The organism is Pelagimonas sp. KU-00592-HH (assembly GCF_040369695.1).
Classification (GTDB): Bacteria; Pseudomonadota; Alphaproteobacteria; order Rhodobacterales; family Rhodobacteraceae; genus Shimia.
This window is the reverse complement of the sequence record NZ_BAABWM010000006.1, coordinates 56,651-101,315: the sequence shown is the minus strand read 5'-3', so window position 1 is coordinate 101,315 and position 44,665 is coordinate 56,651. Positions and strand designations below refer to the sequence as shown.

General features: G+C 58.0%; 60 protein-coding genes (1 of these 60 only partly in view). 49 read left to right on the top strand and 11 right to left on the bottom strand.

From position 1 onward, the window contains the following. The first annotated feature begins 188 nt into the window (after positions 1-188). Positions 189-977, top strand: coding sequence for a lysophospholipid acyltransferase family protein (locus ABWV42_RS19520; protein ID WP_353341628.1), 789 nt, complete (start codon positions 189-191; stop codon positions 975-977). A gap of 135 nt (positions 978-1,112) precedes the next feature. Here the strand turns inward: ABWV42_RS19520 and ABWV42_RS19515 are convergent, their stop codons facing one another. After that, positions 1,113-2,093, bottom strand: coding sequence for a hypothetical protein (locus ABWV42_RS19515; RefSeq protein WP_353341627.1), 981 nt, complete (start codon positions 2,091-2,093; stop codon positions 1,113-1,115). 322 nt (positions 2,094-2,415) lie between these two features. On the opposite strand from ABWV42_RS19515, the gene ABWV42_RS19510 reads away from it, so the two are divergent. The 11 genes from ABWV42_RS19510 to rplP all read left to right on the top strand — a co-directional run bounded on the left by ABWV42_RS19510 (position 2,416) and on the right by rplP (position 8,837). Then, positions 2,416-2,943 (top strand): hypothetical protein, encoded by a 528-nt coding sequence (locus ABWV42_RS19510; protein ID WP_353341626.1) that lies wholly within the window; start codon positions 2,416-2,418, stop codon positions 2,941-2,943. 185 nt (positions 2,944-3,128) lie between these two features. Further along, complete coding sequence (gene rpsJ / locus ABWV42_RS19505) at positions 3,129-3,437, top strand: 30S ribosomal protein S10 (RefSeq protein WP_044028221.1); 309 nt, start codon at positions 3,129-3,131, stop codon at positions 3,435-3,437. Between the two features lie 15 nt (positions 3,438-3,452). Continuing rightward, entirely contained in the window at positions 3,453-4,178 is a 726-nt protein-coding gene (rplC, locus tag ABWV42_RS19500) for a 50S ribosomal protein L3 (RefSeq protein WP_255109834.1), read from the top strand. Then, positions 4,175-4,792 (top strand): 50S ribosomal protein L4, encoded by a 618-nt coding sequence (gene rplD, locus ABWV42_RS19495; RefSeq protein WP_353341624.1) that lies wholly within the window; start codon positions 4,175-4,177, stop codon positions 4,790-4,792. The genes rplC and rplD overlap by 4 nt, the downstream gene beginning before the upstream one ends. Continuing rightward, the gene (locus tag ABWV42_RS19490) at positions 4,789-5,085 is read left to right on the top strand and encodes a 50S ribosomal protein L23 (protein WP_255109838.1); all 297 of its coding nucleotides are present in this window, start codon (positions 4,789-4,791) and stop codon (positions 5,083-5,085) included. Before rplD ends, ABWV42_RS19490 begins: the two co-directional genes overlap by 4 nt. Positions 5,086-5,326: 241 nt before the next feature. Continuing rightward, positions 5,327-5,977 (top strand): hypothetical protein, encoded by a 651-nt coding sequence (locus tag ABWV42_RS19485; RefSeq protein WP_353341623.1) that lies wholly within the window; start codon positions 5,327-5,329, stop codon positions 5,975-5,977. Between the two features lie 216 nt (positions 5,978-6,193). Beyond that, positions 6,194-7,036 (top strand): 50S ribosomal protein L2, encoded by an 843-nt coding sequence (rplB, locus tag ABWV42_RS19480; RefSeq protein WP_255109842.1) that lies wholly within the window; start codon positions 6,194-6,196, stop codon positions 7,034-7,036. A 3-nt stretch (positions 7,037-7,039) separates the two neighbouring features. Next, on the top strand, positions 7,040-7,318 hold the full coding sequence (rpsS, locus tag ABWV42_RS19475; protein ID WP_255109844.1) for a 30S ribosomal protein S19: 279 nt from the start codon (positions 7,040-7,042) through the stop codon (positions 7,316-7,318). Between the two features lie 3 nt (positions 7,319-7,321). Continuing rightward, positions 7,322-7,702, top strand: coding sequence for a 50S ribosomal protein L22 (rplV, locus tag ABWV42_RS19470; RefSeq protein ID WP_255109846.1), 381 nt, complete (start codon positions 7,322-7,324; stop codon positions 7,700-7,702). Next, positions 7,702-8,409, top strand: a complete 708-nt coding sequence (gene rpsC, locus ABWV42_RS19465; RefSeq protein ID WP_255109848.1) for a 30S ribosomal protein S3 — start codon at positions 7,702-7,704, stop codon at positions 8,407-8,409. Before rplV ends, rpsC begins: the two co-directional genes overlap by 1 nt. Positions 8,410-8,423: 14 nt before the next feature. After that, on the top strand, positions 8,424-8,837 hold the full coding sequence (gene rplP / locus ABWV42_RS19460; protein WP_255109851.1) for a 50S ribosomal protein L16: 414 nt from the start codon (positions 8,424-8,426) through the stop codon (positions 8,835-8,837). A 120-nt stretch (positions 8,838-8,957) separates the two neighbouring features. Here the strand turns inward: rplP and ABWV42_RS19455 are convergent, their stop codons facing one another. Further along, positions 8,958-9,425, bottom strand: a complete 468-nt coding sequence (locus ABWV42_RS19455; protein ID WP_353341621.1) for a DM13 domain-containing protein — start codon at positions 9,423-9,425, stop codon at positions 8,958-8,960. Positions 9,426-9,496: 71 nt separating this feature from the next. Beyond that, on the bottom strand, positions 9,497-10,642 hold the full coding sequence (locus tag ABWV42_RS19450) for a calcium-binding protein (protein ID WP_353341620.1): 1,146 nt from the start codon (positions 10,640-10,642) through the stop codon (positions 9,497-9,499). 136 nt (positions 10,643-10,778) lie between these two features. Between ABWV42_RS19450 and ABWV42_RS19445 the strand changes: the two genes are divergently transcribed. Both ABWV42_RS19445 and ABWV42_RS19440 read left to right on the top strand, forming a co-directional pair. Further along, positions 10,779-11,399, top strand: a complete 621-nt coding sequence (locus ABWV42_RS19445; RefSeq protein WP_353341619.1) for a TIGR02466 family protein — start codon at positions 10,779-10,781, stop codon at positions 11,397-11,399. Positions 11,400-11,680: 281 nt separating this feature from the next. Then, complete coding sequence (locus tag ABWV42_RS19440) at positions 11,681-12,574, top strand: hypothetical protein (RefSeq protein ID WP_353341618.1); 894 nt, start codon at positions 11,681-11,683, stop codon at positions 12,572-12,574. Positions 12,575-12,615: 41 nt separating this feature from the next. On the opposite strand, the gene ABWV42_RS19435 is transcribed toward ABWV42_RS19440, so the two are convergent. Beyond that, positions 12,616-13,509: a calcium-binding protein gene (locus ABWV42_RS19435; protein ID WP_353341617.1), complete on the bottom strand. Its 894-nt coding sequence runs from the start codon at positions 13,507-13,509 to the stop codon at positions 12,616-12,618. Between the two features lie 276 nt (positions 13,510-13,785). Between ABWV42_RS19435 and rpmC the strand changes: the two genes are divergently transcribed. From rpmC to ABWV42_RS19365, 14 genes are all read left to right on the top strand, one after another. Then, positions 13,786-13,983 carry a 50S ribosomal protein L29 gene (rpmC, locus tag ABWV42_RS19430; RefSeq protein ID WP_255109864.1) on the top strand — a complete coding sequence of 66 codons (198 nt, stop codon included), beginning with the start codon at positions 13,786-13,788 and terminating at the stop codon, positions 13,981-13,983. Positions 13,984-13,997: 14 nt separating this feature from the next. Next, positions 13,998-14,228 (top strand): 30S ribosomal protein S17, encoded by a 231-nt coding sequence (rpsQ, locus tag ABWV42_RS19425; RefSeq protein WP_255109866.1) that lies wholly within the window; start codon positions 13,998-14,000, stop codon positions 14,226-14,228. Positions 14,229-14,327: 99 nt separating this feature from the next. Continuing rightward, positions 14,328-14,696 (top strand): 50S ribosomal protein L14, encoded by a 369-nt coding sequence (gene rplN, locus ABWV42_RS19420; RefSeq protein ID WP_005621870.1) that lies wholly within the window; start codon positions 14,328-14,330, stop codon positions 14,694-14,696. 1 nt (position 14,697) lies between these two features. Next, positions 14,698-15,009 (top strand): 50S ribosomal protein L24, encoded by a 312-nt coding sequence (rplX, locus tag ABWV42_RS19415; protein ID WP_255109868.1) that lies wholly within the window; start codon positions 14,698-14,700, stop codon positions 15,007-15,009. Further along, complete coding sequence (gene rplE / locus ABWV42_RS19410) at positions 15,002-15,562, top strand: 50S ribosomal protein L5 (protein ID WP_255109871.1); 561 nt, start codon at positions 15,002-15,004, stop codon at positions 15,560-15,562. Before rplX ends, rplE begins: the two co-directional genes overlap by 8 nt. Before the next feature lie 17 nt (positions 15,563-15,579). Next, positions 15,580-15,885: a 30S ribosomal protein S14 gene (gene rpsN, locus ABWV42_RS19405; protein ID WP_255109873.1), complete on the top strand. Its 306-nt coding sequence runs from the start codon at positions 15,580-15,582 to the stop codon at positions 15,883-15,885. A 12-nt stretch (positions 15,886-15,897) separates the two neighbouring features. Next, a complete protein-coding gene (rpsH, locus tag ABWV42_RS19400) occupies positions 15,898-16,287 on the top strand; it encodes a 30S ribosomal protein S8 (RefSeq protein WP_255109875.1) in 390 nt (129 codons plus the stop codon). A gap of 12 nt (positions 16,288-16,299) precedes the next feature. Then, complete coding sequence (gene rplF / locus ABWV42_RS19395) at positions 16,300-16,833, top strand: 50S ribosomal protein L6 (RefSeq protein ID WP_255109877.1); 534 nt, start codon at positions 16,300-16,302, stop codon at positions 16,831-16,833. A gap of 11 nt (positions 16,834-16,844) precedes the next feature. Next, the gene (gene rplR, locus ABWV42_RS19390; RefSeq protein WP_255109879.1) at positions 16,845-17,207 is read left to right on the top strand and encodes a 50S ribosomal protein L18; all 363 of its coding nucleotides are present in this window, start codon (positions 16,845-16,847) and stop codon (positions 17,205-17,207) included. 116 nt (positions 17,208-17,323) lie between these two features. Further along, a complete protein-coding gene (rpsE, locus tag ABWV42_RS19385; protein WP_255109881.1) occupies positions 17,324-17,890 on the top strand; it encodes a 30S ribosomal protein S5 in 567 nt (188 codons plus the stop codon). 12 nt (positions 17,891-17,902) lie between these two features. Next, positions 17,903-18,091 (top strand): 50S ribosomal protein L30, encoded by a 189-nt coding sequence (gene rpmD, locus ABWV42_RS19380; protein WP_255109883.1) that lies wholly within the window; start codon positions 17,903-17,905, stop codon positions 18,089-18,091. A gap of 215 nt (positions 18,092-18,306) precedes the next feature. Then, entirely contained in the window at positions 18,307-18,516 is a 210-nt protein-coding gene (locus tag ABWV42_RS19375) for a DUF1127 domain-containing protein (RefSeq protein WP_255109885.1), read from the top strand. Positions 18,517-18,612: 96 nt separating this feature from the next. Beyond that, positions 18,613-18,810 (top strand): hypothetical protein, encoded by a 198-nt coding sequence (locus tag ABWV42_RS19370; protein ID WP_353341616.1) that lies wholly within the window; start codon positions 18,613-18,615, stop codon positions 18,808-18,810. Positions 18,811-18,989: 179 nt separating this feature from the next. After that, positions 18,990-19,190 carry a DUF1127 domain-containing protein gene (locus ABWV42_RS19365; RefSeq protein ID WP_255109889.1) on the top strand — a complete coding sequence of 67 codons (201 nt, stop codon included), beginning with the start codon at positions 18,990-18,992 and terminating at the stop codon, positions 19,188-19,190. A gap of 71 nt (positions 19,191-19,261) precedes the next feature. Here the strand turns inward: ABWV42_RS19365 and ABWV42_RS19360 are convergent, their stop codons facing one another. Further along, positions 19,262-20,398, bottom strand: a complete 1,137-nt coding sequence (locus ABWV42_RS19360; RefSeq protein ID WP_353341615.1) for an adenylate/guanylate cyclase domain-containing protein — start codon at positions 20,396-20,398, stop codon at positions 19,262-19,264. 185 nt (positions 20,399-20,583) lie between these two features. Between ABWV42_RS19360 and rplO the strand changes: the two genes are divergently transcribed. The 10 genes from rplO to ABWV42_RS19310 all read left to right on the top strand — a co-directional run bounded on the left by rplO (position 20,584) and on the right by ABWV42_RS19310 (position 28,878). After that, the gene (rplO, locus tag ABWV42_RS19355; RefSeq protein ID WP_255109895.1) at positions 20,584-21,045 is read left to right on the top strand and encodes a 50S ribosomal protein L15; all 462 of its coding nucleotides are present in this window, start codon (positions 20,584-20,586) and stop codon (positions 21,043-21,045) included. Between the two features lie 118 nt (positions 21,046-21,163). After that, positions 21,164-22,525: a preprotein translocase subunit SecY gene (secY, locus tag ABWV42_RS19350; RefSeq protein WP_255109897.1), complete on the top strand. Its 1,362-nt coding sequence runs from the start codon at positions 21,164-21,166 to the stop codon at positions 22,523-22,525. Beyond that, the gene (locus tag ABWV42_RS19345; protein WP_353341614.1) at positions 22,522-23,100 is read left to right on the top strand and encodes an adenylate kinase; all 579 of its coding nucleotides are present in this window, start codon (positions 22,522-22,524) and stop codon (positions 23,098-23,100) included. The genes secY and ABWV42_RS19345 overlap by 4 nt, the downstream gene beginning before the upstream one ends. 72 nt (positions 23,101-23,172) lie before the next feature. Beyond that, on the top strand, positions 23,173-23,556 hold the full coding sequence (locus ABWV42_RS19340; protein WP_353341613.1) for a hypothetical protein: 384 nt from the start codon (positions 23,173-23,175) through the stop codon (positions 23,554-23,556). A 221-nt stretch (positions 23,557-23,777) separates the two neighbouring features. Beyond that, entirely contained in the window at positions 23,778-24,146 is a 369-nt protein-coding gene (rpsM, locus tag ABWV42_RS19335; protein WP_255109904.1) for a 30S ribosomal protein S13, read from the top strand. Positions 24,147-24,160: 14 nt separating this feature from the next. After that, positions 24,161-24,550 (top strand): 30S ribosomal protein S11, encoded by a 390-nt coding sequence (rpsK, locus tag ABWV42_RS19330; protein WP_108857342.1) that lies wholly within the window; start codon positions 24,161-24,163, stop codon positions 24,548-24,550. Positions 24,551-24,664: 114 nt separating this feature from the next. After that, positions 24,665-25,681: a DNA-directed RNA polymerase subunit alpha gene (locus ABWV42_RS19325; protein ID WP_255109906.1), complete on the top strand. Its 1,017-nt coding sequence runs from the start codon at positions 24,665-24,667 to the stop codon at positions 25,679-25,681. 137 nt (positions 25,682-25,818) lie between these two features. Further along, positions 25,819-26,244 (top strand): 50S ribosomal protein L17, encoded by a 426-nt coding sequence (rplQ, locus tag ABWV42_RS19320; protein ID WP_255109909.1) that lies wholly within the window; start codon positions 25,819-25,821, stop codon positions 26,242-26,244. Positions 26,245-26,419: 175 nt separating this feature from the next. Continuing rightward, a complete protein-coding gene (locus tag ABWV42_RS19315) occupies positions 26,420-27,739 on the top strand; it encodes a ferredoxin reductase family protein (RefSeq protein ID WP_353341612.1) in 1,320 nt (439 codons plus the stop codon). Between the two features lie 83 nt (positions 27,740-27,822). Continuing rightward, positions 27,823-28,878, top strand: a complete 1,056-nt coding sequence (locus ABWV42_RS19310) for a TauD/TfdA family dioxygenase (RefSeq protein ID WP_353341611.1) — start codon at positions 27,823-27,825, stop codon at positions 28,876-28,878. 9 nt (positions 28,879-28,887) lie between these two features. On the opposite strand, the gene ABWV42_RS19305 is transcribed toward ABWV42_RS19310, so the two are convergent. Beyond that, the gene (locus ABWV42_RS19305; protein ID WP_353341610.1) at positions 28,888-29,844 is read right to left on the bottom strand and encodes a TAXI family TRAP transporter solute-binding subunit; all 957 of its coding nucleotides are present in this window, start codon (positions 29,842-29,844) and stop codon (positions 28,888-28,890) included. A gap of 274 nt (positions 29,845-30,118) precedes the next feature. Here ABWV42_RS19305 and ABWV42_RS19300 point away from each other — a divergent pair, with 274 nt between their 5' ends. The 10 genes from ABWV42_RS19300 (at position 30,119) to ABWV42_RS19255 (ending at position 40,370) form a co-directional block, all read left to right on the top strand. Then, the gene (locus tag ABWV42_RS19300) at positions 30,119-31,495 is read left to right on the top strand and encodes a trypsin-like peptidase domain-containing protein (RefSeq protein ID WP_353341609.1); all 1,377 of its coding nucleotides are present in this window, start codon (positions 30,119-30,121) and stop codon (positions 31,493-31,495) included. A 3-nt stretch (positions 31,496-31,498) separates the two neighbouring features. Next, complete coding sequence (locus ABWV42_RS19295) at positions 31,499-32,809, top strand: replication-associated recombination protein A (protein ID WP_353341608.1); 1,311 nt, start codon at positions 31,499-31,501, stop codon at positions 32,807-32,809. A 78-nt stretch (positions 32,810-32,887) separates the two neighbouring features. Then, positions 32,888-33,265, top strand: coding sequence for a fluoride efflux transporter CrcB (crcB, locus tag ABWV42_RS19290; RefSeq protein WP_353341606.1), 378 nt, complete (start codon positions 32,888-32,890; stop codon positions 33,263-33,265). Continuing rightward, positions 33,262-34,305: an RluA family pseudouridine synthase gene (locus ABWV42_RS19285; RefSeq protein ID WP_353341605.1), complete on the top strand. Its 1,044-nt coding sequence runs from the start codon at positions 33,262-33,264 to the stop codon at positions 34,303-34,305. Before crcB ends, ABWV42_RS19285 begins: the two co-directional genes overlap by 4 nt. Next, positions 34,302-34,982: an HAD-IA family hydrolase gene (locus tag ABWV42_RS19280; RefSeq protein ID WP_353341604.1), complete on the top strand. Its 681-nt coding sequence runs from the start codon at positions 34,302-34,304 to the stop codon at positions 34,980-34,982. Before ABWV42_RS19285 ends, ABWV42_RS19280 begins: the two co-directional genes overlap by 4 nt. Further along, positions 34,979-35,686, top strand: a complete 708-nt coding sequence (locus tag ABWV42_RS19275; protein ID WP_353341603.1) for an ATP12 family chaperone protein — start codon at positions 34,979-34,981, stop codon at positions 35,684-35,686. The genes ABWV42_RS19280 and ABWV42_RS19275 overlap by 4 nt, the downstream gene beginning before the upstream one ends. Before the next feature lie 206 nt (positions 35,687-35,892). Further along, positions 35,893-36,909 (top strand): amino acid ABC transporter substrate-binding protein, encoded by a 1,017-nt coding sequence (locus ABWV42_RS19270; RefSeq protein ID WP_255109931.1) that lies wholly within the window; start codon positions 35,893-35,895, stop codon positions 36,907-36,909. A 122-nt stretch (positions 36,910-37,031) separates the two neighbouring features. Next, positions 37,032-38,264, top strand: coding sequence for an amino acid ABC transporter permease (locus ABWV42_RS19265; protein ID WP_255109933.1), 1,233 nt, complete (start codon positions 37,032-37,034; stop codon positions 38,262-38,264). A gap of 3 nt (positions 38,265-38,267) precedes the next feature. Beyond that, the gene (locus ABWV42_RS19260) at positions 38,268-39,566 is read left to right on the top strand and encodes an amino acid ABC transporter permease (protein ID WP_353341602.1); all 1,299 of its coding nucleotides are present in this window, start codon (positions 38,268-38,270) and stop codon (positions 39,564-39,566) included. Positions 39,567-39,578: 12 nt separating this feature from the next. Beyond that, the gene (locus ABWV42_RS19255) at positions 39,579-40,370 is read left to right on the top strand and encodes an amino acid ABC transporter ATP-binding protein (RefSeq protein WP_353341601.1); all 792 of its coding nucleotides are present in this window, start codon (positions 39,579-39,581) and stop codon (positions 40,368-40,370) included. Positions 40,371-40,436: 66 nt separating this feature from the next. On the opposite strand, the gene ABWV42_RS19250 is transcribed toward ABWV42_RS19255, so the two are convergent. The 4 genes from ABWV42_RS19250 to argB form a co-directional block, all read right to left on the bottom strand. Further along, complete coding sequence (locus ABWV42_RS19250; RefSeq protein WP_353341600.1) at positions 40,437-40,928, bottom strand: SixA phosphatase family protein; 492 nt, start codon at positions 40,926-40,928, stop codon at positions 40,437-40,439. Beyond that, the gene (locus ABWV42_RS19245; protein ID WP_353341599.1) at positions 40,918-41,577 is read right to left on the bottom strand and encodes a ferredoxin; all 660 of its coding nucleotides are present in this window, start codon (positions 41,575-41,577) and stop codon (positions 40,918-40,920) included. Before ABWV42_RS19245 ends, ABWV42_RS19250 begins: the two co-directional genes overlap by 11 nt. Then, on the bottom strand, positions 41,574-42,368 hold the full coding sequence (locus tag ABWV42_RS19240; RefSeq protein WP_353341598.1) for a sterol desaturase family protein: 795 nt from the start codon (positions 42,366-42,368) through the stop codon (positions 41,574-41,576). Before ABWV42_RS19240 ends, ABWV42_RS19245 begins: the two co-directional genes overlap by 4 nt. A gap of 68 nt (positions 42,369-42,436) precedes the next feature. Beyond that, positions 42,437-43,300 carry an acetylglutamate kinase gene (gene argB / locus ABWV42_RS19235; RefSeq protein WP_255109942.1) on the bottom strand — a complete coding sequence of 288 codons (864 nt, stop codon included), beginning with the start codon at positions 43,298-43,300 and terminating at the stop codon, positions 42,437-42,439. Positions 43,301-43,415: 115 nt separating this feature from the next. On the opposite strand from argB, the gene ABWV42_RS19230 reads away from it, so the two are divergent. Continuing rightward, positions 43,416-44,147 carry an SDR family NAD(P)-dependent oxidoreductase gene (locus ABWV42_RS19230; RefSeq protein WP_255109943.1) on the top strand — a complete coding sequence of 244 codons (732 nt, stop codon included), beginning with the start codon at positions 43,416-43,418 and terminating at the stop codon, positions 44,145-44,147. Positions 44,148-44,329: 182 nt separating this feature from the next. On the opposite strand, the gene ABWV42_RS19225 is transcribed toward ABWV42_RS19230, so the two are convergent. Continuing rightward, positions 44,330-44,665, bottom strand: the 3' portion of a protein-coding gene (locus ABWV42_RS19225; RefSeq protein ID WP_353341596.1) for a PepSY-associated TM helix domain-containing protein. The gene runs 1,053 nt beyond the window's last position; 336 of the gene's 1,389 nt are visible here — the last part of the coding sequence; its start codon lies beyond the right edge, outside the window; the stop codon is at positions 44,330-44,332.

Genomic DNA, 44,665 nt, shown 5'->3' with positions numbered 1-44,665 from the left:
TCGTCAGGAATGATGAAAGGGCGTCCCACGGGGCGCCCTTTTGCTTTGCAGTCGCTTCCTTAACGTCATCTTCTCGTTGAACACGGGGTCTGAATGCCGCATAGAGGCTCTGGCCTGCTGGAGACGCCAGCCTGCCGTGCGCCGGTCATGACGCAGCCCCTCATGATCCTCCCCGTTTCGGGGCAATCATGAGGCGTTTTCCTGCGATGGCGACGGATCCCAATGCCAGGCCCTTGGCCCCCTCGACACCCGGCCCCGTCCTGCGCATCCTCAAGCGCTGTTTGCTTGTCCTGTTCGGCCCGTTCCAGTTTCTCTTCATTGCCTTCGTGCCCCTGCTTTGCGCACACCGTCCGGGGTTTCGGGGATGGTATTGGCGATTGGTGAAACGCGCCTGCTCGCGGCTTCTCTGGCTGCTGAGTATCCGGGTCGAGATCTCCGAGCAGGAACGCGTGGCACTTGCCGAGGACACCGGCAGCGTCATAGTCATCAACCACCGCAGCCATCTTGATGGGTTTACCATGATGGACGCGGTGCCGGACCGCAAATGGTTCACCTTTGCCGCCAAGAAGGAACTGTTCGACGCCCGTTTGCTGCGCACCGGTTTCAAGGCTGCGGGGCTTGTCGAGATCGACCGCAAGAGCGGCAAGGTCGCGATGGAAACCCTGAGTGATGCCGTGCGATCCATGCCTGACCGCCGCTCGGTTGTGCTGTTTCCGGAAGGCACCCGGACCAAGTCGGAAAGCCTTGGCCAATTCAAGGCAGGTGCCGTCGTCGTTGCCCGTGAAAGCGGCCGCACCATCCGGCCCATCGTCATCCTCGACAGTGATCGGCTGTTGCCGCGTGGACGTTTCTCTCCCTTGAGCGGAACCGTCCGCATTCGCGTGCTCGATCCCTTTCACTGTGATCCGCAGGTCAGCGTCGAAGAGGATGTCGAACGCTTGAGGGGACAGATGATGGCGGTGTTTGATCGCGGCTAGAAAGGTTCTGCCGTCACCCCGCCAAAGAGGTTGGCAGTAGGGCTTCAGGAATAAAGAAAGGGCGTCCCGCGGGGCGCCCTTTTGCCTATTGTCGCTTGTTCGAAAGCTGGATAGCACCTTCGAAAGGGCCGATTGTCAGAGAATGAGATCGCCCGGGTCTGGAAACAGGTGTTCTGCCGGATCACCCGTCGTCAGGTCTTCGTAGTCCACAAGGATCTTGCTGTCCTTGATGTTGCGCTTGGCAGCCACATAAAGTTCCTCGCCGGCGGCGGGCACACCGTGGCTTGTCAGGAAGGCAAAATAGTCATCCTTCGAGCCTTCCTGCTCGATCTCAACCAGCCTGTAACGTTTGCCGGCGCTGTCCTTCACCCAATAGTAGACCTCGCCGAAAATCTGACCTCCGTTGCCGACTTCCTCGCCATCCATGTTGATGACCGTCGCCGTTTGATAGGTTGCGTCATCGGCCTGTTCGTTGACCAGATTGTCGCCTGACAGGTTCCCCTCGTCATCCGTGACAGTAATCAGAAGCGTGGGCAGTTCGGGCAGGACAATCGTGTCGCCAACAAAAAGGTTCTTCTTGCCGCTCACGGTAAGGAGGTCGAACTCGTTAAAAGCCGTGAACTCGAACTCGTCAGCCGGGGCGGGGTCCGGGTCGGGGACATCAGCGGTAAGCGAGCTGTACTCGGGGATCAGGGTCTTGTTCTTGATGTTGACCTTGGTGTCCACGGTGAGCGCGGTGCCAGCCTTGGGGAGGCCATAGTCGGTCACGAAGGCAAAATAGTCATCACCGCCGCCTTCCTGTTCGATCTCGACCAGGGCATAGCGGTTGCCTTCGGCGTCGCTGACCCAGAAAAACACCTCGCCATAGATCTTGCCGCCATTGCCGATCTCGTTGCCCGAGGCATCCAGAATTGAAGCCGTCTGACCGCTCGCATCATCGGCACTCTCGCTGACGATATTGTCTCCGGACAGGGCGCCGTCGTCGTCGGTCACGCGAATAGAGAGGGTTGGTGCCGTGGGCACGACAATCGTGTTGCCAACAAAGAACTTCGACTTGCCACCTGTCGCGAGATCGCTTTCCCGGAACGCGGAAAATTCATAGGTTTCAAATGCCATTCGAGTCCCTCCACTCAGCACGGTCCTTGGCAAAATATGTCAGCCGTAGAGTGGGATGCTAGCAGGTTGGGGGGCGAGAGTCGAATATCCCTTGTTTTCCACGGTCCTGCGGCACGGTACATGAACCGGCAGAGGGGTACTGGCCCCCTTTTGCTTTGGGGTGCCGTCTTTGGCTGCGCAGCCAAAAAGGGGCGGAGGAATGTTGTTATAACGTGGAATTCGTCGAAACCCTGTGATGATAGAGTTGATATAGAGACTGTAAGTTCATTCCATTTTTGAGAGCATAAAACAAAAGAACTACGGAATTGAAAAAGAGAAATAGATGCCCGGATTACTTGCCTACACGCTGCTATTCATGACCGCTGGCAGCATGGCGCTGTCTTGTACATTTGATGGAAGCTTCCGTTTCGAGCCGGATCTACAAAATTGGCGTCCATTTGATGAGGCGGGTGAATACTTGGGGAGCCTTCCGGCTCCCTCGGTGCGGGTTCTCGAGGTAAAGCGCGGAAAAGAACCGGCTGGGATGACTTGTGATGATGCTGGAACGATTTCCGTTTCGGTATCTCTGCCTGAGGGGACAAGGTACTCCCTTAAGGATCTTGGGGTCTATTTTCGAACAATCGGCGGCACGGCACCGGATATCATTTTCCCTTCAAGTCCGGTGGTTGGAGAAATCAATGGCAGTGAATATCGGTTCTTGTTTGCATGGTTGGATGGGCATCCCTCACAGCAAATTCCGATTGATTTGGAAGTGGAAATCTTCTTCGTGGCAAAAGACCTTGCTCTCGGTGCTTCGGTATTGCAAAGAATCCGAGCCGAGATTGGGATAGCTCAGACCGAAGGAAGATAAGGTCGACACGATTCCTCTGAGGATCGCTGAAATGCCCTTGCCACATCCCCTAATCCCCTCTATATCGCGCGAGTTCTCATAAGGAACATGAAGGCGGGGTGATTCCCGCCTTTTCGGGTTCGATGAGGGTTTGCGGTGGTCGCGGGTCCTCCTCTCAACTCCAACGCCTAAAAAAGGCTGACGAAATGCAAAGTCAAAACATTCGCATTCGGCTGAAGGCTTTCGATTACCGCGTGCTGGATGCAAGCACCCAGGAAATCGTGAACACTGCAAAGCGCACCGGCGCGCAGGTTCGTGGCCCGATCCCGCTTCCCAACAAGATTGAGAAGTTCACCGTTCTGCGTGGTCCCCACGTTGACAAGAAATCCCGCGATCAGTTCGAGATCCGTACGCACAAGCGTCTTCTCGACATCGTTGATCCGACCCCCCAGACCGTGGACGCGCTGATGAAGCTCGACCTGGCGGCTGGCGTGGACGTCCAGATCTCGGTTTAAGGAGGGTATAGGAATATGCGCTCTGGTATCATCGCGAAAAAAGTGGGCATGACCCGCTTGTTCATGGAAGACGGCAAACAGATCCCTGTAACCGTTCTTTCGCTCGACGGCCTTCAGGTCGTTGCACAACGCACCACCGACACCGACGGCTACACCGCAGTGCAGCTGGGCGCTGGTTCGGCCAAGGCAAAACGCACTTCGCAAGCAATGCGCGGTCACTTTGCCAAAGCTGGCGTAGAGCCCAAGCGCAAGGTTGCCGAGTTCCGCGTTTCGGAAGACGCCCTGATCGAAGTTGGCGCCGAGATCTCGGCCGAGCACTTCCTCACGGGTCAGAAGGTTGACGTTTCGGGCACCTCGATCGGTAAAGGTTTTGCCGGTGCCATGAAACGCCACAACTTTGGCGGTCTGCGCGCCTCGCACGGTGTTTCGATCTCGCACCGTTCGCACGGTTCGACCGGTCAGTGTCAGGACCCGGGCAAGGTTTTCAAAGGCAAGAAGATGGCCGGCCACATGGGTGCCGTCCGCGTGACCACTCAGAACCTCGAAGTCGTGAAAACCGACGCCGAGCGTGGTCTCGTCTTCATCAAGGGCGCTGTGCCCGGCCCGAAAGCCGGCTGGGTTACCGTCAAGGACGCCGTTAAGAAAAAAGCCCCCGAAGGTCTGCCGTTCCCGGCTGCCCTGAAAGCGGCTGCAACCGAAGCACCGGCTGAAGAAGCCCCCGCGGAAGGTGGTGAAGCATGAAACTTGACGTGATCAATCTCGACGGCGGCAACGCAGGCAACATCGAACTGTCGGAAGACCTGTTCGGCCTGGAGCCGCGTGCGGACATCCTGCACCGCGTGGTCCGTTGGCAGCGCAACAACGCGCAGGCCGGCACCCACAAGGTGAAGACCCGTTCGGAAACCTCCTACTCGACCAAGAAGATCTATCGCCAAAAAGGCACCGGCGGCGCACGCCACGGTGACCGTAACGCGCCGATCTTCCGTAAAGGTGGTATCTACAAGGGCCCGACCCCGCGTTCGCACGGCCACGACCTGCCGAAGAAATTCCGCAAGCTGGGCCTCAAGCACGCACTGTCCGCCAAAGCGAAAGCAGGCGAGCTGGTGGTGATCGAGAACGCCGAAGCCGAAGGCAAGACCGCAGCTCTGGCCAAGCAGGTGAAAAACCTAGGCTGGAAACGCGCTCTGGTCATCGACGGCGCATCGGTTAACGAAGGCTTCCTGAAGGCATCGCGCAACATCGAAGGTCTGGATATCCTGCCGACGATGGGTGCAAACGTTTATGATATCCTCAAGCGTGACACCTTGGTGATCACCAAAGCAGGTATCGAAGCTCTGGAGGCTCGTTTGAAATGACCGCTAAGGCAGAACATTACGACGTGATCCGCAAGCCGGTTATCACCGAGAAATCGACCATGGCATCGGAAAACGGTGCGGTTGTTTTCGAAGTGGCAATCGACGCCAACAAACCGCAGATCAAGGAAGCTGTAGAAGCTCTCTTTGGTGTGAAGGTCAAAGCGGTGAACACCACCATCACCAAGGGTAAGGTCAAACGTTTCCGCGGCCAGATCGGCAAGCGCAAAGACGTTAAAAAAGCCTACGTGACCCTGGAAGAAGGCAACACGATCGACGTGACCACCGGTCTGTAAGATCTGTTTTCTTCGAGAAATCGAAAAGCCCCTCGGTGAAAGCCGGGGGGCTTTTTTTGTCCGAATGCAATGCGCTTCGGATAGAATTAGGGTTGCAGCCCGGAGCTTAGCCTTCCTCGAAGATTGGTTGGTTTACTTCTCGCGACTATCCTATCCGAGCAGCTGATGGTGGTGCTCTCGATCATAAGAAACTATTTTCCACAACAGACATTGGATTTTGAAGCAGAGATTTTTTGGTGAAATGAGCGAAGCGACGGTTCAGGTTTATAAGGAACCAAGTTTGGAGAACCTCCTCGAACCGGGAGAGCAGGTTCTTTGGACGGGGGTACCTTTTAGAGGGCAGGGTCTGTTCGAGCCGGTCGGACAAGAGCGCCTCATTCATCTGTCTCTGTTGGTGGGAACGGTCTTGATGTGGTGCAGTCTTCCCTTCATCGGCGCGGAGAGCCGGTTCGGGGTCAGAGATGCCTACTGGGTGTACGGCGTAGTCAGTATCGCATTCTTGGCGATAAGCTGTTCTCTGGCGCACCAGCGGCGTTATGTTCTTAGCAACTTTCTGTACTTCGTAACCGACGAGCGTACAATTTTGTGCCGTAGGGCGATGAACTGGCGTCTATCCGAGCGGCTCTACGTTGTGTCTTGCCCGCTCTCAACAACCTTCCCCTATGAAGTAGTAGAGACAAGGCCGTATCCCTCAATCAGAGTCGGCACGCTGCTTTCAGAAGATGTCGTGCAACCCTTTGGGATCGGCATTTCTCATCCTGGGCATTCGCCACTGTGGGGCCGTATCACGATGCAGGTGATGTTTGACTATCTCGAAGATGTCGAGGCGGTTCGCGCATTGATCTTGCAGCAAGCCGCGCAGGCTGAAGCTGCGCTGGCAAAACGGGGCTAACGGTTGCTCAATAAAAGCAACCCTTCCTATAGACACGCCACCCGTCCCCTGCTACTAGCACCCATCGCACTGGCCTCAGATTCGTTCTGGGGCCGGTTCGTTTTGAATTCGGGCACCTTCGGGGGCCTATACCACGGGCCACCTTCGGGGGGCTAAACATAGCGGGGATACCGGGCGAACCCGGTGCTTCGCACTGCTAAACGGAAGACAGAAAGCATGGCACTCAAGTCGTATAAACCGACGACGCCGGGCCAGCGTGGGCTGGTTCTGATCGACCGTTCGGAGCTTTGGAAAGGGCGTCCGGTCAAATCTCTCACCGAGGGTTTGACCAAGTCGGGCGGCCGGAACAACACCGGACGGATCACCTCGCGTCGTCGCGGCGGTGGCGCAAAACGCCTTTACCGTATTGTTGACTTCAAACGTAACAAATTCGATGTTGCGGCAACCGTTGAACGGATCGAATACGACCCGAACCGGACCGCCTTCATCGCTCTGATCAAATACGAAGACGGCGAGCAGGCCTATATCCTCGCTCCCCAGCGTCTTGCAGTTGGCGATCAGGTCCTGGCCTCGGCCAAAGCCGACATCAAGCCGGGCAACGCAATGCCGTTCTCGGGCCTGCCGATCGGTACCATCGTACACAACATCGAACTGAAGCCGGGCAAGGGCGGTCAGATCGCACGTGCCGCAGGCACCTATGCTCAGTTCGTTGGTCGTGACGGTGGCTACGCTCAGATCCGCCTCTCGTCGGGCGAACTGCGCATGGTCCGTCAGGAATGCATGGCCACTGTTGGTGCCGTGTCGAACCCCGACAACTCGAACCAGAACTACGGTAAAGCCGGTCGTATGCGCCACAAGGGCAAGCGTCCGTCGGTCCGTGGTGTTGTCATGAACCCGATCGACCACCCGCACGGTGGTGGTGAAGGCCGGACTTCGGGTGGTCGTCACCCGGTAACCCCCTGGGGTAAGCCGACCAAGGGTAAGCGCACCCGCAACAAGAACAAGGCGTCGCAGAAGCTCATCATCCGCTCGCGTCACGCCAAGAAGAAAGGCCGTTAATCCATGGCACGTTCTGTATGGAAAGGCCCCTTCGTTGATGCTTATGTCCTGAAAAAGGCCGAAGCAACGCGTGAATCGGGCCGCAATGAAGTGATCAAGATCTGGTCGCGTCGTTCCACCATCCTGCCGCAATTCGTCGGTCTGACTTTTGGTGTGTACAACGGCCAGAAGCACGTTCCCGTGCTGGTAACTGAAGACATGATCGGTCAGAAATTCGGTGAATATTCGCCGACCCGTACCTACTACGGGCATGCTGCCGACAAAAAAGCGAAACGGAAGTAAGTCATGGGCAAGGCAAAGAACCCCCGTCGCGTGGCTGAAAACGAAGCAATGGCGAAAACTCGCATGCTCCGTACCAGCCCGCAAAAACTGAACCTGGTTGCTGGCATGATCCGCGGCAAGAAAGTTGAGAAGGCCCTGACCGACCTGACTTTCTCGAACAAGCGTATCGCGCAGGACGTGAAGAAGTGCCTTCAGTCCGCAATCGCCAACGCCGAAAACAACCACAACCTGGACGTTGACGAGCTGATCGTCGCAGAAGCGTATGTGGGCAAGAACCTGACCATGAAACGCGGTCGTCCGCGCGCCCGTGGTCGTTTCGGCAAGATCATCAAACCGTTCTCGGAACTCACCATCAAGGTGCGTCAAGTTGAGGAGCAAGCCTAATGGGTCAGAAGGTTAATCCGATTGGCATGCGTCTTCAGGTCAACCGCACCTGGGACAGCCGCTGGTACGCAGATACCAAGGACTACGGCGATCTTCTTCTGGAAGACCTGAAAATCCGTGAGTTCATCAAGACCGAGTGCAAGCAAGCCGGTGTTGCTCGTGTGATCATCGAACGTCCGCACAAGAAGTGCCGCGTTACGATCCACACCGCACGTCCGGGTGTCATCATCGGCAAGAAAGGTGCAGACATCGAAGTTCTGCGCAAGAAACTTGCTTCGATGACCGACAGCGAACTGCACCTGAACATCGTTGAAGTGCGCAAGCCCGAGCTCGACGCTCAGCTGGTAGGCGAGTCGATCGCTCAGCAGCTGGAACGCCGTGTTTCGTTCCGCCGCGCAATGAAACGTGCCGTTCAGAACGCAATGCGCATGGGTGCCCTGGGCATCCGTGTAAACGTTGCCGGTCGTCTGGGTGGTGCCGAAATCGCACGTACCGAATGGTACCGCGAAGGTCGCGTTCCGCTTCACACCCTGCGTGCTGACATCGATTACGCACACTCCGAAGCGATGACCCCCTACGGGATCATCGGGATCAAGGTCTGGATCTTCAAAGGTGAGATCATGGAGCACGATCCGTCGGCGCGTGACCGTAAGGCACAAGAACTCCAGGATGGTCCTGCACCTCGCGGTGCCGGTGGCCGTCGCTAAGGGAGAACTGACAGATGCTTCAACCAAAGCGTACTAAATTCCGCAAGGTCCAGAAGGGCCGTATCAAAGGCGAAGCCAAGGGTGGTTCGACCCTGAACTTCGGCTCGTACGGTCTGAAGGCAACCACGCCCGAGCGTGTGACCGCCCGCCAAATCGAGGCAGCGCGTCGTGCCATGACCCGTCACATGAAACGTCAAGGTCGTGTTTGGATCCGTATCTTCCCCGACACTCCGGTCACTGCAAAGCCGATCGAAGTTCGTATGGGTAAAGGTAAAGGCTCCGTCGACCGTTGGGTTTGCAAAGTTAAGCCCGGCCGCGTGATGTTCGAAATCGACGGCGTTAACGACGATGTTGCTCGCGAAGCCCTGCGCCTCGCAGCGATGAAACTGCCGGTGAAAACCCGCGTCGTCGTCCGCGAAGACTGGTAAGAACGTCGAAAACGCCTTCGGGCGTTTTCTGACAAGCGCATAAGAGCGCACCAGTTCGAAAAACAAGAAACCCCCGCTGAGAGATCAGCGGGGGTTTTCCTTTATTCTCTCGATTGGCGTCTACCGGTATTTCGCCGCCGTGATGAACTCGCCAAAGGCCTCACACCAGATCAGCACCGTATCATAGGCCTCGATATCCACGCCCTCCGGCACTTCGAGGATCAGGCCGTCGAACGTCTTCACGTCGCTAACCTGCACAGAGCGCACCTTCACCGCTTCGAACGAGGCCTCGTCCTCGACGAACTCTGGCACGAGGTAAAGCTTGTAATCCGGCCCCGGCGCCAGCTTGCCCATGTGCACGATCTGTTTGGGCGACACGCTGACCGTGCCTTCGCCCCAATGCAGGAAATCGCTGCCCTTGAGATCGCGGGTGAAAGCGGCGGTATAGGTCGCGCCCTGCGCCTCTGCCTCGAGCACCGCCCGATCCGGCCCCTTGGGGGCAGTCAGGATCGGCAGGAAATACACCCCCAGCGCAAACCCGATCGCAAGGGCAATGGCATGGGTGACCAACAACAAAATACGCCGCATCTCGAACTCCTTTTTCGATCAGTCTAGGCGCGGGGCGCAGGTTTTGAAACCGCTTGAACGAGGCCGAAGGATCAAAGGAACCGGGGCACCACGCCGGGGCTATCCTGCACGACGATATCCCCGGCCGTGACGTTCTTCGCATTTGCAAGCGAGATCACCATCTCCCGCGTCTCGTCGCCCGACACAAAATAGGCCGTGACCTTGGTGTCATCCGCCAGTTCCTGCACCGTAATGTCGCTCAGCGCAAAGTCGGGATCGTCAATCTCAGGCACCAGAAGCAGCGTGTCTTCGCCCGGGGCAAAATCCTTAATGGTCCCGATGCGAACGCGCACGGTGTCTGCATCCGGCCGCGCCACCAGGGCCCCTGTCCAGCCTGAACTGTCTTCGCCGTGATCCGAAATCAATACTTCGGCCACATCGTTGCCCGCGCCGCCGGTCAGGTTGAACCCGCTCGAGCCCGTGTAGATCGGCAGCGACGCGGCCCGCAGCGTGTCGTCTCCCTCACCGCCATCCAGAACCATACCGTCGCTGGATAGAAGCACATCGTTGCCGACGCCGCCGCTCACCAGCCCGCCATTGCCCGCGCCGTACAGGGTGTCGTTGCCCTCGCCGCCTTCGATCGTGACAACGGAAGAACTGGCCCTAACGTTGATATCGTCGTCTCCGTTCCCGCCCAGGATCGTCCGCCCCAGAACATCGCCGGTGATCGTGTCGTTGCCGTCTCCGCCTTCGACGAGCCCGCCATCGTCAAACACGGTCAGGACATCATCACCATCGCCGCCAAGGATCACGCCGCCCTGTGCTTCGATGGTGTCATTGCCCGCGCCACCATCCACGGTGCCCTGGATCGTATTGCCCGGATCGTTTTCCACTGTTCCGTCCCAAGCCCGATCGGCTTCGTTGTCGAATAGGTCGATCATGTCGTTCCCCGCGCCGCCCTCGACCGTTACATGCGAATAGGGATCAAACGGGTCCACATTCTCCGGCCGCAGTAGGGTAAAGATGTCGTCTCCATCCGTCCCGATCGCAGGGGTGCCATCCGACACCTCGATGGTCTGCGGCGGTTCCGGGGTGTCGGGCTCATCCACCACAGGGGGCTCTTCGACCGTGTCCTCCACGCTTTCGTCCCCGGCATTTTCCGTTGCCGGATCGCTGTCATCCAGAAAAAGCAACCCGGCCCCAAGCAGTGTCGCACCCAGCAGAAGAAACAGTTCCATGTCAAAGCCCTGTGATAACATTCAAACAATGAAGAGAGCCTAGGGCCGCCAACAGACCAATGCAACCACAGCATGTGCTTGCGCCGCCACGCGATCAGCACTTTTGTTTGCCGGGCATCGGATTTATGAGAGGGGCATGGCACAGATCGAATCCCTCTTCGTCACCCGTTTCTACCGCGCACAGCTGTCGGAATATGGCAAACCCGTCGATTCCGAAGAGCTGGAAGACGCCTGCTACTCAATCGCCGAAGATGACGAGGCCGGCCAGGAATGGTGCGAGACCGAAGGCTATCCGGGATACACCTCCTATGCCTCGCTCACCGATCTGCCCTGGCGCTTCCCGATCTTCGCAGACATCGTCGAGGCGCTCGACAAACACGTTGCCGCCTTTGCCGAGGATCTCGAGTTCAACCTCGAAGGCAAGAAGCTGGTGCTCGAGGACATCTGGATCAACATCCTGCCCGAAGGCGGTCTGCACACCTCGCACCTGCATCCGCATTCCGTGATCTCAGGCACCACCTATGTGTCGCTGCCCGACGGGGCAGGGGCCCTGAAACTGGAAGACCCCCGCTCTGGCCGCATGATGGCCTCTCCCGCCCGCAAACAGTGCGCCCGCCGCGACATGCAGGCCTTCATCTACATGAAGCCGCAGATCGGCGAAGTCTTCCTCTGGGAAAGCTGGCTGCGCCACGAGGTGCCGATGAACATGGCCGAAAGCAACCGCGTCTCGGTCAGCTTCAACTACAAGTGGGAGTGAGGTTGGTCGAGGGAAAGCACCAAGTGCCGCAACCTCGGTCCACCAGCGCGGCTTGTCTTTAGTCGTGCACCGGCTAAGCTAAAAAGAATTTTCATTTTGTCGAAATTTCTTGATTGAGAGGCGTGGCGTTGAGAAGCACTTCGTTTGTTAAGGCCCTTTCCTGTGCAGGTTTATTTGTTGCTCTCTTGGGCGGAGCAGCGTCTTCCGAGGTTTGTAGCGAGCCCTATAAGCGGCCACACTACAAAACCAGAAGCCACTATTGCCAAGCTGGGCAAATGGTCGTGGATCAATACTCCGATGGGCGAAAAGTTCCCTGTGAACACATGGAAGTTGACCATTTGGTCTCTCTTTTTCACGCTTGGAACTCTGGGGTTTGTGGCGAAAATCTAAAGCGTTTGGCCAATGACCCAAGAAATCTCCGATTTACGCATTGGCAGACAAACCGTGCAAAAGGCGCGCTTTCTCCTGAAGAATTTGCAGACACTCTTCCAAGAAAGGTTGCGAGGAACGTGCTGGCCGACGCCGACGCACTAAGGTCGGAATATAACTTTCCAAAGATCGGCAAAGCATCCAAACGGGCGGCATCGCTGGCTCGGGAGCTCGATCTGACTCGCGTTGAGCTGAACTCTCATAAGCAGCAATTGGCTGGTTTGAGAGCGACCGATGTAATTTATCGCGGACAAAAAACGTCTCGGGCACAAGCCGTCCGAGACTTTAGCTATCGGGTTTCGAAACGCGTTTCCTTCGGCGCATTTAGGAACGTTTCATCGATGGTTGGCGAAGCTATGCCAGCAGTTGGAGCCTCTGTCGTGGTCGGAGTTACTGCTCTTGAAGTTCGCGATGCCTGCATGACACTTCGGGATACTTATGAGTTGAACGTTGCTTTTAATCCCGACCTAGCCATTCCTGATGAAGTGACCTCGGTTTGTGCGATTGAGCTCCCTTCGCAGGAAGAGATTTACGCGATGATCTTGGAGAGTCCGGAAACTGCCTGGGGGGCAGCAGCTGGTTACTTGTCCGATTTGCCCGAATTCGGACAAATCGAATTTGATTGGTGGGAATATTGGAGCCTGGCCAAAGCTTCCTTGGCCAATGCCGGAAGCGCGGTCGCCGATGGGGCAAACACAATTTGGGAGAAACCACTTGAAGAGTGGCGGCTGCCTTGGTCTGAATAGCAGGCGGCCTTTTTCCGAAAGCCTCCCCACTATTTGCAGTCTTAGATCGTCACCCCTCCAACAATCTGAACATCCGACGCAGTCACACCCGCAGCGCCTGCCAGTTCCACGGCGATGCCGCGTTCTTCCGGCAGGTCGGGGTGGGTGTAGTAGAGCACCACATGTGTGCCCGAGGCGTCCGCGGACGGCACCACTTCAAACCGCGAGAAGCTGGCGTCGTTGCTGGCAAAGTTGCTGTAAGGGTCAATCACCAGAACGTCTTCGCCCGACTCGAAATCATCAATAGTGATGCCGGTGTCGAAGGTGCCGTCAAAACTGTGCTGAGTCAGGTCCGAGGCCAGAACCTCCAGTTCAAACCGGTCGGCCCCTGCGCCGCCGCTCAGCGTTGAGTTTACGCTCTGGCTCACCTGGTCAGGCAGCCCGAAGCCCGACACAAGCGTGTCGTCCCCCTCGCCACCATCCGCCAGCATCCGTTCAAAGTTGGTAATGCGGCCTTCCAGCGTGAGGTGGTCATCCCCCTCGTCGCCAAACAGGGTCGCTCGCGCGCCATCGGACGATAGCGTGTCATCACCCGCGCCGCCATGCAGCGTGTTGGCATAGCCTGCGTCGGTGATCACGTCGTCGCCATCCTCGCCGAACAGCTCCGAGTCGCTCAGGTATTCTGAGCCCGTCAGCGTATCCGCCCCGTCGCCCGCCTCAACGGTGATGTTGTTGGCGCTGTCCACATCGGTCAGGATCAGGTCATCGCACTCCGTCGTTTCGACCAGCGTCGCGTCACCCTCGACTAGAATCTCGATACCGTCACAGACCTGCGGGTCTTCCGGTTGTTCTGCCGGCGTATCGTCAACCTGTTCTTCGCTGGTGTCCTCATCCGAGGAGGTCCATTCGATCAGGCCAACGGCGCCCATCGTGATCAGAAAAATTGCCCAACCCATAAATCTATCCCAACTTGAAAAAAGCTTGTGCCAATAACGTTAATTGCTGCTAACAAGCGTCACAAGCCCGGGAAGCGCACAAGACTGTTTCCAGCCTTTGAACTAAAGGGAAATTCTCAAACTTTCCCTTGCCATCCCCCCAACCCAACCGTATAAGCCGCCATCTCGCGGATTCCCATTCAGGGGATTCGTGTGTTTGTCATTTGTCCATCAGGCAAAAAGGTAACCCCTCACATAACCCAGGGGGCCTTCTGATGTATGAGAAAGGAAGAGGCGATGAACGCCAACGAACTGCGTGAAAAAACGCCGGATCAGCTCCGTGAAGAGCTGGCCAACCTCAAGAAAGAATCGTTCAACCTTCGTTTCCAACAGGCCACCGGCCAACTGGAAAACGCTGCGCGTATCCGTGCGGCACGTCGTGCAGCTGCACGCGTGAAGACCATCCTGAACGAAAAAGCCAAAGCAGCCGAATAAGAGGAGCCAGATAGATGCCCAAACGTATCCTGCAAGGCACCGTGACTTCGGACGCCAACGCCCAAACCGTAACCGTGTCGGTCGAACGTCGCTTCACCCACCCGGTTCTGAAGAAGACCATTCGTAAGTCCAAGAAATACCGGGCTCACGATGAGAACAACACCTACAAAGTAGGTGACTCTGTTCGCATTATCGAATGCGCACCGCGTTCGAAAACCAAACGCTGGGAAGTTCTGGAAGCCTAAGAGTCTCACTTTGAGACTCCTGGCGACTAGACTGAACAGTTAGTCGAAACCCTGGGGATCACGGCACGCATCGCCGCCCCATAGGTCGGGAGAAACCACATGATCCAGATGCAAACAAATCTGGATGTAGCTGACAACTCCGGCGCACGCCGAGTTCAGTGCATCAAGGTTCTGGGTGGTTCCAAGCGTAAATACGCATCCGTTGGCGACATCATCGTCGTCTCGGTTAAGGAAGCCATTCCGCGCGGTCGCGTTAAAAAAGGTGACGTCCGCAAGGCCGTCGTCGTGCGCACCGCAAAAGAAGTCCGTCGTGAAGATGGCACCGCGATCCGTTTCGATCGCAACGCAGCCGTAATTCTGAACAACAACAACGAGCCGGTCGGTACCCGTATCTTTGGCCCGGTTGTTCGTGAGCTGCGCGCCAAGAACTTCATGAAGATCATCTCGCTCGCGCCGGAGGTGCTGTAAGATGGCTGCTAAACTGAAAAAAGGCGACAAGGTCGTCGTTCTGGCCGGTAAGGACAAGGGCAAAGAGGGTACCATTTCCTCGGTTGACCCCAAAGCCGGCAAGGCCGTCGTGGAAGGCATCAACATCGCCATCCGCCACACCCGTCAGAGCCAAACCTCGCAAGGTGGCCGCATCCCGCAAGCGATGCCGATCCAGCTGTCGAACCTGGCTCTCCTGGACGCAAACGGCAAACCGACCCGCGTTGGCTTCCGCATGGAAGGTGACAAGAAGGTCCGCTTCGCCAAAACCACTGGGGACGTGATCGATGCTTGATGATGCAAACTACACCCCGCGTCTGAAGACCCTCTACAAGGACACCATCCGCGCTGCCCTTAAAGAGGAGTTCGGCTACAAGAACGATATGCAGATCCCCAAGCTGGAGAAGATCGTTCTGAACATCGGCTGTGGCCGTGCCGCCGTCAAAGACAGCAAGAAAGCCAAGTCCGCTCAGGCCGACCTCACCGCAATCGCGGGTCAGAAAGCCCTGACCACCACGGCAAAGAACTCCATCGCCGGCTTCCGCGTTCGCGAAGGCATGCCGATGGGCGCCAAGGTGACCTTGCGTGGCGACCGCATGTACGAATTCCTCGATCGTCTGATCACCGTAGCGATGCCGCGTATCCGCGACTTCCGTGGTGTTAAGCCGTCGTTCGATGGCCGCGGCAACTTTGCCACCGGCCTGAAAGAACACATCGTGTTCCCGGAAATCGATTTCGACAAGGTCGACGAGAACTGGGGCATGGACATCGTAATTGCCACCACCGCTGACACCGACGCGGAAGCGAAGAGCCTGTTGAAAGCTTTCAACATGCCGTTCAACGCGTAAGGGCGGGAGAGGATATCATGGCTAAAAAATCTATGATCGAACGCGAGAAAAAGCGCGAGCGTCTGGTAGCGAAATTCGCCGCCAAGCGCGCCGAGCTGAAAGAGATCGCGAATGACGAGAGCCGCCCGATGGAAGAGCGCTTCAAGGCGCGTCTGAAACTGGCGAAACTGCCGCGTAACTCGTCGGCAACCCGTCTTCACAACCGCTGCCAGCTGACCGGCCGTCCCCACGCTTACTACCGTAAGCTCAAGGTAAGCCGTATCATGCTGCGCGAGCTGGGTTCTGCTGGTCAGATCCCCGGCATGGTTAAATCGAGCTGGTAAGGAGAGAACGATATGAACGATCCTATCGGTGATATGCTGACCCGTATCCGCAACGGCCAGATGCGTGGCAAGTCGACCGTGTCGACCCCCGCTTCGAAACTGCGCGGCTGGGTTCTGGATGTACTGGCCGACGAAGGCTACATCCGCGGCTACGAAGCGTCTGAAGAGAACGGCCACCCGGCGTTCGAAATCAGCCTGAAATACTACGAAGGCACCCCTGTTATTCGCGAGCTGAAGCGGGTCTCCAAACCCGGTCGTCGCGTGTACATGGGCGTCAATGACGTACCTACCGTCCGCCAGGGCCTGGGTGTGTCGATTGTCTCCACCTCGAAAGGTGTGATGTCGGATGCAAGCGCACGCTCCAACAATGTTGGCGGCGAAGTGCTCTGCACGGTCTTCTAAGGAGAGCTGTAAATGTCTCGTATTGGTAAAAAACCGGTCGAGCTGCCCAGCGGCGTAACTGCCTCTGTCTCCGGCCAGACCATCGAAATCAAAGGTCCGAAAGACACCCAGTCTTTCACTGCAACTGACGATGTCACCATTGCAGTTGAAGACAACGCTGTGACCGTGACTCCGCGTGGCATGTCCAAGCGCGCACGTCAGCAGTGGGGCATGTCGCGCACCATGGTTGCCAACATGATCACCGGCTGCACCACCGGTTTCAAGAAAGAGCTTGAAATCCAAGGTGTTGGTTACCGTGCACAGATGCAGGGCAATGTCCTGAAACTGTCGCTCGGTCTGTCGCACGACGTGAACTTCGACGTTCCCGCCGGCATTACGGTCACCGCGCCGAAGCCGACCGAGATCATCATCGAAGGCACCGACGCACAGCTGGTGGGCCAGGTTGCGGCGAACATCCGCGAATGGCGTAAGCCCGAGCCGTACAAAGGCAAAGGTATCCGCTACAAAGGTGAATTTATCTTCCGCAAGGAAGGTAAGAAGAAGTAAGGACCAGCAAGATGGCAAACAGCAAACGGACCCTGTTCCTCAAGCGCCGCCTGCGCGTCCGGAACAAACTTCGCAAGATCAACGGCGACACCAAACTGCGCCTGTCGGTACACCGTTCGAACAAGAACATCAGCGCTCAGCTGATCGACGATCGCAACGGCGTCACCGTCGCTTCCGCCTCGACCCTCGAAAAGGATCTGGGCGTAGTTGGCAAGAACAACGTCGCAGCAGCCACCAAGGTTGGTGCAGCGCTTGCCGAGCGTGCGAAAAAAGCCGGTGTCGAAGAAGCATACTTCGACCGCGGTGGCTTCCTCTTCCACGGCAAGGTGAAGGCAGTAGCCGACGCCGCGCGTGAAGGTGGCCTGAAGATCTAAGACTTGAGGGGGACGGCAACGTCCCCCCGATGATCCGGGGCGGTGCCAGTCGGGACCGCCACCAGGATTGGATTTCACGGCGCCTGACGCGCCAGAACTGAAAAGGAATGCCGAAAATGGCAGAACGTGAAAATCGCCGTGGCCGTGGCCGCCGCGAAGAAGAGACTCCGGAATTCGCCGACCGCCTGGTCGCGATCAACCGCGTTTCGAAAACCGTTAAAGGTGGTAAGCGCTTCGGCTTCGCCGCTCTGGTTGTCGTAGGCGATCAAAAAGGTCGTGTAGGCTTCGGTAAAGGTAAAGCGAAAGAGGTCCCCGAGGCCATCCGCAAAGCCACCGAGCAAGCCAAGCGCCAGATGATCCGCGTGCCGCTGCGTGAAGGCCGTACCCTGCACCACGACATCGAAGGTCGTCACGGCGCAGGCAAGGTGATCATGCGCACCGCACCGGAAGGTACCGGTATCATTGCAGGTGGTCCGATGCGTGCCGTGTTCGAGATGCTGGGCATCAAGGACGTGGTTTCCAAGTCGGTTGGTTCGCAGAACCCCTACAACATGATCCGCGCCACCATCGACGGCCTGCAAAAAGAAGCAAGCCCGCGTCAAATCGCGGCGCGCCGTGGCAAGAAAGTTGCTGACATCCTGAAAAAGGATGACGCACCGGCAACCGAAGCCGCTGAAGCGTAAGGAGACGAAGACATGGCTAAAACCATCGTTGTAAAGCAGGTCGGTTCGCCGATCCGTCGCCCGCAGGACCAGCGCGCCACCCTGATCGGCCTGGGCCTGAACAAGATGAACAAGACCCGTGAACTCGAAGATACCCCTTCGGTTCGTGGCATGATCCGCAAGATCCCGCACCTGGTCGAAATCATCGAAGAGCGCGACTAAGCCTCTGGCACTTGATGACTGAAACGCCCCGCAGTTTTCTGCGGGGCGTTTTCTTTTGTGGTGGTCCCAAAGTCATGCAGTTTCCACATGACGGCAATGCTTGGGTGTTCGTTGTCGTGAAACCGTTACATTCCTATCTCCGCTGCATCGCCGCAAGGCAGTGAAACAGCGGCCGGGTCGAGGCTCTCCCCGGCAAAGACGAACAGGAAACAACAATGGCTTATGCAACTCCCACCTCGGCGGGTGCCGGGCGCTCTTTTGGCTTTGGCGCCTTTGTCGCCTACATCCGTGACGCAATCGCAACCCGTGTGGCCTACCGCCGTACATTTACCCAACTGTCGCGCCTCAATGATCGTGAACTGGCCGACATCGGCCTCGTGCGTTGTGACATCGACAAGGTCTGCACCGGCCGGGACATGCGCTGACACGTCCGGCGAATCGACAGGAACCTAAACTCGTTAACAAGCGTTGCATTTCCGGCAAGGCAGGGTTGCGGGATTGGCGTTGGTGCTTTTGAAAGCGTGGGCTTAAAGACCGCGCCAACACAAAACATCACCCAATACATGGAAAACCCGATGGCCGACCTCGCCGTACAACCGACCCGCTTCACCGTGATCCTGAAACCGATCGTCACACTGGCACGCCGCATCAAGGCGCTGGCAGCCACAGAACCCGTTCCCTACTGGACAGACTATTTGAACGGTCAGCAGGGCAAGTAAACCGCTGCAAATCCGATACCGGCAAAAAGTTTTCAAACTGCCGGATTTATATGCAGTAAACGCATGGCGGCGTTGATTTTTCAGCAGTTGTTGAATCAGGGACCGCCCCCTAAATGACCGCCATAGCCAGAAGGCAATGTGCCGGCCCGCCGACCGGTCTCACTCACAGGAAAAAAGACATGTTCTACATCGCAACCAAAGCAGACGCAGGCTACGACCTTTTTGGCCGCATCAGCCATGGCGTTGAAGATCTCATGCTGGCAATCGCCAAACGCCGCGACGCCATCCGCACCTACCGCGAGCTTTCGGCTCTGAGCGACCGCGAGCTGGAAGACATCGGTCTGCGCCGCGAAGAGATCGCAGCCGTCGCCAAGGGCTAAGCCCGCGGACACAAGCCCATCAGGGCACCGGAATAAAAGCGCCTCGCAGGACACTGCGGGGCGTTTTGTGTTCAGGTGGGAAAAACTAGGGAAAAGATGTCTATCGGCTGCGTGAGACCCTTGAGATCAAAGGCCCCGACAAGCCGTGTCTTTCCTTCAACAAGATCGGCAAACTCTGGTGACATCAGCAAAGGCAGACCGACCTGTCCACACAGGGCTTCGATACGGGCCGCAAGATTTACAGCGTTGCCCATGACGGTAAAGTCCAACCGTCGCTCGGACCCGGTGTTTCCATAGAGTACATTCCCGATATGCAGTCCGATCCCGAACTGGATCTCATCGGTCTGCTGCGAAAGGGCCTTTCGGGCGGTCTCTGTCGCACTTCGCGCTGCCGCTTCAGCACTTTCGCTAACCGGAAAAACGGCCAATACGCCGTCTCCCATGAATTTCAGAATTTCCCCATCATGCTCCCGCACCGCCGTATCCAGTATTTCGAAATAGGCATTGGCGATCTCCACGGCCTCTTCGACCGGCCGTTCGGCATTCAAACGCGTCCAACCGCGCAGGTCGCTCATCAGGATTGCGGCATCCAGTCGGTCAACTTGTCCACGGGTTATGTCTCCGCCCAAGACTCTCTGTCCGGTCGAGGGGCCAAGGTAAGCGCTGGCCACGGCGCGCGACAGAACTGTAAGTCGCCTGACTTCCACGAGCGGAGAGACGATTCTCGACACTTCGCTCAAGCCAGCACAATCGTTTTCGGAAAACCCCTCTGGATCATCCGTAACGGCAATCATGATCCCGCTCATGTGGTCTCCGTAGACAAGCGGCAAGCCGAAGTAGTCGGTCGCTCCGCGTTCGCGCAATTCGTGAAAGGCCAGGTGATCGTCAGTAGTCAGGGTTGACAGGTCACGATGCAGAGGCGCCCTGGTTGCCGTTATCTGCTGCATGGGACTACCGGCAAATGCGCTACGCTGCTCAAGGCCATGCGGGCTGACAAACACGTCCTGAGGGCCGGTTTCACGCTCCCAGATTGTGCTAATGGCCGTGACAAGAGGATGTGTGGTGCGCATCGCAAGGCGAAACCGCCACAAAGGCAAACCTGCCTCGACCAACTTGTCGGCCAAGGCGTATGTGACAGCTTCGAGGTTCGGCAGGGCAGGGCCTTCGCGTAAGAGCCACCCGGTAACGGTTTCATGATTCCATGTCATTGGCCAAATGTAGGTGAATTGCCGTCCTTTCCAAAACGCAAGACAGCTGCCCCGACGCTTGCATCAACTCACAAAGGCGTCTATAGCCCCCCGGTGGCCAACTGGGTCACAGAATCAACAAGCAAGAAAAGCCGTGTTTGACCCGCTTACGCTTCAGGGGTCAGTTCCGGCAAAGGAGAAGCGATATGAAACTGCACGAACTGCGCGACAATCCCGGCGCAACCAAGAAACGCATGCGCGTTGGCCGTGGTCCCGGCTCCGGCAAAGGTAAAATGGGTGGCCGTGGTATCAAAGGTCAAAAGTCGCGTTCGGGTGTAGCCATCAACGGCTACGAAGGCGGCCAAATGCCCCTCTACCAACGTCTGCCGAAGCGTGGCTTCAACAAGCCGAACCGCAAGAAATTCGCAGTCGTTAACCTGGGCCTGATCCAGAAATTCATCGACGAAGGCAAGCTGAACGCCTCGGAAACCATCACCGAAGAAGCACTGGTTGCTTCGGGTCTGGTGCGCCGCACCCTCGACGGTATCCGCGTTCTGGCCAAAGGCGACGTAACTGCCAAGGTTGAGCTGGACGTGACCGGCGCCTCGAAATCGGCCATCGAAGCCGTAGAAAAAGCTGGCGGCTCGCTGAAAGTCAAAACCGCGTAAGCGGCAAATTAACAGGTTGTGAGCGGCCGCCATGCCGCTTACATATCCTTGAGTTTTCCAAACGCCGCCAAACCGGAAAACGGTTCTGGCGGCGTTCTTATTCAACAGAGAGATCCTGATGGTATCTGCAGCAGAGCAAATGGCGGCCAACACAAGCTGGGCCGCGCTTGGTAAAGCCACCGATCTTCGCAATCGCATCCTGTTCACACTGGGCTTGCTGATCGTCTACCGCCTTGGCACCTACATTCCCGTGCCCGGCATCGACGGCGCAGCCCTGCGTGACTTCATGGAAAGCGCAGCGCAAGGCATCGGCGGCATCCTGACCATGTTCACCGGTGGCGCACTGGGGCGCATGGGCATCTTTGCTCTGGGCATCATGCCCTATATCTCGGCCTCGATCATCGTTCAGCTTCTGACCTCGATGGTGCCTGCTCTTGAGCAGCTCAAGAAAGAGGGCGAACAGGGACGCAAGAAGATCAACCAGTACACCCGTTACGGCACCGTGGCCCTTGCCACGCTGCAATCCTATGGTCTCGCGGTATCGCTTGAGGCCGGCGAACTGGTGACTGACCCGGGCATGTTCTTCCGTGTGGCCTGCATGATCACCCTCGTTGGTGGTACCATGTTCCTGATGTGGCTGGGCGAACAGATCACCCAGCGCGGCATCGGCAACGGTATCTCGCTGATCATCTTCGTCGGCATCATCGCCGAGGTTCCCGCCGCCCTCGCACAGTTCTTCAGCCAGGGCCGTTCCGGCGCCATCTCGCCGGCCGTGATCATCGGTGTGATCGTGATGGTCGTCGCCGTGATTGCCTTCGTGGTCTTCATGGAGCGCGCGCTGCGCAAGGTTCACATTCAGTATCCCCGCCGCCAAGTGGGCATGAAGGTCTATGACGGCGGCTCCAGCCACCTGCCGGTCAAGGTAAACCCGGCGGGCGTTATCCCGGCGATCTTTGCCTCGTCGCTGCTGCTGCTGCCGACCACGATCTCGACCTTCTCGGGCAACCAGACCAGCCCGATCATGTCGACGCTGCTGGCCTACTTCGGCCCCGGTCAGCCGCTCTACCTCGCGTTCTTCACCCTGATGATCGTCTTCTTCGCCTACTTCTACACCTTCAACGTGTCGTTCAAGCCGGATGAAGTCGCCGACAACCTGAAGAACCAGAACGGCTTTGTGCCGGGCATCCGTCCGGGCAAAAAGACCGCCGAGTATCTCGAGTACGTCGTGAACCGCATCCTGGTTCTGGGTGCGGCCTATCTTGCGGCAGTTTGTCTCTTGCCTGAAATCCTTCGTGGACAGCTGGCGATCCCCTTCTATTTTGGCGGCACCTCGGTTCTGATTGTGGTCTCCGTGACCATGGACACCATCCAACAGGTTCAGAGCCACCTACTGGCCCACCAGTACGAAGGGCTGATCGAAAAGTCGCAGCTGTCCGGCAAGGGCCGCAAGCGCAAGCGTAAGGGACCTGCACGTCGATGAACATTATTCTGCTTGGACCGCCCGGCGCGGGCAAAGGAACTCAGGCCGGTTTTCTCGTGGAAGGCCGCGACATGATCCAGCTCTCGACCGGTGACATGCTGCGCGCAGCCAAGACGTCGGGCACCGAGATGGGCAAGATCGTCGCCGAGGTCATGGACAAGGGCGAACTGGTCACCGACGAGATCGTGATTGGCCTGATCCGTGAAAAGCTCGAAGGCGACAAAAAGGGCGGCTTCATCTTTGATGGCTTCCCGCGCACCCTGGCCCAGGCAGATGCACTCGAAGAGCTGCTGAAGGAATTCGGCGAAAAACTCGACGTCGTGATCGAAATGCAGGTCAACGATGACGTGCTGGTCGACCGTATCGTTGGCCGTGCCGCCGAAGCGGTTGCCGCCGGTGGCACTGCCCGTGCGGATGACAATGAGGAAAGCCTCAAGATCCGCCTGATGGAATACTACAAGAAGACCTCGCCGCTGATCGGGTATTACCACGCCAAGGGCAACCTCAAGTCGATCGACGGTCTTGGCACCATCGACGAGGTCAAGGGCGCCATCGCACGCATCCTCGACGCCTGAGCCTGATTTTCCTGCGGGAAATCACGTAACCAAGATAGACTGACCCCCGAGGATAATCCCGGGGGTCTTTTCATGTTCAGAGCATTGCTAATGGTCGCGCTGGCGACGGCCGCACAGGCCAACCCGCTTCAATTTGTCGATGACCCTGTCGCCTGCACCGCCTTGAGAAGCGGCGAAGGGGGCAACGATGTGATCAGCGCCGTTGCCGACGGCGCGATGATCCTGACCCGCGACGGTATGGACTCCATCGAGTATTACTGCGAGTTCGCCCCCGCCATCGTGTTCGATTGGACCGAGGATGCCTCAACCCAGGTCCGCCTTGGATTTTGCGAGGAACCTGGGCCCTATATCACTCCAACGGTCTTTGCCTTTCGGATGTACAACAACGAGCCGAATCTCGTATACGTCCACGAGGGAGAAGCCTCCGAAGGGCATGTGTTTTCACTCTGTCCCTAGGTCTTTGGGCGGAACGTCAGGGTTTTGCCCGAATGGGGTTGACCTGTGAAGAATTTCCAAATACCCAGCACCATCTCTTCATGAGAATCATATCGCCGACGGGGTCGCTCCCCCTAGGCAGATCACCTGGATCAGCTGAGGCCCGGCGGAAAACGCGTCGGGCTTACGTTGTGAAAAAAGGTTCCGGAACTACGGAACCGCAACGAAAAGGAAAGTGACACGTGGCACGTATTGCCGGCGTAAACATCCCGACTGCAAAGCGGGTACCTATCGCCCTCACCTACATCACCGGAATCGGCCCCGCATCGGCGAAAGCCATCTGCGAAGCCGTGAACATCGAAGCAACCCGTCGCGTCAACGAACTGTCGGACGCCGAGGTTCTTTCGATCCGCGAGCACATCGACGCAAACTACACCGTAGAAGGTGACCTGCGCCGCGAAGTGCAAATGAACATCAAACGCCTGATGGACCTGGGCTGCTACCGTGGCCTGCGCCACCGTCGTAACCTGCCGGTTCGCGGTCAGCGTACCCACACCAACGCCCGCACCCGTAAGGGCCCGGCGAAGCCGATCGCCGGCAAGAAGAAATAAGGGGGGCTTGATCAATGGCACGTGATAAGACTCGCACTAAGCGTAAAGAGCGTAAGAACATCGCATCGGGCGTTGCCCACGTGAACTCTTCGTTCAACAACACCAAGATCCTCATCTCGGACGTACAGGGCAACGCGATCTCATGGTCGTCGGCCGGCACCATGGGCTTCAAAGGCTCGCGTAAGTCGACCCCCTATGCTGCTCAGATGGCTGCAGAAGATGCAGGCAAGAAGGCTCAGGAACACGGCGTGAAGACCCTTGAGGTCGAAGTACAAGGTCCGGGTTCGGGTCGTGAATCGGCACTGCGCGCCCTGGCCGCAATCGGCTTCAACATCACCTCGATCCGTGATGTGACCCCGATCGCGCACAACGGCTGCCGCCCGCCGAAGCGCCGCCGCGTCTAATCGACATTATTTATCTCTGGGGCCGCGTGATTTTCACGGCCCCAGTTCGCCGTTTTGAAACCTCGGGAGTCTGACCCTTTTGGACATGGGGGCTAGACAGGAATGGAGGGACGCATGATCCACAAGAATTGGGCAGAACTTATCAAGCCGACCCAGCTCGACGTGAAGCCGGGCAACGATCCCGCGCGCCAGGCAACTGTTGTTGCCGAGCCGCTCGAGCGTGGCTTTGGTCTTACACTCGGCAACGCGCTGCGCCGCGTTCTGATGTCGTCGCTGCAAGGCGCGGCCATCACTTCGGTTCAGATCGACAACGTTCTCCACGAGTTCTCGTCTGTCGCCGGTGTGCGTGAAGACGTGACCGACGTTATCCTGAACCTCAAGGGCGTAAGCCTGCGCATGGAAGTCGAAGGCCCCAAGCGCCTCTCGATCCAGGCAAAAGGTCCGGGTGCCGTGACTGCTGCTGACATCTCCGACAGCGCGGGTATCGAGATCCTGAACAAGGATCACGTGATCTGCCACCTCGACGACGGTGCCGACCTGTTCATGGAACTGACCGTGAACACCGGTAAAGGCTACGTTTCGGCTGACAAGAACAAGCCGGAAGATGCCCCCATCGGCCTGATCCCGATCGACGCGATCTACTCGCCGGTCAAGAAAGTGTCCTATGACGTGCAGCCGACCCGCGAAGGTCAGGTTCTCGACTATGACAAACTGACCATGAAAGTGGAAACCGACGGTTCGATCACCCCCGAGGACGCAGTTGCCTATGCAGCCCGCATCCTTCAGGACCAGCTGACCATCTTCGTGAACTTCGAAGAGCCCGAGTCGGCAGGCCGTCAGGAAGAAGACGATGGTCTCGAGTTCAATCCGCTTCTGCTCAAGAAAGTGGACGAGCTGGAACTGTCTGTCCGTTCGGCAAACTGCCTCAAGAACGACAACATCGTCTACATCGGCGATCTTATCCAGAAAACCGAAGCCGAGATGCTCCGCACCCCGAACTTCGGCCGCAAGTCGCTCAACGAGATCAAAGAAGTTCTCTCGGGCATGGGCCTGCACCTGGGCATGGACGTCGAGGACTGGCCGCCGGACAACATCGAAGATCTGGCCAAGAAGTTCGAAGACAGCTTCTAAAGAACACGGAGGGTCCCCTCGGTCCCTCCATCAAATGCCCGGACAGCCGGGGAATACATGGGCACTTCCGCCCCAAGGTGAGCACCCGACACGCATCGGGTGCCGGACAAAGCAAAACGCGAAGAAGGAACTGAACAATGCGTCACGCAAAAGGCTACCGCCGCCTGAACCGTACTCACGAGCACCGCAAGGCCCTGTTTGCAAACATGGCTGGCTCGCTCATCGAGCACGAGCAAATCAAAACCACCCTGCCCAAGGCAAAAGAACTGCGTCCGATCGTTGAAAAACTGATCACCCTGGCGAAAAAAGGCGACCTGCACGCCCGCCGTCAGGCCGCATCGCGCCTCAAGGAAGACCAGTACGTTTCGAAACTGTTCGACGTTCTGGGCCCGCGCTACGCCGAGCGTCAGGGCGGCTATGTCCGTATCCTGAAAGCTGGCTTCCGCTATGGCGACATGGCACCGATGGCGATCATCGAATTCGTTGACCGCGACGTCGATGCCAAAGGCGCGGCCGACAAGGCACGCGTTGCCGCTGAAGAAGCAGCAGCCGAAGAAGCATAAGAACGTCGGGAATATCCCGGTTCTGGCCCCGCTCGGTCTCCGAGCGGGGCTTTTTCGTTTCTATACCCCGCCACGTGACGTTGGGGCATCCTACCCTGTTGACACACCGCCCCCCCGTCGCCCACACAGTCACCGCGCAACCGGACACGATCCTGACAACAGGGGACAGACATTCATGAGACTTCTTGGCATCCTTCTTTCGGCCGTCGCCATCCTGTTTCCCTTCGTCTGGTTCCCCGAAATCGCCGCCAACCGCGACAGCATCGCCCTGTTCAGCCAGTACATGGGCATCGCCGCCCTCATCGGCATGGCCATCGTCCAGTTGATCGCCACGCGGCTTGCGATCGTCGAGTGGCTCTTCGGCGGTCTCGACCAGAGCTATGTCGTCCACAAATGGCTGGGCATCCTGTCGATGTTGTTCCTGTTGATCCACGACACCGTCGATGCCGAGATGAACAGCCTTGGCCGCCAGTCGATGCTTGAGGAACTCGCCGAAACCCTTGGCGAACTGAGCCTCTATGGCCTCCTGATCCTCGTCGTGATCACGGTCGCCACCTTCATTCCCTACCATCTCTGGCGCTGGACCCACCGCTTCATGGGCGGTTTCTTCCTCGCCGGGGCCTTCCACTATCTCTTCATCCTCAAGCCCTTCAAGAACGGCGATCCGCTGGGCCTCTACGTCTCGGCCTTCTGCCTGCTCGGAACGCTCGCCTTTGCCTGGCGGCTTTTGCCCGCCTCCATGCGCCCCTCGCGCAGCTACAAGGTTCAGTCGGTCGCGCAGACAGGCACGGCGCTTGAAATCACCATGCAGCCTCAAAGCCGCCCCATGCGCCACCGTGCCGGGCAGTTCGCCTTCGTCAGCTTTGCAGGCGCCGAGCCCCATCCCTTCACGATTTCCAATGCCCCCGATGACAGCGGCAGCATCCGCATGACCGTCGCGCGCCTTGGGGACTACACCCACCGTCTGCACCGCGACCTGCGCGAAGGCACGACAGCCCGCCTCGAAGGACCCTTTGGCCACTTCGAAAGACAATCTTCCAAGCGCGATGAAATCTGGGTCGCTGCGGGCATCGGCATCACCCCGTTTCTGGCCTGGGCGAATGACCTGGCCGATGACAGCCGCAAGATCCATCTCTTCTATTGCGTAAAATCTGAGGCCGATGCCGCGCACCTTGCCGAAATCCGCGCCCTGGCCGAACGCCACGCAAACCTGACCCTGCACCTGCACGAATCCACCCAAAGCGGCCGTATCACCGCCGAAGACATGCTGGCCCGCGCGGGCCTCGCCGCCGAGACAACCGTCGTGTCCTTCTGTGGCCCCAAGCAAATGCGCCTTGCCCTCAAGGAGGGTTTCGAACGCCTTGGCATCACCGGAAAGCGTTTCCGCTACGAAGAGTTCGAGATCAGAACCGGCGTCGGCCTGCGCAAGTTCGCCGCGATCCTGTTTGAACGCGTGACCCTTCCACGTGGGCTTGCCGACAAGCTGCCGCGCTAGCCAGCCACCACCACCGCGCCTTCTCTTTTGCTTTGCCAGAAAACTTGGGCAATCATGCCGGACGAAGCATCAAGGAACGCGTCATGAATGATGAAACCCTCCCTGTAGAATTCACTGGCCCCGCCGCCTGGCTTGGTAGCGACATGCAGGCCCACCCCGAACGCTGGCTCATCGAACTTGCCCCGCAGGACATCCACGATCTCGAACAGGCGGCCCGCCACTACCTGTCGCTTGGTCGCGATATCGGCGAAATCACCGCACAGGACTTTCCGCTCACGCATTTCGCCGATCACCTCGCAGGGCTGCGCAGCAAACTGATCGACGGCATCGGTTTCGAGGTCCTGCGCGGATTGCCCGTCGGCACATATTCTCAGGAAATGGCCGCCGCGATCTTCTGTGGTGTCGGCGCGCACCTTGGCTCGGCCCGCTCCCAGAATGCCGCTGGTCACATCCTTGGCCACGTCCGCAACGTCGGGGCCGATCCCAATGATCCCAATACCCGGATTTACCAGACCAGCGCCCGCCAGACCTTTCACACCGACAGCGCCGATATTGTGGGTCTGCTTTGCCTGAAAGAAGCGCACGAAGGCGGCGACAGCCTCTTGGTCAGCGTGGAAACACTCTACAACCGGATGCGCGCCCTGCGTCCGGACCTGCTGGACAAACTGTTCGACCCTCTCGCCACGGACCGCCGCGGCGAGGTCCCTGAAGGGATGAAGCCCTACATGACCATTCCGCCCCTCTCGTGGCACGGGGGCAAGCTCACGGTGTTCTACCAGCGCCAGTATATCGATTCGGCCCAGCGGTTCCCCGAGGCCATGCGCCTGACCCCGGATCATGTCGCCGCGCTCGATCTGTTTGATTCCCTCGCCAATGATCCCGAGTTGCACATCCAGATGCGGCTACGGCCCGGCGACATGCAGTTTGTCTACAACCACTCACAGCTGCATGACCGAACCGGCTTTACCGACTGGCCGGATCCCGATCAACGCCGCCACCTGTTTCGCCTCTGGCTCTCACCCATGGGTGACAGGGACCTGCCGGAATGTTTCAAACAAAGATACGGCAGTATCGAGATCGGCAATCGCGGCGGCATCGTGACCCGCGAAACGCGCCTTCATGCGCCGTTGGACGGCTAGGGCACGCGCTTACCTGATCCACCCTCTTTCGCGATAGTACCGCGCTGCGCCGGGATGCAGTGGCGCGACCAATCCGTCACGGGCCATGGCGCGTTCGCGAATCCGGTCGTGCGCGGGGTGCAACCGGCGCAGCGCCTTGGTGTTCTCGATCGTCGATTTCACGAAGGCATAGACCGTATCCTCGGCAACCGCCGCGCGGGACAGGATGACAACCTTGGTCGCAATGGTCTGAACCGGAGCGCCGTTCCCGGCATACATTCCCCCCGGTACCGAGGATTTCACAAAAGCCTTCGACGATTTCGTAAGCCGGTTGATGATCGAACTCGGCAACGGCAGAACCTTGGCCTTGCAGGTCTGGACAGCTTTCTGAACAAGCCCCGTTGGATGCGCGACATGAAACAGGATCGCGTCCAGCTCTCCTTTGCAAAGGGCTCCGGCACGATCACGGGTGCGGCCGATGTCGATGAAGGGAAAATCGCTGATCTCCCATCCATAGACGGCCCGGATTTCATCGAACACTTCCGGCGTGATCCCCGCGATGCTGATCCTCTTACCCTTCAGATCCGAAAGCTGTTTGACCTCGGACTCGCCGGCCACAAGAAAAGTCAGGGGCATGTCGAACAACGAGACGACCGACCGAAGGCTCTTGTCTCCGCCTGACGCCTTGAACTTGAACCGCCCGTCATAGGCCCAGCCGGCCCAGTCGGAAGGCACCATGCCAAACTCGATCTTACCGCGGTTGATGTCTCGAAGGTTCGCCGCGCCGCCCTTGGACGCCTTGACCCGACACTTCACATCCTTGTTGCCGTTCTCGAACAGCCCGCACAGCGCCTCGCCCGTCGGATAGTAAAGTCCCTGCCGCGCGCCTGCACCAATCGTGATCTTGTCAGCTGCCATCGCCGGCAGGGCAGACATGGCGACAAAGGCACTGAAAAGGGCAGAGGTGAACAACTTGGGCGCAGGCATCAACGGGAACTCTCGACATTGGAACATCGGACAACGGTTCAGTGATCGGATGATTGCCGCGAGATGTCAAACTGGCCGCGATTGGGGAAACCCTTTGTTAACGGCGCACGGCACCTTAACCGTGCCGGATCAGGCTCTTTCTGCACTGCAGTACCGACGTAATACCGACATGATACGGCCGGGATACCGAACGGGGTTTTTCGCTGATTCGCTGCGTACGCTTGCAATCCTCTTCCGGCCTTCGCATATCTGGGGCAAACACCACGGAGGCCCCATGTTTCGTTTGATTGCCGCCCTTGTTCTGCTTGCCTTGCCGCTCAAGGCCGAGACCCGTATCCCCCAGTCACAGGCCGAGATCGCATTCGGCTTTGCCCCTCTGGTCAAACAGGCCGCGCCTGCCGTTGTGAATATCTATGCCAAACGCGTAGTCGAGGTGCGTGAAAGCCCCTTCATGGGGGATCCATTCTTTCAAAATCTCTTTCGAAATCAAGGGCGTATCCGCCCCAAGGTGCAAAACTCCCTTGGCTCTGGCGTGATCCTGTCCGAGGATGGAATCCTCGTGACGAACTATCACGTCGTCGGCTTGGCGACCGATATTCGGGTCCAGTTGAACGACCGTCGCGAGTATTCCGCCAAGGTGCTTTTGTCGGATCAGGAAAGCGATTTGGCGATCCTTCAGATGCAAGATGCCAGCGACATGCCCTACCTCCATCTGCGCGATAGCGAGAGCGTGGAAGTCGGCGAACTCGTCCTCGCCATCGGCAATCCTTTCGGCGTCGGCCAAACCGTAACCTCCGGAATCGTCTCCGGCCTAGCCCGAAGCGGCACCGCCACCGGCAACGCCCGCGGGTATTTCCTTCAAACAGACGCTCCGATCAACCCTGGCAACTCGGGTGGGGCATTGGTGGATGTGAACGGCGATCTGGTAGGGGTGAACACGTCGATCCTCACGCGATCGGGTGGGTCGAACGGAATTGGGTTCGCCATTCCTTCGGCGCTGGTGAGCCAGTTTGTCGAACAGGCGCGCGCTGGTGGCACGAATTTCGTGCGCCCATGGGCCGGAATGGGCGGGCAGCCCGTAGATTCCGATCTGGCAGAGACCTTGGGTTTGGGGCGTCCTGGCGGTGTGCTGATCTCCGAGTTGCATGAGGAAAGCCCCTTTGCAAGCAAAGGCTTGCAGGCGGGCGACGTGATTCTAGAAGTTGAAGGCCAGCCGGTGAATGGGCCTGCTGAAATGATTTACCGAATGTCTGTCGCCGGAATTGGGAAAGACGTCGACATTCTGGCAGTGATGGGTGGTGAGCTTTCCAGCGTTCGGGTGCCCATGATCGCCGCGCCGGATACGCCGGACCGTGAGGAATTGACCACCACCCGCAAGTCGGCGCTGCCCGAGTTGACGATTTCAAATATCAACCCGGCAGTGATCGCGGAGTACAACCTGCCGCTCAATATTATCGGGGTGGTTGTGACAAATCCCGGTAAGGCCGGTGGTCGCCTTGGTCTGCGCCCGGGTGATGTGCTGCGCCAGATTGACGGAACAGAAATCGAAACCACGGCAGATGCGAAATCGGCCTTGCGTCAGGCTTCGCGCAGCGTGACGATGGAGATCCTGCGGGGCGGTCAACGGATCGTCTCACGTTTCCGGATCTGATTCATGGCTGACCTGTTCGACAATTCACCAACCACCGTCCCAGACACGGCGCCCCGGCCTTTGGCCGACAGGCTGCGTCCAAAGTCACTCGGTGAGGTGATCGGACAGGAACAGGTGCTTGGCCCAGAGGCGCCTTTGGGGGTGATGCTCGCGTCGGGGAGCCTGTCGAGCCTGATTTTCTGGGGTCCGCCCGGGGTTGGGAAAACCACGATTGCCCGGCTTCTTGCCGATGAAACAAACCTGCATTTCGTACAGATCAGCGCGATTTTCACAGGTGTTCCGGAACTGCGAAAGGTGTTCGAGGCGGCCAAGATGCGCCGCCAGAACGGGCAGGGCACCCTGCTGTTCGTGGATGAGATACATCGATTCAACAAGGCGCAGCAGGATGGGTTCCTGCCGCACATGGAAGACGGCACGATCCTCCTTGTGGGTGCCACCACGGAAAACCCGTCGTTCGAACTCAACGCTGCTGTGCTCAGCCGCTCCCAAGTTCTTGTTCTGGAACGGCTTTCGCTTTCTGATCTCGAACGGCTTGCCCAACGAGCCGAAAAAGAGCTGGATCGTTCGTTGCCTCTGGATGGTCATGCGCGCGAAGCCTTGCTGGAGATGGCGGATGGTGACGGGCGCGCGCTCTTGAACCTGATCGAACAGGTCTCGGCTTGGAAGGTCGACGGCAAACTCAATTCAGATGCCCTGTCGAACCGTCTGATGAAGCGGGCAGCAAAGTATGACAAGGGTGGGGATGAGCACTACAACCTGATCTCGGCGCTGCACAAATCCGTACGTGGCTCCGATCCGGATGCCGCGCTTTACTGGTTTGCAAGGATGCTGGCAGGCGGCGAAGATCCGCGGTTCCTTGCGCGCAGGATCACCAGGATGGCGGTGGAGGACATCGGGCTGGCTGATCCTCCGGCGCAGGCCGTATGCCTGCAAAGCTGGGAGACCTATGAACGCCTCGGCAGTCCCGAAGGAGAGTTGGCCCTCGCGCAGGCGGTGCTCTATCTGGCGCTCGCTCCCAAATCGAACGCGGGCTATGCCGCTTACAAGGAAGCAATGCGCACGGCCAAGAAAACCGGTTCCGAGCCGCCGCCAAAACACATCCTGAATGCCCCGACGCGGTTGATGGAAGAGCAGGGCTATGGTGCCGGATATCAATACGACCACGACGCAGAAGACGGGTTTTCCGGCCAGAACTATTTCCCGGATGGTTTGAAACGTCCGGTGATCTACACCCCGGTCGAGCGGGGATTCGAACGTGAGCTGAAGCGGCGGCTGGACTATTTCTCAAATCTGCGCAGCAAGCGTAACGGTTAGGGTTCACTCTGCGATCACGAAGCCCTCCGCGCCCTTGCTTTGCTTGACAATCAGGGCAGCGCGGGTGAGAGACGGGCGATGGTAACAACCCTTGCATATGTGGCTCTTGGTGGAGCAACCGGCGCCTGTTTACGCTATTTGACCGGCATCGGGGTGACCCGGCTTGTCGGGCATGGGTTTCCGCTTGGAGTGATCACCGTCAACATCATCGGGTCTTTCCTGATGGGCGCATTTGTCGTTTGGGCCGCGCACCGCAGCCAGACGCATCTGTCGCCTTTGGTGATGACGGGTTTCCTTGGAGGGTTTACCACGTTCTCGGCATTCTCACTGGAGGCCGTGAACCTGTTTGAGCGGGGTCAGACCGGAGCTGCGGCTTTGTATGTTTTGATCTCGGTTGTTGGGTCGATCGGGGCGTTGTTCCTGGGCCTTTGGGTGGCAAGAGGGATTTTGACATGAGCCGAGTACAGACCATTGAGGTCGCCGCTGACGATGCAGATCAACGGCTGGACCGCTGGTTGCGCCGCATGTTTCCCCATGTGAACCAGATCCGCATCGAAAAGATGTGTCGCAAAGGCGAACTGCGCGTAGATGGGGCGCGGGCAAAACCCGCAACCCGCCTTGAAGCCGGACAGCAGGTGCGTATTCCGCCTCTGCCGGAGCCGGGCGCACAGCCAGAGCGCGTGGCTCCCCGTGTGTCGGACAAGGATGCGCGCATGATCCGCGATTGCGTGATCTACAAAGACGATCAGGTCATCGTGATCAACAAACCTCCGGGATTGGCGACACAGGGCGGTAGCAAGCAAACCAAACACGTGGATGGTTTGGCGGAGGCTCTGAAATTCGATTACGACGAAAAACCGCGTCTTGTGCACCGTCTCGATAAGGATACGTCCGGGGTTCTGCTGCTTGCGCGCACGCGTCAGGCGGCAAGCGCGTTGACAGCTTCGCTGCGCCACAAGGAAACGCGCAAGATTTATTGGGCCGTCGTGGCCGGGGTGCCGACACCGTACCTTGGCGAAATCAAGTATGGCCTGGTCAAGGCGCCGGGGCATGGGCGGCGAGGTGAAGGCGAAAAGATGTTATGCGTGCATCCGCGCGATGTGGCGGACACGCCGGGCGCCAAACGTGCTATTACCCAATACGCGACGCTTTTCCGCGTGGCGAGCCGCGCTGCATGGGTCGCGATGGAGCCGATTACCGGTCGCACCCACCAGCTGCGCGCCCATATGGCCGAGATTGGGCATCCGATTGCTGGCGACGGGAAATATGGTGGATCGGCGCAAGAGAACCTTGGGGATGGATGGGGCGCCCAAATGGGAGGGATCATTTCGAACAAGCTGCATCTGCACGCGCGTTCGATGACCTTTGAACACCCTGAAACGCGCAAGGTCATGACGGTCACTGCCGAGCTGCCTGAACATATGGCGCGGACCTGGGAAACCTTTGGTTGGACGCCTGACCTTGCCGCTGACGATCCTTTCGAGGAACTTCGATGACCGATCTGCGCCTTGTGGTGTTTGACGTCGATGGCACCCTTGTTGATAGCCAGGGCGATATCCTCGCCGCAATGACGCAGGCCTTTCACGGAATCGGTGAGACGGCCCCAAGCCGGGAAGACATCCTCGGGATTGTTGGGTTGTCGCTTGACGTGGCAATGCCCCGTTTAGCGCCCGATCTCGTACGTGAACAACACTTTGCCCTAGTAGACGGCTACAAGCAGGCCTATTTCGACCTGCGCGAGGCTGCGGGCACGTCGAATTCCTCTCCGCTGTATCCTGGAGCACGCGATGTGCTGGATACCCTGGCAGTACAGGATGACGTGCTGCTGGGCGTCGCAACCGGGAAGTCGCGCAGAGGGCTGGACAAGCTTCTGGAAGGCCACGGACTGCAGAAGACCTTTGTGACCGAACAAGTCGCCGACTTTCACCCCTCCAAGCCGCATCCTTCGATGTTGCAGGCCGCTTTGGCGGACACCGGGTTGGAGCCATCGCAAGCGGTTATGGTCGGCGATACCAGTTTCGACATGGAAATGGCGCGTGCCGCCGGAATGAAAGCAATTGGCGTGAGCTGGGGATATCACCCCGTCGACGCGCTGCATCTTGCGGATGTGGTGATCGATTCTTTTCATCAGTTGCCGTCTGCAATTGAACGTATTTGGGGAATGGACACATGAGTGGTTGGGCAAAGAAAGTCTTCTGGAAAGAAACAACGGTTGAGGCAGAGGGCGATGGGTTTACCGTGCGTCTGGATGGTCGTGCGTTGAAGACACCGGCTAAGGCATCACTTGTTGTGCCCACGCAGGAGATGGCCGAGGCCATTGCCGAAGAATGGCGTGCGCAGGATGGTGAAGTTGACCCAACATCAATGCCCGTGACACGCTCGGCCAATGCTGCAATCGACAAGGTGGCTGTTCAACATGCCGAGGTCGCGGACATGCTGGCGGAATACGGCGGAAGCGATCTGTTGTGCTATCGGGCGACATCTCCGGAAGAGCTTATCGCGCGTCAGGCCGATGCCTGGGATCCCTTGCTGCGGTGGACGGAACAGGAGTTCGGGGCAAAGCTCGTGCCTGTTGCGGGAATCATGCACCAACCACAGGATGAAGCCTCTCTAGAACGTCTGCGGTCTGCGGTTCATGCACTCGACAATTTCGAGCTGGCGGCCTTTCACGATCTCGTTAGCATTTCGGGTTCCCTGGTGCTTGGATTCGCTGCCGCAAGAGAATTCCGGGCGCCGGAAGAGATTTGGGCTTTGTCGCGCATTGATGAAACCTGGCAAGAAGAGCAGTGGGGCGTTGACGAAGAGGCAGCAGAGCAAGCCGAAGTGAAATTTCGGGCCTTCCTGAACGCCGAACGCTTTTTCAAAATGTCGCATTAACCGGCCATTTTGTCCGATACTTACCGACTTCCCGAGAGCCTGCTCGCATTAATTGTATTCTGTGATACGGCTCTTGACGTTTCGCGATGAATGCGACCAAACTGGTCCATGCTGAGGGGGGAGCACCCTTTCCAGTATCGCTCTTGGTCAAAACTGACCGGATCATAAACCGCCCAAAAAGGGCGGACCATCAGGAAGAGGTAAATATGAAAAAATCCGTAATTTTTGGTGCGCTGACTGTTGCTGGCCTTGCGGCTGGCGCTGCTGCTGCTGGCACGCTGGATGACGTGAAAGCACGCGGCAAGCTGAACTGCGGCGTGACCACGGGTCTGGTTGGCTTTGCTGCACCTGACGCAAACGGCAACTGGGACGGCTTTGACGTAGGCGTCTGCCGCGCCGTTGCTGCTGCCGTTCTGGGTGACGCAAACGCGGTCGAATTCGTTCCGACCACCGGTAAGACCCGCTTCACTGCTCTGGCATCGGGTGAAATCGACATGCTGGCGCGTAACACCACCTGGACCTTCTCGCGTGACGTGGACCTGAAGTTCACCTTCGTTGGCGTCAACTACTATGATGGCCAAGGCTTCATGGTTCCGGCTGAACTGGGTGTTTCGTCGGCCAAGGAACTGGACGGTGCAACCGTTTGTATCCAGACCGGTACCACCACCGAACTGAACCTCGCGGATTTCTTCCGCGCCAACAACATCAGCTACGAGCCGGTTCCGATCGAAACCAACGCCGAAGCGCAGCAACAGTACCTCGCAGGTGCGTGTGACGTTTACACCACCGACGCGTCGGGCCTTGCTGCAACCCGCGCGACTTTCGAAGACCCGGGCGCGCACGTGCTGCTGCCTGAAATCATCTCGAAAGAGCCGCTCGGCCCGCTTGTTCGCCACGGCGACAACAACTGGGGTGACGTGGTTCGCTGGTCGCTGAACGCGCTGATCACCGCAGAAGAACTGGGTGTGACCTCGGCAAACATCGCCGAGATGTCTGCAGGCACCAACAACCCGGAAGTGAACCGTCTGCTCGGTACCGAAGGCTCGCTGGGCGAAATGCTCGGTCTGTCGGCTGACTGGGCCAAGAACGCCATCATGGCGGGCGGCAACTATGGTGAACTGTTCGAGAAGAACATCGGTGAGAACACCCCGATTGGTCTGGCGCGTGGTCTGAACGCACAGTGGACCGACGGCGGTCTGATCTACTCGCCGCCCTTCCGCTAAGAACGACTAAGTCGAAGGGCGCGAGATCATCCTCGCGCCCTTCGCACTTTACCAAGCAATGAATCGGCCACCGGCGCAAAAGCCATCAAAAAAACAAGGCCGAGCAACGGGGAACATCCCAAATGACCACATTGACCGACCCTCCCAAGGAGTCGTTCCGGATATCTATGCTTATCCATGATACCCGGTATCGCTCACTGACGTTCCAGGCGATAGCGGCCGCGCTTCTGGCGCTGGCGATCTGGTATCTGGGCAACAACCTGATCCAGAACCTTCGCGCCGCCGGACTGAACATTTCCTACAGTTTCCTTGGCGAACCTGCTGGCTATGACATCAACCAGCGACTCGTCGACTACGACAGTCAGTCAACCCACGCCAAAGCCGCCCTCGTCGGCCTGCTGAACACGCTTCTGGTTGCCTTTTTGGCCTGTGTGACCGCGACGATCTTCGGCGTGATTGCCGGCGTTCTGCGCCTTTCGAACAACTGGATCGTCTCGAAGCTGATGGCGATCTATGTCGAGATCTTCCGCAACATTCCGGTGCTGATCTGGATCATCATCATCTTCACCATCATGACGGCGGTTCTGCCGGGCCCAAGGGCCTTCCGCGGCGACAATGCGACGTCGAGCATGGTGTTGGACCTGTTCGCGTTCACCAACCGCGGGATCTACATCCCGATGCCTTGGTTCGAAAGCGGGTTGTTTGCCTCGCCGACGATGAACTGGGTTCTTGTTCTGGCTGTACTGGCTGGTTCGTGGTTCGCCACACGTCGGGTTTCCGCTTGGGCGACGCACAAGCAGGAAGATACCGGCGTACGCCCCAAAACGATTTGGATCAACCTTGCTATCTGGTTCGTTCCGGTGGCGCTTCTTCTCATGATAATGGGGCTGACCTGGGAAGTTCCCGCCCTCAAGGGCTTTAACTTCAAAGGCGGCATCAAGATCGGTGGCCCGCTGATCGCCCTGTGGTTCGCGCTGTCGATCTACACTGGCGCATTCATCGCCGAAAACGTACGTGCCGGTATTCAGGCTGTCTCGAAAGGACAGACCGAAGCGGCATCTGCACTTGGCCTGCGCTCTGGTCGCGTGATGAACCTGGTGGTGCTGCCGCAGGCACTGCGTGTCATCATCCCGCCACTGATCTCGCAGTACCTGAACATCACAAAAAACTCTTCGCTGGCGATTGCGGTTGGCTATGCCGATATCACTGCAACGCTGGGTGGGATCACGCTGAACCAAACCGGTCGTGCTATCGAATGCGTTCTGTTGCTGATGCTGTTCTATCTGACTGCGTCGCTGCTGATCTCGATGGCGATGAACCTGTACAACGCTTCCGTGAAGCTGAAGGAGCGCTGAGTCATGTCCGATCAAAATGCGAACCCTTATGCTTTCGTAAGAACTGAAACACTGCCTGAATTGCCGCCGCCAGCGCGCGAAACGGGGGCCGTCAAATGGATGCGGGAAAACCTGTTCTCAAGCATTCCCAACGGAATACTGACGGTTCTGGCGCTGTATTTCATCTATCTCGTGCTTTCAGGCACCTTGCCCTGGATCATGGGAGGTATCTGGACAACCTCCTCGCTCGCGGAATGTCGGGAAATTCTGGACGGCAAATCTGCTGCCTGTTTCTCCGTACTGACCGAGCGTTGGAACCAGCTTCTTTACGGCTTCAAGTATCCGGTCGAGGCGTACTGGCGTCCCAACCTGGCCTTGCTGCTGTTGCTGATTGCGATTGCACCTGTGTTGTTCTTCGATCTGCCGCGCAAGCTGCTGATTTTCACTGCCATATATCCTTTCTTGGCCTTCTGGCTGATCTGGGGTGGAACGATCCTGGCGCCTATCGTGGCTCTGCTCGGGGTTGTTGCAGGCGGCGTTGTCTTCCAGCTTTACGGCAAGAACAGTTTCGCTGTTGGCTTCTTTGGCGGCATCATCGCGGCCTTTGTGGTGTGGTGGCTCGGTGGGGCTCTCATTCCCGAGGGCGCGTCGGAGAACGCCATGCTGGCAGCTGTGCCATCGCGTGACCTTGGCGGCTTCATGTTGAACATGATGTTGGGTGTGACCTGTGTGTCCTTGTCGGTGCCGCTTGGCATCGCGTTGGCTCTGGGTCGTCAATCCGACATGCCGCTGATCAAAGGCATCTGCGTCATTTTCATCGAATTTGTACGTGGTGTACCGTTGATTACGCTGCTGTTCGTGGCATCGGTCATGCTGTCATACTTCTTCCCTCCGGAAAGTACGGTGGACTTGTTCCTGCGCGTGGTGATCATGATCACGATGTTCTCGGCGGCCTATATCGCCGAGGTTATCCGTGGTGGTCTCGCGGCTCTTCCAAAGGGACAGTACGAAGCTGCTGACAGTCTCGGCTTGGACTACGCACAGGCGATGCGTCTGATCATCCTGCCGCAAGCGCTCAAAATCTCGATTCCCGGCATCGTTAACGTCGCCGTTGGTCTGTTCAAGGATACCACCCTGGTTTCGGTCATCTCGATGTTCGACCTCGTGGGCATGATCCGCGGCCCGATCTTGGCGTCGACGGAATGGAACGGCGTCTACTGGGAACTCCTGGGCTTTGCCGCCCTGTTGTTCTTCGTCGTCTGCTACGGAATCTCACAATACTCACAATGGTTGGAGCGTCGTCTCGCAACCGATCATCGCTAAGGAGTTCACACTATGTCTGAACTTATGTCCGACCGCGCAATCGACCGCTCCAAAATGCATGTGGGCAGCGAGGTTGCGATTGAAATCTCCAACATGAACAAGTGGTACGGGACGTTCCACGTGCTGCGTGACATCAACCTCACGGTTCATGAAGGCGAGCGTATCGTTATCGCCGGGCCTTCGGGCTCGGGTAAATCCACCCTGATCCGTTGCATCAACCGTCTGGAAGAACACCAGTCGGGCAGCATCGTGGTGGATGGCACCGAACTGACGAGCGATCTCAAGAACATCGACAAGATCCGTTCGGAAGTGGGGATGTGTTTCCAGCACTTCAACCTGTTCCCGCACCTGACGATCCTCGAGAACTGTACGCTGGCTCCGATCTGGGTGCGTAAGACGCCCAAGAAAGAGGCCGAGGAAACGGCGATGCACTTCCTTGAGAAGGTGAAAATCCCGGATCAGGCGCACAAGTACCCCGGTCAGCTTTCGGGTGGTCAGCAGCAGCGTGTGGCGATTGCCCGTTCGCTTTGCATGCGTCCGCGTATCATGCTGTTCGACGAACCGACTTCGGCGCTTGACCCCGAGATGATCAAAGAGGTGCTCGACACCATGATCGAGCTTGCGGAAGAGGGCATGACCATGCTTTGCGTGACCCACGAGATGGGCTTTGCCCGTCAGGTCGCGAACCGCGTGATCTTTATGGACCAGGGTCAGATCGTTGAGCAGAACGAGCCGGAAGAGTTCTTCAACAATCCGAAGAGCGAGCGGACCCAGCTGTTCCTCAGCCAGATTCTCGGCCACTGATAAAGGCATGCAAACAAAGAGAAAGCCCCGCCATTGGCGGGGCTTTCTCCGTTTTAGGCATGGGGCCTAGGTTAGTTCTCTTGGAATGACGAAGGCCTTTACTTTGCCGGTTCCGAAAGACACCTCGTTCCAGCTATCTGCTTCGAACTCAAGCACCGTGGTGGCGCAGGTGGGATAGTCCAGAAAACGTTCGTGCGAAGGTAGTTTCGTGGCAAGACGTTCGGCAAATTCGCCGGTCCCGGGGTTGTGGCCCAGCATCATCACGGTATTGCCCGAAGCGCCTTGTAAGGCCTTCAGCATGTTCTGCGCGCTCGACAAATAAAGCGACCTGTCAAACTCTGCCGGTGCCTTGGTTTCCATCAGCGCGTGGGTTTCACGGGTGCGTTCGGATGTGGAGCTCAGAACGGTGTCAGGGGCGTAGCCTTTGCGTCGCAGCCAGTCACCCACCGCCTTGGCGGAAGCGCGACCACGTTTGTTCAGCGGGCGTTCGTGATCCGAAAGAGCTGGTTCCTTCCAGCTGGATTTCGCATGACGAACGAGGATCAATCTAAGTGTCATTCTCGAGAAAGACTCGCATATGGTAGGAGGATTGTTCCTCCATTCTGCCATAGTCTGCATTCGCGGGACAAGCGCGGCGCACCTCGCATCCGCGTGTCAGGCACGGATGTTCATCTATTGATCGCATGACGTTGCGACAGCCTTGGACATCGTAGGTGCCGGTTGCAAAAGCATTCACCGGGCAGGTCGTAAGGCACGGTTTATCAACGCAGTTTTCGCAGGGGGACGTAGGTGCAGGCGGGAGGTCGAGTTTTTCTCTCAGCGCGATTGCGCCGCGGAATGACACGAAAAGCCCAGCACGATCATGAACCAGAAGGTTGATCGGAGACGAGTGGCAGCGCCCCGTCTTAAGCGCCCAGCTGTAGAAAGGATTGTAGGGTGGCCCGGTGAAGGGAAAAAAGGCGCGTGCGCCCAGTTCCTTGGCGAGGTCCGTGACAACACGGGTGGACCACCGATCAACAGGATCGGGTTTGCCGTCAAGATACTCGGGTTGTGAAGTGAAATGCGCCCAGAACCGGGGTTCTTTGGGAGACAGCATCAAGAGGGTGCCGGCATCTGCAATATCGCCATCCTCTTCGGTCGGGTGGAACCCGCCGAGGATGTCTAGGTGCAGGGCCTGTGCGGCTTTGAGAACAGAGTCGTAGGTCATTTCCTGCGAAACGGTAGAGCGAGGCTCCAGCCGAGTCGAGAGGGACGATCATCTTGCCATTGCAGGCCGATCGTCATGCCCTCATGCCCCTTTTCGGGTTGGGCAATATAGGTCCCAAAGAGTCTGTCCCAGATTGAAAGGGCAAAGCCATAGTTGCTGTCGTGTTCGTGGCGATGAACCGAGTGATGAACCCTGTGCATGTCCGGTGTCACGAGGACCAGGCGAACGATGCGGTCCAGCCAGATTGGCAGACGCATGTTGGCGTGATTGAACATAGCGGTGCCGTTCAGGATGACTTCGAACAGGATAATGGCCAAGGCGGACGGGCCAAGGAGGTAGACGAGGCCGATCTTGAGCAACATCGAGAACGCGATTTCAACCGGGTGAAAGCGGATGGCGGTTGTTACGTCGATGTCACGGTCGGCATGGTGGACACGGTGAAGACGCCAGAGGATCGGGACTTTGTGCGTGATGAGGTGTTGCAGCCAGATCGCGAAGTCGAAAACCAGAATGGCCAATATCGTCTCGGGGACGGTGCCCAGATCAAGGCGATTGAACAGTCCCCAACCGTTTTGACCGGCGTCCATCGCCGCGCCCACGGCAAGGAGAGGCAAGGCAAAGGCCATGAGGCGCAGGATGAGCGTATTGGTGATGGTCATTGCCCAGTTGGTCACCCAACGCTTGCTGCGTGGCTGGGTTCGGGCGCGCCGTGGTACAAGGGCCTCGATCGTGGCGAAGAGGGCAAACAGGCCCGCAAAGACACTTAGGCGGATCAGGGCTTCGTTTTCCATACAGGTCACCTCGGGGAATTCGATGATCTATATGTATTCCGTTCGTGGAATATTGAAACCCCTAGCACCTAGTCCCCTCGAATAAGTGATCCGGCGCCGTGTTCCGTGAACAGTTCAAGCAGACAGGCATTCGGAGCGCGGCCATCCAGAATGACCACGGCACGGACACCGTCTTCGATGGCGTTCAGCGCTGTTTCCGTCTTGGGAATCATGCCGCCCGCGATCACACCCTCAGCCGTGAGGTCACGGATCTGTTGCGCCTTGAGTTCGGTCATGACATCGCCCTCGGCGTTCTTCACGCCGGAGACGTCGGTCAAAAGCAGCAGGCGGTCTGCGTTGAGTGCGCCCGCGATGGCACCGGCGGCGGTGTCGCCATTCACGTTGAATGTCTCACCGTTGCGGCCCGCGCCAAGAGGCGCAATCACCGGAATGGTATCATTGGCAAACAACTCGTGCAGGAGCGCGGGGTTCATGTCGGCAGGGGTGCCTACGAAACCGAGATCCGGGTTGGTCTGATCGCAAACCATGAGGTTCGCATCCTTACCCGACAAGCCAACAGCCTTGCCGCCCTGACGGTTGATTGCCTGAACGATGCGTTTGTTTACCACACCGGACAGAACCATTTCGACAACTTCGACAGTCGCAGCATCGGTGACGCGTTTTCCGTTGACGAACTCGGACTGTATCTCGAGTTTCTTCAACATAGCGTTAATCATCGGTCCGCCGCCGTGAACGATCACCGGATTGACCCCAACCTGGCGCATCAGAACCACGTCTCGGGCAAAGTCATCCATCGCCTCGTCGCTGCCCATGGCGTGGCCGCCGAGCTTAATAACGACAATCGCGCCAGTGTAGCGCTGAAGGTAGGGAAGAGCCTGGGACAGGGTCCGGGCGGTGGCGATCCAGTCGCGGTTCATGTTCTGCTTCTTCATCTATCGGTGTCCTCTTGGCCGTTGTTGTTAGACCTTTGGGCCTTCGGTGCCAAGGGGCATTGCCTCTTGGTGGGAATGCGGTAGGTGTTATCCTGAGCGAGAGGATAGGTGTGTCATGGCGGATTCGCGGAAAACCCTTTTGATTACAGGCGCTAGCCGGGGCATTGGTCATGCCACGGTGCGACGTTTTCACCGCGAAGGCTGGCGGGTTGTCACGGTGTCGCGCACGCCCTGCGCACCGGAATGCCCCTTTGCGAAACCGGAAAACCACCTGATGCTCGACCTGTCGGACGCGGCGAATACGATCAATGCCGTAGGTCAGCTGCAGGAAATGCTCGATGGGCGTCTGGATGCCTTGGTCAACAATGCCGGTGTTTCCCCGAAAGGCCCCGAGGGCGAGCGGCTCAATACGCTGAACACCGACCTCATGACCTGGGGGCAGGTCTTTCACGTAAATTTCTTTGCCTCAGTGGTACTTGCGCGAGGTTTGAAGGAAGAGTTGGCGGCGGCGAAAGGGTCGGTTGTGAACATCACTTCTATTGCGGGGAGCCGGGTGCATCCGTTTGCGGGGGCGGCTTATGCGACGTCGAAGGCGGCGCTGGCGGCTTTGACGCGGGAGATGGCGCATGATTTCGGGCCTTTGGGGGTGCGGGTGAACGCGATTGCCCCCGGTGAGGTGGAGACGGCGATCCTTTCGCCGGGCACCGACAAGATCGTAGAAAAGCTTCCACTTCAAAGACTTGGCCAGCCTGACGAGGTCGCCGCAGCAATCTATTTCCTGTGCTCGCAGGAGAGTTCCTACATCTCGGGATCAGAGATCGAGGTGAACGGGGCGCAGCACGTCTGACGCCATCGAATCAGCCCCAAATCCTATTGATTAATCGGGAAAACCGGCTGCGGTATCGCGTCGGTGCAACGTCGGTATTGCTTTCGCAAAACGCATGGTTAACGGAGCGAGCGCCGAGGCAAAGGGTAACCGAAACCTTAAAGAAGCACGCCCCGCCAACCAGAGCGGGACGTGCCATTTTATCACGACAACGCGCGGCGCAGCGGTGCGATGTTGTTCAGGACAAGAAGATCAAACGCAAAGACACCGAGGAAGGTGAGACCTGCCAGCGGGAACGCCAGAGACAGGAACAGACCAACCAGAACGGCGCCCTTCCAATGCGGCATCTCGGCCGGGGTTGGCGGCGCAGCAAGGCGCGCGGCACGCGCGGGGCGGCGTTTGACCCACATGACGACACCTGACAGGCTGATGAAGATCACGCTCAGGCAGAACAGCGTGTTCAGCGCGAGGTTCCAAAGCCCCATGAGGCCCATGTGGAAGGGCACGCTGACTGCCATGGTTTTGCCCATGGCCGAATA

What these genes read in the sequence shown, in the direction of transcription:
- ABWV42_RS19270 (WP_255109931.1), top strand. Translation starts at nt 35,893, where the DNA reads ATGAAAAAATCCGTAATTTTTGGTGCGCTGACTGTTGCTGGCCTTGCG.
- ABWV42_RS19360 (WP_353341615.1), bottom strand. Translation starts at nt 20,398, where the DNA reads ATGACATGGAATCATGAAACCGTTACCGGGTGGCTCTTACGCGAAGGC.
- ABWV42_RS19445 (WP_353341619.1), top strand. Translation starts at nt 10,779, where the DNA reads ATGGCACAGATCGAATCCCTCTTCGTCACCCGTTTCTACCGCGCACAG.
- rplN (WP_005621870.1), top strand. Translation starts at nt 14,328, where the DNA reads ATGATCCAGATGCAAACAAATCTGGATGTAGCTGACAACTCCGGCGCA.
- ABWV42_RS19340 (WP_353341613.1), top strand. Translation starts at nt 23,173, where the DNA reads ATGTTCAGAGCATTGCTAATGGTCGCGCTGGCGACGGCCGCACAGGCC.
- ABWV42_RS19230 (WP_255109943.1), top strand. Translation starts at nt 43,416, where the DNA reads ATGGCGGATTCGCGGAAAACCCTTTTGATTACAGGCGCTAGCCGGGGC.
- ABWV42_RS19345 (WP_353341614.1), top strand. Translation starts at nt 22,522, where the DNA reads ATGAACATTATTCTGCTTGGACCGCCCGGCGCGGGCAAAGGAACTCAG.
- rpsQ (WP_255109866.1), top strand. Translation starts at nt 13,998, where the DNA reads ATGCCCAAACGTATCCTGCAAGGCACCGTGACTTCGGACGCCAACGCC.
- rpsH (WP_255109875.1), top strand. Translation starts at nt 15,898, where the DNA reads ATGAACGATCCTATCGGTGATATGCTGACCCGTATCCGCAACGGCCAG.
- ABWV42_RS19300 (WP_353341609.1), top strand. Translation starts at nt 30,119, where the DNA reads ATGTTTCGTTTGATTGCCGCCCTTGTTCTGCTTGCCTTGCCGCTCAAG.
- ABWV42_RS19375 (WP_255109885.1), top strand. Translation starts at nt 18,307, where the DNA reads ATGGCTTATGCAACTCCCACCTCGGCGGGTGCCGGGCGCTCTTTTGGC.
- argB (WP_255109942.1), bottom strand. Translation starts at nt 43,300, where the DNA reads ATGAAGAAGCAGAACATGAACCGCGACTGGATCGCCACCGCCCGGACC.
- rplO (WP_255109895.1), top strand. Translation starts at nt 20,584, where the DNA reads ATGAAACTGCACGAACTGCGCGACAATCCCGGCGCAACCAAGAAACGC.
- secY (WP_255109897.1), top strand. Translation starts at nt 21,164, where the DNA reads ATGGTATCTGCAGCAGAGCAAATGGCGGCCAACACAAGCTGGGCCGCG.
- rplF (WP_255109877.1), top strand. Translation starts at nt 16,300, where the DNA reads ATGTCTCGTATTGGTAAAAAACCGGTCGAGCTGCCCAGCGGCGTAACT.
- ABWV42_RS19305 (WP_353341610.1), bottom strand. Translation starts at nt 29,844, where the DNA reads ATGCCTGCGCCCAAGTTGTTCACCTCTGCCCTTTTCAGTGCCTTTGTC.
- ABWV42_RS19325 (WP_255109906.1), top strand. Translation starts at nt 24,665, where the DNA reads ATGATCCACAAGAATTGGGCAGAACTTATCAAGCCGACCCAGCTCGAC.
- ABWV42_RS19520 (WP_353341628.1), top strand. Translation starts at nt 189, where the DNA reads ATGAGGCGTTTTCCTGCGATGGCGACGGATCCCAATGCCAGGCCCTTG.
- rpmC (WP_255109864.1), top strand. Translation starts at nt 13,786, where the DNA reads ATGAACGCCAACGAACTGCGTGAAAAAACGCCGGATCAGCTCCGTGAA.
- ABWV42_RS19490 (WP_255109838.1), top strand. Translation starts at nt 4,789, where the DNA reads ATGACCGCTAAGGCAGAACATTACGACGTGATCCGCAAGCCGGTTATC.
- ABWV42_RS19255 (WP_353341601.1), top strand. Translation starts at nt 39,579, where the DNA reads ATGTCTGAACTTATGTCCGACCGCGCAATCGACCGCTCCAAAATGCAT.
- ABWV42_RS19365 (WP_255109889.1), top strand. Translation starts at nt 18,990, where the DNA reads ATGTTCTACATCGCAACCAAAGCAGACGCAGGCTACGACCTTTTTGGC.
- ABWV42_RS19450 (WP_353341620.1), bottom strand. Translation starts at nt 10,642, where the DNA reads ATGGAACTGTTTCTTCTGCTGGGTGCGACACTGCTTGGGGCCGGGTTG.
- rpsC (WP_255109848.1), top strand. Translation starts at nt 7,702, where the DNA reads ATGGGTCAGAAGGTTAATCCGATTGGCATGCGTCTTCAGGTCAACCGC.
- rplX (WP_255109868.1), top strand. Translation starts at nt 14,698, where the DNA reads ATGGCTGCTAAACTGAAAAAAGGCGACAAGGTCGTCGTTCTGGCCGGT.
- ABWV42_RS19280 (WP_353341604.1), top strand. Translation starts at nt 34,302, where the DNA reads ATGACCGATCTGCGCCTTGTGGTGTTTGACGTCGATGGCACCCTTGTT.
- ABWV42_RS19455 (WP_353341621.1), bottom strand. Translation starts at nt 9,425, where the DNA reads ATGCGGCGTATTTTGTTGTTGGTCACCCATGCCATTGCCCTTGCGATC.
- rplD (WP_353341624.1), top strand. Translation starts at nt 4,175, where the DNA reads ATGAAACTTGACGTGATCAATCTCGACGGCGGCAACGCAGGCAACATC.
- rpmD (WP_255109883.1), top strand. Translation starts at nt 17,903, where the DNA reads ATGGCTAAAACCATCGTTGTAAAGCAGGTCGGTTCGCCGATCCGTCGC.
- rpsS (WP_255109844.1), top strand. Translation starts at nt 7,040, where the DNA reads ATGGCACGTTCTGTATGGAAAGGCCCCTTCGTTGATGCTTATGTCCTG.
- ABWV42_RS19485 (WP_353341623.1), top strand. Translation starts at nt 5,327, where the DNA reads ATGAGCGAAGCGACGGTTCAGGTTTATAAGGAACCAAGTTTGGAGAAC.
- rplQ (WP_255109909.1), top strand. Translation starts at nt 25,819, where the DNA reads ATGCGTCACGCAAAAGGCTACCGCCGCCTGAACCGTACTCACGAGCAC.
- rplC (WP_255109834.1), top strand. Translation starts at nt 3,453, where the DNA reads ATGCGCTCTGGTATCATCGCGAAAAAAGTGGGCATGACCCGCTTGTTC.
- ABWV42_RS19265 (WP_255109933.1), top strand. Translation starts at nt 37,032, where the DNA reads ATGACCACATTGACCGACCCTCCCAAGGAGTCGTTCCGGATATCTATG.
- ABWV42_RS19510 (WP_353341626.1), top strand. Translation starts at nt 2,416, where the DNA reads ATGCCCGGATTACTTGCCTACACGCTGCTATTCATGACCGCTGGCAGC.
- ABWV42_RS19260 (WP_353341602.1), top strand. Translation starts at nt 38,268, where the DNA reads ATGTCCGATCAAAATGCGAACCCTTATGCTTTCGTAAGAACTGAAACA.
- ABWV42_RS19310 (WP_353341611.1), top strand. Translation starts at nt 27,823, where the DNA reads ATGAATGATGAAACCCTCCCTGTAGAATTCACTGGCCCCGCCGCCTGG.
- rplB (WP_255109842.1), top strand. Translation starts at nt 6,194, where the DNA reads ATGGCACTCAAGTCGTATAAACCGACGACGCCGGGCCAGCGTGGGCTG.
- ABWV42_RS19315 (WP_353341612.1), top strand. Translation starts at nt 26,420, where the DNA reads ATGAGACTTCTTGGCATCCTTCTTTCGGCCGTCGCCATCCTGTTTCCC.
- ABWV42_RS19245 (WP_353341599.1), bottom strand. Translation starts at nt 41,577, where the DNA reads ATGACCTACGACTCTGTTCTCAAAGCCGCACAGGCCCTGCACCTAGAC.
- rplE (WP_255109871.1), top strand. Translation starts at nt 15,002, where the DNA reads ATGCTTGATGATGCAAACTACACCCCGCGTCTGAAGACCCTCTACAAG.
- rpsE (WP_255109881.1), top strand. Translation starts at nt 17,324, where the DNA reads ATGGCAGAACGTGAAAATCGCCGTGGCCGTGGCCGCCGCGAAGAAGAG.
- ABWV42_RS19435 (WP_353341617.1), bottom strand. Translation starts at nt 13,509, where the DNA reads ATGGGTTGGGCAATTTTTCTGATCACGATGGGCGCCGTTGGCCTGATC.
- ABWV42_RS19275 (WP_353341603.1), top strand. Translation starts at nt 34,979, where the DNA reads ATGAGTGGTTGGGCAAAGAAAGTCTTCTGGAAAGAAACAACGGTTGAG.
- ABWV42_RS19285 (WP_353341605.1), top strand. Translation starts at nt 33,262, where the DNA reads ATGAGCCGAGTACAGACCATTGAGGTCGCCGCTGACGATGCAGATCAA.
- ABWV42_RS19515 (WP_353341627.1), bottom strand. Translation starts at nt 2,093, where the DNA reads ATGGCATTTGAAACCTATGAATTTTCCGCGTTCCGGGAAAGCGATCTC.
- rplV (WP_255109846.1), top strand. Translation starts at nt 7,322, where the DNA reads ATGGGCAAGGCAAAGAACCCCCGTCGCGTGGCTGAAAACGAAGCAATG.
- crcB (WP_353341606.1), top strand. Translation starts at nt 32,888, where the DNA reads ATGGTAACAACCCTTGCATATGTGGCTCTTGGTGGAGCAACCGGCGCC.
- ABWV42_RS19295 (WP_353341608.1), top strand. Translation starts at nt 31,499, where the DNA reads ATGGCTGACCTGTTCGACAATTCACCAACCACCGTCCCAGACACGGCG.
- rplR (WP_255109879.1), top strand. Translation starts at nt 16,845, where the DNA reads ATGGCAAACAGCAAACGGACCCTGTTCCTCAAGCGCCGCCTGCGCGTC.
- rpsK (WP_108857342.1), top strand. Translation starts at nt 24,161, where the DNA reads ATGGCACGTGATAAGACTCGCACTAAGCGTAAAGAGCGTAAGAACATC.
- ABWV42_RS19240 (WP_353341598.1), bottom strand. Translation starts at nt 42,368, where the DNA reads ATGGAAAACGAAGCCCTGATCCGCCTAAGTGTCTTTGCGGGCCTGTTT.
- ABWV42_RS19250 (WP_353341600.1), bottom strand. Translation starts at nt 40,928, where the DNA reads ATGACACTTAGATTGATCCTCGTTCGTCATGCGAAATCCAGCTGGAAG.
- rpsJ (WP_044028221.1), top strand. Translation starts at nt 3,129, where the DNA reads ATGCAAAGTCAAAACATTCGCATTCGGCTGAAGGCTTTCGATTACCGC.
- rpsN (WP_255109873.1), top strand. Translation starts at nt 15,580, where the DNA reads ATGGCTAAAAAATCTATGATCGAACGCGAGAAAAAGCGCGAGCGTCTG.
- rplP (WP_255109851.1), top strand. Translation starts at nt 8,424, where the DNA reads ATGCTTCAACCAAAGCGTACTAAATTCCGCAAGGTCCAGAAGGGCCGT.